Raw genomic sequence first — 57,671 nt, forward strand, 5'->3', positions numbered from 1 at the left:
CAGCGATCTAAGCATCATGCTCGGACGCTCCATGCGCCATATTACGCGCAGTTTGGACACCATCATTTCCGTTACCATTACACCTATTGCACTCATGCTGCTCTTCGTCTATGTATTCGGCGGCGCGATTCAATCCGGCGCAGATAACTATGTGAATTATTTGTTGCCCGGAATACTGCTCATCGCGATTGCCAGCGGAATAGCCTACACGTCCTACCGCCTGTTCATTGATGTACAGCGGGGCATATTTGAACGATTTCACTCCATGCCGATTTCACGTTCTACCTTGCTTTGGGGCCATGTGCTAACTTCGCTTGTATCCAACGCCATATCGCTTGTCGTCATCATCATTGTCGCGTTGATTATGGGCTTTCGTTCCTCAGCCGGGTTACTAGACTGGCTTGCCGTAGCAGGCATACTCGCACTATTTACGCTAGCCTTAACCTGGGTCGCGGCCATAGCCGGACTATCCGCTAAATCGGTCGATGGTGCCAGCGCCTTCTCCTACCCGATCATCTTCCTGCCATTCATCAGTTCAGCATTCGTGCCGACAGAAACAATGCCTAAAGTTGTTCGTGCATTCGCCGAGAACCAACCCGTAACTTCAATCGTTGCAGCCATCCGCTCATTGTTGTCAGGCCAGCCGGTGGGAAATGATATTTGGGTCGCGCTAGCATGGTGCCTTGGTATTCTGCTCGTAGCTTATTACTTTGCAATGAAGGTATATAAGAATCGATTCTGATCAGTCGAATACGATCATAGGTCGAAATCAAGCTGCCGGCGCAATGACCGGCAGCTTATTCTGTTATTGGGAAGTGGACCGGTTCAGGGGGACGGGTGCTTTTCGAGCGCCATTTTGGTAAAATGGTTTAGATTGCGCTTGAGCCAGGATATGGCACATGAAACTGCGGCAGAAAGATGGAGGCTACACAATGAGAATAGATGGACGTCAGGCAAACGAGCTGCGGCGGGTTACGATTACAATGAATCCCAATAAATATGCGGAAGGTTCGGTGCTGATTGAGTTCGGCGATACGAAGGTGCTCTGTACCGCTTCGACCGAGGAACGCGTTCCGCCTTTCATGAAAGGGCAAGGCAAAGGCTGGATCAACGCGGAATATTCTATGCTGCCACGCGCCACGCAAGTCCGGAATCAACGGGAATCGGCCAGAGGGAAGCTGACGGGCCGCACGATGGAAATCCAGCGTTTGATCGGCCGCGCGCTGCGTTCGGTTGTGGATTTACATGCGCTGGGTGAGCGTACGATTACGCTGGATTGCGATGTTCTTCAAGCAGACGGTGGAACGCGTACAACGTCGATTACAGGAGCGTTCGTGGCTCTAGCCCTGGCTGTACATAAGATAAACAGCAATAATGAGTTTGCCAAATACCCGCTCACGGATTTCCTCGCGTCGGTTAGCGTGGGCGTGATCGGCGAGCGCACGCTGCTTGACCTCAACTATGAAGAGGACTCCAAAGCGAAGGTCGATATGAATGTTGTCATGACCGGGGCAGGGAAATTCGTTGAGGTGCAGGGAACCGGCGAGGAGTCGCCGTTCTCGCGTGAAGAGTTTAACGAGCTACTGGCCAGCGCCGAAGAAGGAATCGCCAGCTTGATTGCGAAACAGCGGGACGCGCTTGGCTTAATGGGCAGCCGCATTGGGAATCCGAAAGCATGAAGCAGGGCGATACGGTAGTTGTGGCGACCAAAAATGCCGGCAAGGTACGTGAGTTCTCGCATGCGTTCGGCCAGCTTGGCATGCAGGTCGTCAGCATGTTCGATTACCCGAATCTGCCGGATGTGGAGGAGGATGGAGTAACCTTCGCGGAGAATGCCCGCAAGAAAGCGAAGACAGTTGCCGAAGCGCTCGGACTGCCTGTGCTTGCGGATGATTCCGGTCTTCAAGTTTCCCGGCTCGGCGGTGAGCCCGGCGTGTACTCTGCGCGTTATTCAGGCGAAGATGCGACTGATGCTCGCAATAACGAGAAACTGCTGCAGGAGCTGGCTCGTCTTACAGAGGGCGATGCGGAGCTGGAGCAGCTCGCGGATGGAACGAAGCTGCTAAGCGAAGCGAATTTTATATGCACGTTGGCGTTATATGATCCGGCTACAGGAGCCTTTATTGAAAGTGAAGGCCTGATAGACGGTTATATTATGGATCAGCCAAGAGGGAACGGCGGCTTCGGCTATGATCCGTTGTTTTATTTGAAATCGCAAAACAAAGGAATGGCAGAGCTGACGACAGAAGAGAAGCAGGCGATCAGCCACCGAGGTAAAGCGCTCGCGGAACTGTTGAATAAGCTGGCATCGAACGACTAGCAGCTGCGTTCCGATATATCCGCTCAATATAGAGTCCGCAAATTAGCAATTAGCGGGCTCTTTTTCTTGTGCTTTTATCCAACGAAAAGGCCGTCTCGTAAGCGTGCGGTCGCACGCTTACGAGACAGCCTTTTATTTTAGAACATTAGCGGATCACTACCTTGTATTCCCTCAGCCACATATCTACCTGCAGCAGGTAAGCGAATAGCTGTGGTCCGGACATTAATTGACCAAACCATGGCAGATTACTGCTGGCGGCTTCGGATTCCGCAAGCTCCCGAATCTTCTTCACATTGATGAGCTGCAGCAGTGGGGACGTGCCTTCATGGATGATCTCCAGCACTTGCTTGCGAACCGCATTGAGGTAGTTCGGGTTATGCGTTTTCGGATAAGGGCTTTTCTTCCGATAGAGCACATCGTGAGGCAATACGCCTTCAAGCGCCATACGGAGAATCCCTTTCTCCCGGTCCCCGGCTGTTTTGATCGCCCACGGAATGTTGTAAACATACTCCACGAGCCTGTGATCGCAATAGGGAACGCGTACTTCAAGGCCAACCGCCATACTCATCCGGTCTTTGCGGTCAAGCAGCGTCGGCATGAATCGAGTAATGTTCAGATAAGACATTTGACGCATTTTGCGAGCTGCGGCATCTTCGCCGGCCAGGTGCGGTACTTCGGCTATGGCATCCGAATAACGATCCCCTAGGTAGTCTAACGGTCGAATCCATGCAGCCACGTCCTGCGAGAGCAAGTCGGCTCTCATGCCTGCCGCAAGTGACCAAGGGAACGTACCTGCGTTCAGCGCTTCCTCGCGGTGGAACCATGGATAGCCGCCGAAGATTTCATCCGCCGCTTCGCCGGAAATCGCTACGGTTGCTTCCTTCTTGATTTCGCGGCAGAAGAGCAGCAGGGAAGAGTCCACATCCGCCATCCCCGGCATATCGCGCGCATGCATCGCTTCACGCAGTGACGCAACCAGCTCAGGCGTATCAAAGACCATGGAATGATGAATCGTGCCCAGATGAGTAGTCATCCGTTCGATCCATGGCGCATCGGCGTTCGGCTGGAACGCATGGGCTTTAAAGTGTTTATCGTTATCTACATAATCGACGGAGAACGTATGGACGACGCCTTGCCCCGTTTCATTGTAGTAATTGACCGCGAGTGAAGTGAGCGCGCTGGAGTCTAATCCACCTGAGAGCAGCGTACATAGCGGCACATCGGATACGAGCTGACGCTCTACCGTATCTTTCAACAGATCACCGACTGTTTTGGCCGTCTCCTGCACGGTTTCGGTATGAGGCTTGCTTTCCAATTTCCAATAGGTGCGGACGCTTAAGCCTGCACGGCTATAGATTGCACAGTGTCCCGGCAGCAGCTCACCGATATCGCGGTAGACACCGACCCCCGGCGTACGCGCAGGTCCGACGATAAAGATCTCGGCCAAACCTTCCGGTCCAACCTCCGGTTTGACGGCAGGATGTTGGAGGAGTGCTTTCGGCTCGGAGCCGAATATGAACCGTCCCAGCTGTTTCGCATAGAAGAACGGTTTTACGCCGAGTCTGTCTCTGGCGATGAACAAATGCTGCTCCTTGGAATCCCATAAGGCAAAAGCAAAGATACCATTAAATTTCTCCACGCAAGAAGGGCCCCATTCCATGTAGGCAACGAGCAATACCTCCGTGTCGCAGGTAGTTGTAAAACGTCTGCCCCTGCTTTCAAGCTCACGCTTCAGTTCCGGTGCGTTATACAGCTCCCCGTTATAAACTAGGACATACGAATCGTCATCAGACGTACGAACCATCGGTTGTGCACCGTTCGCAGGATCGATAACGGAGAGTCTCCGGTGGCCTAGCGCACAATGCGGCGAGATCCAGGTTCCCGATGCATCCGGGCCGCGGTTTGCCAGCGTTCCGGTCATTTTCTCGAGAGTGATGGATTGTTTTGTCAGGTCATCGGTCCAGTCGATCCAGCCCGTGAATCCACACATGGTGCTCATTCCTTTCTCTTAGAGCTTCAAACAGCGATACTATGATGGTTATGCGAAAAATATGGATAAAATGTCTGTCCGTGGGGGGATGCTAGAGCAATGAAGGAGGGTGCTTTCGATATGGTCAATGATCACGATGAGTCATTTTACGCACGCAAACCCTATTATGTGTCCGTACAGGCAGGCTCAATATTAGAGGATCCAGAAGCGACTGCATTTGAGTTTGCCGTGACTGCAAATGAAGAAGAATTAAAACGTTTGCAAGAGCTGTTCGAGGAATATGCTTCGATGGATGAAGCGCAAGCGGGACAGTATGCTACAACGCTGTTCAGTTCGGCAAGTGATAAGCAAATGAACGCAGGCGTGGACGGGATTCTTCTCGATGTCTATCGGCTATTGTACGAGCTGGGTACGGACGAGACTAAGCATCATATAGCAACGATGGGATTATTTCCAGAGGGGAGTTTGAAATGATCGTGACGGATGCACGCGTTAGACGCGCGGTGAAACGCGAGGGGATGCCCAGCTGTGAAATCGAAGTTCATACCAATGACGCGGGCACGCCTGAATTACTCGCTTATTTTGGCGCTTCACGGGATAACGATTACGATATGATCGCGGTCGTGAAGAACGATGCGAGGACGGAAATCGACTGGTACGACAACAATATGCATAACGCCTTTACCAATGTTACCGATGACTTGTTCGATACGCCGACGATGAAGACGGATTGGGGGGAGCGGGAGTCATTCAAGGAGCAGGTGCTGTCGTTCCCGGGGATCCGAGCGGAGATCGGCCGATTGATGGATTGGTCCTAATGCTGTAAAATGCTGCCTCTTTCCTGTGCAACCCATGGTACAATGTAAGCATAACTGACAAACCATACCACGTAGTCCAAGTGAGGGAGGCGAGGCAGCCTTATGGGAACAACCTTGGTACGAAATGCAACCATTGTCACCATGAATAAACAGGACGAAATTGTAGTAGGCGATGTATTGTTCAAGGATGATGTCATTGTCTCTGTTGGCGGCCAAATTACGAGCGGCTACGATGTCGCTTCGACGACGGTCGTAGAAGCCAAAGGAAGGCTGCTGCTGCCAGGTTTCGTGCAAACGCATATCCATTTGTGTCAGACGTTATTCCGTGGCCGTGCAGACGATATGGCGCTCATGGATTGGCTGCGCACTCGGGTTTGGCCGCTTGAGGCGGCGCATGATGAGGAATCGGTTTATTACTCCGCAATGCTTGGCATCGGAGAATTATTGCGCAGCGGGACAACGACGATTCTGGATATGGAGACGGTGAGCCATACCGACTTTGCCTTTCAGGCCATTGCGAGCAGCGGAATTCGAGCGATCTCGGGCAAAGTGATGATGGATGCCGGCGGTGATGTGCCGGTTGGTTTACAGGAAGATACGAAACGTTCGGTCGAGGAAAGCACGGCGCTGCTGGAGAAGTGGCATGGCTATGACAATGGCCGGATCGGTTACGCCTATTGCCCTCGTTTCGTCGTTTCCTGTTCGGAGGAACTGTTGAAAGAGGTGCGGGATTTATCGTTCCACTATCAGGTGCTCGTCCACACCCATGCAGCAGAGAATCGCGAGGAAATCGAGCTGGTTATGCGCCAGCGCGGGATGCGCAACATCGTGTATTTGGATCATATCGGGCTAACCTCGCCGCGACTTGTCCTTGCGCATTGCATCTGGCTCGATGATGAGGAGAAGGATATTCTCAAACGTAGGGGAACCAAAATGACCCATTGTCCGGGATCCAATCTGAAGCTGTCATCCGGAATTGCTTTAGTTCCCGAGCTACTGGAGCAGGGCATCGGTATGGGCATTGGTGCGGACGGCGCGCCTTGTAACAATACGCTGGATATGTTTCAGGAGATGCGTTTAACAGCGCTGCTGCATAAGGTGCGATGCGGTCCGGAGTCTATGAATGCGCGAACGGTGCTGCGTATGGCAACGATGGGCGGAGCTGAGGCGCTTGGGCTGGATCATCTGATCGGCAGTATTGAACCAGGTAAGAAAGCCGATCTTGTTCTGCTGGATTTGAATGATTTTCATACGTTCCCATCCTATGATGCGGATCCGTACTCACGGGTCGTCTATGCGGCTTCAAGAGGAAATGTATCCGATGTGTGGGTTGACGGCAAGATGGTTGTGGAACGAGGAAAAGTAAGAACGATCGATAAACGAACGGTGCTGCGTGAGGCGGACCGATCCATAGCGCGTCTGTTAAAACGAATCTAGATAAAAGCCGACCGCCGCGTGAACTCGATTTTGAGAACACGCGGCGGTCGGCTTTTGTTTGAATGGGCTGACGATTAGCCGTTCACGATCTCCCCGCCATTCACATGAAGGACCTGGCCGCTCATGTAAGAGGAATCTTCGCAAGCGAGATAAACATATGCAGGTGCAAGCTCTTCGGGTTGTCCTGCTCGTTTCATTGGCGTATCGGAGCCGAATTTAGCGACTGTCTTCTCATCGAACGTCGATGGAATGAGCGGCGTCCATATTGGCCCCGGTGCTACGGCGTTAACGCGAATACCTTGGGCTGCAAGATTCATCGCGAGGGAGCGGGTGAAAGCAACCTGAGCTCCTTTGGTCGAGGAGTAGTCGAGCAAATTAGCACTGCCATGATATGCGGTTATTGAAGTCGTATTAATGATGGTCGCGCCTTTAGTTAAATGTGGCAAAGCTGCTTGAGTCAGGTAGAACATGCCGAATACATTGGTTTTGAACGTTCGCTCAAGCTGCTGTGGAGTAATAAGCGCAAGCGATTCCTTCGGATGCTGCTCTGCGGCATTGTTCACGACAATATCGAGGCCTCCCAATTGCGAGGTCGTATCATAAATGACCTTCTTGCAAAACTCGGGGTCCCCGATATCGCCGGCGATCGTCAAGCATTTCCGGCCTAACCCCTCAATTAAACCTCGTATCTCACTCGCATCGCCATCTTCGTCTAAATAGACGATCGCGACATCCGCGCCTTCCTTGGCATACATAAGTGCGACCGCTCGGCCGATCCCGCTGTCTCCTCCGGTAATAACGGCAACCTTGCCCGAGAGCTTGCCTGCTGCTTTATAAGCCGGTGATTCAAACTGCGGGCGAGGGGTCATCTCGCTTTCAAGCCCGGGCTGGCGATTCTGATGCTGCGGTGGGAACGACGCCGGTCTTTGTGGTGCTTGTTGATTGGATGACATCTTGTTGACCACTCCTTTCCAAGGAGTAGTTTGTGTCATTACAACAATGTTGATTCGGCTTTCTGTTTACCTGCTGAGACATGGAGCAAGTAGTCGGTGAATTGATGCAGCTGATGCAATAGAACACCGTTCTGCTGATCCAGCAGTTTAACGGCGTTTCCGCTGACAAGACCTTCACGGGATAACATCGCCGTTTGCTTCAAGTACAGCGCGCCGCCTTCAGGGAAGACGCCGAATGTGCCGAGCGGGAGCTGGATATTGAGGATGCTGATCGCCTTTAGCAGCTCGGCTTCATGTTCTATCGAAGTTTGATGAGCCAGCACAGCGAAGGATTGGAAGAGATACACACCTTCCTGATTCAGCTCCTGCAGACCTGGCAGGAAGCTCATCTCCAGGTCGATGTTCGCTTCGTGCTCTCCGATTTCCGCGAAACGGATAATGAGGGATGTGTAAGGCGCTTCTTCTGTCGGCCCCATCAGTTTGCTGGTGATGCCAATATTCTCATAGAAACGAAGCGTCCGCTTCAAGTAATCGATACTGATCACGTCTTCTTGCAAGGACATGCGGGTCTCTCCTTTGTTAGTTGTGCAGTTTCTTCGCAATCATTTCTTTCGTTGGTTTCTGCTTGGCGCTGTCAACGCGAAGCCCGATGCTCTCGATAATCGACTTGCTGTCCGCATCGTCGCCGCGCACGCCGCTTTCAAACAGCATACCCGCCAGATCCGTCACGATTTGGGCATAGCACTGGTCTACGCTGTTAAAGCCTTTCTCTTCGATAAGCTGCTGCCTAACCTTATCTTTGCCCGCTTTCTCGTTCTCAGGCTTCTTCATCGCGTCATCGACCTTAAGAACGCGATCGACGAACGATTCTTTCCGTTTATATTTCTTGTAAAATTTCACGATCGCCGCAACGCCGCCGAGAATCGCAGCGAGTGCGATCAGGATCGGGCCGGCAGGCGAAGCGGCTGCAATTAAGAGTGCAGCGCCGCCTGCGACCATTAGCGCGCCTTTGACGGCTGTCGCTTTGTTCTTTTCTTTGTTCATTTCCTGCGTTGAACCGCCAAGGCTGGCAGCATGGCCGAGATCAGTGGCACGCGTATCGCTGGCCTGTTTCATTTTGTCTTCCATCTCATGCAGGTTCTTGGCGTTCTTCTTGTTCTCGCGGTAACCAGCAACGCCGCTGACCATATAGGCCGCGCCGCCAACGATGCCAGCCGCGCCGGCAGCAACGGTTGCTCCGGCGTTAAGCCCCATGTCCGCAACCGTACGGACACTGTTTACGGTACCGGCGCTGAAACGCGCCAGATCGGCGGCGCCTGCGCCGCCTTCTCCTATGACTTGCTGTGCTTTGCCGGTATTGCTTAACGATTCATCATAGTTGTCGGTGGCATTGTAGATCTGGGAGATCGAGGCTAGGCCGCTTAGTGCACCTGCCGCGGGTCCGATTCCTTCCGCTACAGGCAAGGCGTCCTTCGCCCCTAATCCGGCGCTAATGGTAGCCGAACCGCCGGCACCCCCTGTAGAAGCCGAAGTGCCAATTGCCGCGTAGCCGAGATAGTCCTTGTCCGTGTCGGCATTGTAGTTCTTCGTATCGGTCTTGCTGGCATCGCGAGAGAAAACCGAAAACTTATCCCAATCAACGGATTTACTGATAATACCTTTGACCATCGTTTTCTTGACTGTATCCAGGTCTACGAATCGTTTGCTGGCTCCGTTCATCGCACGGATCGCAGACATTTTCTGTTCCGGCGTCAAGGCGTCGAAGTAGGCGAAGAGAGCGGATTTCTTTTCTTTCGTGGACTGCTCTTTCAGCCAGTTATAGACCTCGCTGTACCCTGCCTTGCCCCTCAAATTGGCGGGGATCGGCGGTGGAGTGAAGGCTGCTGGAGCGGCCGCCGCAGCAGGAGCTGATGGTGCGGCAGGGGCTGCAGGACTGGCCGGCGCGCTTGCGGTAATGTTTGGAGCTGTTACCGGCGCAGCGGCCGCTTCTTGCGCTTGTTGTTCCGGCGCTGCCGGGGCAGGTGCTTGAGTAGGCGCCTGTGTCGCGGGCATTGTGGAAGAAGCCGGACTATTGACTCGGTCTGGTCTGCCCATCCGAGCTGCGCCGGTTAGACGCATAATCGGTCCTTTGCCTGATTGCATCATCTGCAGCACCGCTTGATTGCCGGATGCACGCTGCATTTGTAGAAGCTTTCCGGGCTCCGATTCGCTTTCTCGACTGTTAGCTGGCGAGGCTGCTGTTCGGCTGCTCTGCTCGGCGCTTTCACGCTGGATGGGTGAAGCGGTTTTACGCGTATGGCGATTTGAATCGGCAAATGAGCTCATTTCGACAGCCTCCGACATTGAAAGTCATTATTCGCTAGAATGATAGACTAATAGTACCACATTTTGAGAGAAATCACGGGAATAATTGAAGGCGCTAATTAAGCATTTAATGAGGGGATACGGCTTTCTAACGAACTGGTGAGGGGATAGAGGGGTGTGCGGTTGGATTCCATAATTCCAAAGCATTGTTGCTCGACGGACGCCAAAGCGTTTTTTCTACAAAAGCCGAAATAACAAAAAAGCCTCCCGGAATTGTGCTAAAGCACAATTCAACAGGAGGCTGTTATTAATGAAGCAGTGTCTGAAACGCTTGGTATAAATGGCGTCCCAGGAGGGATTCGAACCCCCGACAACACGCTTAGAAGGCGTGTGCTCTATCCAACTGAGCTACTGGGACACGTAAGAAGTAGTATATCACGGAGTGTTCCGGTAGTGCAACTACTTTTTTTGAAAGGAATAAATCAAAAGCGGGAGAAGGGAATACTCGGAATCTTATTATCGTGATGACTACGAATCGCAAGGAGAATTCCGACGCTCGTCCTGATGAGCCTTTAGTCAAGGCTCTAGGGGACGGTCGAACCCGAGAGGGTTCTCTTCCTGTAACTTTAATAATGATGTACTCCATTATAAGCGGGTGAAGGGAATCGAACCCTCGCCTCAAGCTTGGGAAGCTGGCGTTCTGCCATTGAACTACACCCGCACAGAAAAAACAAAGTAGACAAATAATAGCACAGGCTAAAATGGAAATCAACAGCAGAGAGTGATATAATCGAAATCTAACTGTACATAATACGCATTTCTGCAGGCAGTTTGACTGATAAGGCGGTGATTCTATTACAACCTCGGGCCCCTCGCAGGGTGATAACAGAGAGAATGTATATTTGTTTCCGAATATGCTGGATCAATATCAGAACCAACTGACGCGCATGCTCGAATCCGAACAATATGGAGAAGCTAAGGGACTGCTGCGTTTCTTGCTGAATTGCCAGGGCGAAGAGAAGCGTCACTACGAAGAATGGACCAATTTATTATCATGGCTTGATGTTGCTTTTCCGGGCTATGGGGACTCGAACGACAGCATACATACGGATTCAACTGAACCAGAAAGTGATGAGGAGACACTTCGCCGGGAGGCTTTGACTGCCGGTGAGCACGATGAAGCTTACGTGCAGCAGGTTCTTTATATCATGCAGCATCATCCCGTTGCCGATCAGCAAATTTTGGCTTTGGAGCGGGCTGCTTATCTCAAGCATCCCAGTGTGGATGAGGCAATCATTACGTGGCTGACGAGAACGGATTTGCATCCTGCCCTTCAATTCAAGGCGCTGCAATCCTTGAAGAAGCGCGGTGTAACCGGAGCCATTAGGCTGGATCGACTTGGGGAGCAGGTGGATCTCGAGATCGAAGCGACTCCGCTTTCGATGGATGATTTTCCGCCGGTGGTTACAAGGGTCGTAGAACGGGTAGAATCGGTAACAGAGGTACAGGAAGCATCGATGCCCCATTTTGCAAGAGAGCTGTGGAAAGAGTGCTTGCAATGTTTGTACGGCACGACGGCATACAGCAGGCTGCTATCCGACGACGATGAGACTGTGGATTGCTACTCGGCTGCACTCCATCAAGTGCTTGAACTGTCACTTTATGGCAGAGTAGATGACGACGATGTGCGGGAAACTTACGGGATTACCGATGCTCTTCGGTTCCGTTATGAGCAGGCTTGCAGGTCGTTACGGCAAATCGCGCAATTAAAATTGGACGGTGATGGTGGCTAGTCTTGAAATTAATGAAAATGTTGATTATAATAGAATGGTTTATTACGGGTAAGATCTGACGCAGAAGCGTTATTTAATTTGGAGGGGAAAGCATAACATGACAGCAACTTGGGAAAAAATAGACAAGAATCTTGTCTCCATCAACGTAGAGGTTGAGGCAGGACAAGTTAATGAAGCGATTGACAAGGCATTTAAGAAGGTCGTTCAGAAAGTAAACGTACCTGGTTTCCGTAAAGGTAAAGTACCGCGGGGTATCTTCGAGAAGCGTTTCGGAATCGAAAGCTTGTACCAAGATGCAATCGACATTTTGCTTCCTGACACGTATGCAGCGGCACTGAAAGAAACTGGTGTTATTCCCGTGGATCGTCCTGACATCGATGTCGAGCAATTCGCGAAAGACCAATCGTTCAAGTATGTTGCAAAAGTAACCGTTAAGCCGGAAGTTGAGCTTGGCGAGTACAAAGGCATCGAAATTCCTTCTGCTGAAGCCGTAGTGACAGAAGAAGAAATTACAGCTGAACTTACTCGTCTGCAACAACGCCACGCTGAGTTGAACGTGATCGAAGAAGGCGCAGCTGAGAACGGCGACACTGCAGTAATCGACTTTGACGGTTATGTTGACGGTGTAGCATTCGATGGCGGCAAGAGCGAGCGTCATTCCCTTGAGCTTGGTTCCGGCGCGTTCATCCCAGGTTTCGAAGATCAAGTTATCGGTATGGCTACTGGCGACTTCAAGGACATCGAAATTACGTTCCCTGAGGAGTACCATGCGGCACACCTTGCAGGCAAACCTGCAGTATTCAAAGTGAAACTTCACGAAATCAAACGTAAGAGCCTGCCAGCACTTGACGATGAGTTCGCGAAAGACGTAAGCGAGTTCGATACTCTTGAAGAGTACAAGCAAGATCTGGCAACAAAGCTTGCTGACAGAAAAGCAAAAGAAAACGAAGCAGCTCGTGAAACAGCAGTCGTTGAGAAAGCAGCTGAAGCGGCAGTCGTTGAAATTCCAGACGCAATGGTTGATTCCGAAACTTCGTTCATGCTTCGCGATTTCGAGAATCGTCTTCGTCAACAAGGCATGAACTTGGATCTGTACTACCAGTTCTCCGGTCAAGACGAAGCAGCTCTTCGCACTCAAATGCACGCTGACGCAATCAAACGCGTTCGCAACAACCTTGTTCTCGAGCAAATCGCGAAGAACGAAGGCATCACTGCCGGTGAAGAAGATCTGAACGAAGAGCTTGAGAAACTTGCGAAACAATACAGCCGTACGGCTGAAGAGCTTCGTTCGATTTTCACAGCTAACGGCAACTTGGAAAACATCCAAGAAGATCTTGTACTACGCAAAACAATCAAGTTCTTGCTTGACAACAGCAAAACAGCTCCAGTAGTTGCATAAGAAATGAAACGATAAGGCACGTATTTACGTGCCTTATTTTATCCTCACCGCGGCTTCGCGGCATGCGGCAGGAACCGAAACATACATATGTATTTACCCGTATCGTATAATGTAATAGTCAGAAAAATGACATTACAACTGGAACATGTTAAAATAAGAACGATTAGAAGAAAAAGCTTTCGGCGCTAGAGGTTGCCGCGGTGAATATCTTCAAAAAGTCGATTACGAAAGAAGGTTGATCGCATGAATCTGGTGCCTATGGTCGTTGAGCAAACGAATCGGGGAGAACGTTCTTACGACATCTACTCCCGCTTATTGAAGGATCGGATTATTTTTCTAGGAAGTGCGATCGACGACGATGTTGCCAACGCCGTCATCGCGCAATTGCTGTTCCTTGCAGCCGATGACCCGGAGAAGGACATTCATCTGTACATTAACTCGCCCGGCGGTTCGGTTACCGCAGGAATGGGTATTTATGATACGATGCAGTTTATCAAGCCGGACGTTTCTACGATCTGCGTAGGCTTGGCTGCCAGCATGGGTTCACTTCTGCTTACGGCAGGAGCCAAAGGCAAGCGTTTCGCGCTGCCAAACGCCGAAGTAATGATCCATCAGCCTCTTGGCGGAGTTCGTGGTCAAGCTTCGGATATTAAGATTCACGCGGATTGGATTCTGAAGACCAAACAGAAGCTCAACCAAATTTTAGTGGATCGTACAGGTCAGCCTTATGAAAGAATCGATCGCGATACGGATCGTGACTATTTCATGAGTGCTGAAGAGGCGTTGAATTACGGTCTGATCGATAAGGTCGTAACATCTCTGTAATTCGCGCGAATCAACAAGAAGGGGTGAAAACTCATGTTCAAATTTAACGACGAGAAGGGCCAGTTGAAATGTTCGTTCTGCGGCAAATCGCAAGATCAAGTTCGCAAGCTCGTAGCCGGACCTGGCGTCTATATATGTGATGAATGTATCGAACTGTGTACGGAGATCGTTGAAGAAGAGCTCGGTCATGAAGAAGAGCTGGATCTGAAAGATATTCCGAAACCGCGCGATATTCGCAACATCTTAGACCAATACGTTATTGGTCAAGAACAAGCGAAGAAGTCGCTTTCTGTAGCGGTTTACAACCACTACAAACGCGTCAACTCGCAGAATAAGCTTGAAGATGTAGAACTCCAGAAGAGTAATATCCTGCTTGTAGGTCCTACAGGCTCAGGTAAAACACTTCTTGCTCAAACCATGGCCAAAATTTTGAACGTTCCGTTTGCTATCGCGGATGCGACTTCCCTAACGGAAGCCGGTTATGTCGGTGAAGACGTTGAGAATATTTTGCTCAAATTGATTCAAGCTGCGGATTACGATGTAGAGAAAGCTGAACGCGGCATCATCTACATCGATGAGATTGATAAAGTAGCGCGCAAATCCGAGAACCCGTCGATTACACGTGACGTTTCCGGTGAAGGCGTACAGCAAGCGCTCCTCAAAATTCTTGAAGGCACTGTTGCTTCCGTTCCACCGCAAGGCGGCCGTAAGCACCCGCACCAAGAATTTATTCAAATCGATACAACAAACATCTTGTTTATTTGCGGCGGTGCATTTGATGGTCTTGAGCAGTTGATCAAACGCCGGATTGGCAAGAAGGTTATCGGATTTAACGCTGCCGGAGACGGTCAGAAGGATCTGAAACCGGGTGAATATTTGTCGATGGTACTTCCGGAAGACTTGCTCAAATTCGGACTTATTCCGGAGTTTGTCGGCCGTTTGCCAGTCATCTCGACACTAGAGCCGCTTGATGAGAGCGCGCTTGTCCGTATCCTCTCCGAGCCGAAGAACGCGCTCGTGAAGCAGTATCAGAAACTGCTTGAGATGGACAATGTGAAGCTCGAATTCGAAGCTGCAGCACTTGATGCAATCGCGAAAGAAGCGATTAAGCGTAATACAGGTGCTCGTGGTTTAAGAGCGATCATTGAAGGGCTGATGCTCGACGTGATGTACGAAGTACCTTCACGTGACGATGTAAGCAGCTGCCTGATTACAGAGAAGGTCGTTCAAGACCGGATCATGCCTGAGCTTGTTTCCAAGAAGGGCAAGAAGAAGGAAGAAAGCGCCTGATCCAATAAATAACACCTCAAATGCTTCCACCCTTGCGGCGCGGCAACGCTAATCGCAAGGGTGGACTTTGACGTTCATGGGAGAGGTTACCTGATGTATTTGCGTAAAGATACGGTACCGGTCAAAGTCGGCCCGCTGACGATTGGCGGTAGTGATGAAGTTATTATTCAAAGTATGTGTACGACCAAAACAGCAGATGTTGAGGCAACCGTTGCCGAAATCCTGCGTCTGGAAGAAGCAGGCTGCCAAGTTGTCCGGGTTACGGTCAACAACAAGGAAGCTGCCGAGGCCATTAAAGAGATCAAGAAACGCATTCATATTCCGCTTGTTGCGGATATTCATTTCGATTACCGCCTTGCGCTTGCTGCAATTGAGAACGGCGTAGATAAAGTTCGGATCAACCCGGGCAATATCGGACGCCGCGAGAAAGTCGAAGCCGTCGTGAAGGCTTGTAAAGAGAAGAACATTCCGATTCGAATCGGAGTTAACGCCGGCTCGCTTGAGAACCATTTGCTTGAGAAGTATGGTTACCCGACTCCCGAAGCTATGGTAGAGAGTGCACTTTTCCATATCGGTATTCTTGAAGAGCTGGATTTCCATGATATTATCGTTTCGCTTAAAGCTTCCGACGTGCCGATGGCAATCGAAGCCTATCGCATGGCAGCGGAAGTGATTCGTTATCCGCTTCACCTTGGGATCACGGAAGCCGGAACGCTTCACACCGGTACGATTAAGAGCTCGGCAGGTATTGGCGCATTGCTTGCAATGGGCATTGGTAACACGGTTCGAATCAGCCTTAGCGCAGACCCGGTAGAAGAAGTGAAAGTAGCGCGTGAATTGCTGAAGACCTTCGGTCTGATTACGAACGCGGCAACACTGGTTTCTTGCCCGACGTGCGGACGGCTGGATATCGACTTGTTCTCTATCGCCAATGAGGTTGAAGAATACATCAGCAAAATCAAGGTGCCGATCAAGGTTTCCGTTCTTGGCTGTGCAGTTAACGGCCCGGGAGAAGCGCGTGAAGCGGACATCGGGATTGCAGGAGCTAGAGGCGAAGGCATGCTCTTCCGTTACGGAGAGATGATTCGCAAAGTGCCTGAAGCCGAGCTGCTCTCGGAGCTGAAGAAGGAAATTGACGAGATTGTACGCGTCTTTGAAGAGACCGGCGAAATTCCGGGACGCAAGCATCAGCCCGGACCTCATGTAACCACATAGGAAAACCGTTCAAACTTTACGTATTCATAGCGATTATTCCATCCGGCCGGGGGCAATACTGAACAGTATGAGCCCCGTAAAGCCGGATTTTTTGTATGAAGAAAAACGGCGTAAGCCGTTTCTTTTCTTTTCAGCCAGAGAAGGAACGAAACTGCCCGCGCCGCTAGTCTTCTTAAGAGAGGAGTAATTGCTATGAGTTTAAGTTTGATTTTGATGTTGATCCAGGTGTTTTTCGCAATTGTGATTGGTTTGTACTTCTGGAATTTGCTGCGCAATCAGAAAACAAATCGAACGGCTGTCGACCGAGAGTCACGGAAAGAAATGGATAAATTGCGCAAGCTGCGCTCCGTTTCGCTGACGAAGCCGCTGTCTGAGAAAACGAGGCCGCAAACGATTAATGATATTGTGGGACAACGGGACGGTCTGCGCGCGCTCAAAGCGGCGATGTGCAGCGCGAATCCGCAGCATGTCATTATTTACGGCCCTCCGGGCGTCGGGAAAACGGCTGCCGCGCGGGTTGTACTGGAGGAAGCGAAGAAAAATCCGACTTCACCGTTCTTGCCGGATGCGAAATTTACGGAGATTGATGCCACTACGGCTCGCTTTGATGAACGCGGGATCGCGGATCCGCTTATTGGATCGGTACATGATCCGATTTATCAAGGTGCCGGCGCCATGGGAGTAGCCGGTATCCCGCAGCCGAAGCCCGGCGCTGTAACGAAAGCGCATGGCGGGATGCTGTTTATTGATGAAATAGGTGAATTGCATCCGATTCAGATGAATAAGTTGTTAAAAGTACTGGAAGATCGCAAGGTGTATCTGGAAAGCGCGTATTACAATTCCGAGGATAACAATATCCCGATGTATATCCATGATATTTTCCAAAATGGCTTGCCTGCTGATTTCCGTCTTGTGGGTGCTACGACGCGTTCACCGCAGGAGCTCCCGCCGGCGCTGCGCTCGCGCTGTATGGAAATCTATTTCCGTCCGCTGCTGCCGGATGAGATCTCGCAAATTGCCGTGAATGCGCTGAAGAAGATAGGCTTGCCGCCTTCTCAAGAGGCCATTGATGTCGTAACGCGTTATGCAACCAATGGCCGCGAAGCCGTAAACGTCATTCAATTGGCCGCAGGACTTGCGCTATCGGAGAAACGAGACACCATATCGGCCGCGGATATTGAATGGGTCGTCAACAGCAGTCAAATCCCTCCGCGTCCTGACCGTAAAGTGCCGTCTGCACCGCAGGTTGGTTTTGTGAACGGACTGGCCGTCTACGGACCGAATATGGGGACGCTGCTGGAAATCGAAGTAAGCGCAATTGGTGCAAGAGCCGGAAAAGGCGTGTACACGATCACAGGCGTTGTAGATGAGGAAGAGCTGGGCGGCGGAAGCAGCCGTACGCTCAGACGCAAAAGCATGGCTAAAGGCTCGATCGAGAATGTCCTTACTGTACTTAGAAGAATGGGCATGAAACCGGAAAACTACGATTTGCACATTAACTTCCCCGGCGGAACACCCATTGACGGACCGTCTGCCGGTATCGCGATGGCTACGGCAATCGCTTCTGCCATTAAAGGAGAGCCAATCAGCAATAAGCTTGCCATGACCGGTGAAGTAGGGATCCATGGTAACGTGAAGCCCGTCGGCGGTGTGCTTGCCAAAGTAGAGGCGGCTTTCCAAGCCGGAGCAGATACCGTATTGATTCCAAGGGAGAATTGGCAAGCTATCTTTGCTGATTTACAAGGTGTGCAAGTTATTCCTGTCGAGCATGTGGATGAGGTATTCCGCCATGTGTTTGGTGCTGAAGATACGCAAATGCAGTCTGCTTCGCAGGCGCCTGCAGCCGACGTATTTATCGCAACAGGACTGCCCTATTTGCAGGCGGATTCCGTTGAGTGATAAAATGGATGAAAGCCCTAAGACTTAAGGCCGAGGGAATCGGTTACGAAAGATCTGTGAGGAAGCTTCAAAGACGGAGGTGCTGGAATGGGACCTGCTAAATGGAAAGGTCGTCGTATGCCCCTGCTGCCGCTTCGGGGGCTGCTTGTATACCCCAGCATGGTGCTGCATCTGGACGTAGGCAGGGAGAAATCTGTGCGAGCGCTGGATCGCGCCATGCTGGACGATCATATGATTTTGCTATGTTCGCAATCGGAAGTGAATATTGAAGAGCCGTCACAGGAAGATATCTACCGCGTCGGCACGGCTGCAAGAGTGAGACAAATGCTCAAGCTGCCAAACGGTACAATCCGCGTACTGGTGGAAGGCGTTGTCCGTGCCGAAATCGTAGATTATTTGCCGAATGATGACTACTACGAGGTCACGATTAAAGAACTGCCGGAGGCGGAATCGACAGATCCGGAAATTGATGCACTCATGCGGACGGTGCTTAACCAGTTCGAGCATTACATCAATTTGTCGAAGAAAGTAACGCCGGAGACACTGGCGGCCGTCTCGGATATTGATGAGCCGGGCAGGCTTGCCGATGTGATCTCGAGCCATCTGTCGCTCAAGATCAAGGATAAGCAGGATATTCTTGAAACGATTGATGTACGTGAACGGCTCGAGCGCCTGCTCGATATCTTAAACAACGAGCGCGAAGTGCTGGAGCTGGAACGCAAGATCAGTCAGCGTGTGAAGAAGCAGATGGAGAAAACGCAGAAGGAATACTATTTGCGTGAGCAAATGAAAGCCATCCAGAAGGAGCTCGGCGAGAAAGAAGGCCGTGCCGGCGAAGTTGAAGAGCTTCGCGCACAGATGGCGGACTCCGGTATTCCGGATAAAGTGAAAGAGAAGGTCGAGAAGGAAATCGACCGTCTGGAGAAGATGCCATCGACTTCGGCCGAGGGCGGTGTCATCCGCAATTATATTGATTGGCTTCTTTCCTTACCTTGGAACAAGCTGACGGAAGATGATCTGAATGTCGCGAAAGCGGAGGCTATCCTTAACGAGGATCATTACGGACTCGAGAAGCCGAAGGAACGCGTGCTGGAATACTTAGCGGTACAGCAGCTCGTGAAGAAGCTGAAAGGCCCGATTCTCTGCTTGGTTGGCCCTCCGGGGGTTGGTAAAACCTCTATGGCGCGTTCGATTGCAAAGTCGCTTGGCAGACAGTTTGTCCGTATCTCGCTTGGCGGCGTACGCGACGAAGCTGAAATTCGCGGACATCGCCGTACATACGTCGGCGCGATGCCGGGCCGTATCATTCAAGGCATGAAGACGGCAGGATCGCTCAACCCGGTGTTCTTGCTTGATGAAATCGATAAGATGGCCATGGATTTCCGAGGAGATCCGGCTTCGGCACTGCTTGAAGTGCTTGATCCGGAGCAGAACAATACGTTCAGCGATCATTTCATCGAAGTGCCGTTCGATCTCTCGAATGTCATGTTCGTGACGACGGCGAATGCTATTCACAACATTCCAAGGCCGCTGCTAGATCGGATGGAAGTGCTGTACATTCCCGGCTATACGGAGCTTGAAAAGCTGCAAATCGCCAATCGCTATTTGCTTCCCAAGCAGAAACGTGAGCATGGCTTACTTGAAGAGCAAGTAGATCTCGGAGAAGATGGCCTACTTCAAATCATTCGCGAGTATACAAGAGAATCCGGTGTGCGTAACCTTGAGCAGCAAATTGCGGCGATGTGCCGGAAAGCTGCGAAAGCTATCGTGACGGATGAGAATGTTACTCCGATTAAGGTCGACTCTGCGAAAATCAAGGAATGGCTCGGACCGTCCAAATTCCGGTACGGCATGGCGGAGGTCGAGGACCAGATCGGCGCCGTTACCGGCCTTGCTTGGACCGAGGTTGGCGGCGATACGCTCGTTATTGAGGTAACGGTGCTGCCGGGCAGCGGAAAGCTTACGTTGACAGGTAAGCTCGGCGATGTGATGAAGGAATCTGCGCAAGCGGCATTCAGCTATACACGCTCCCGCGCCAATGAGCTTGGTATTGACCCGCTATTCCATGAGAAGAATGATATTCATATCCATATTCCTGAGGGTGCAATTCCGAAGGACGGACCGTCTGCAGGCATTACGATGGCGACGGCACTTATTTCTGCTTTAACGAATCGTCTGGTGGATAAAGAAGTGGCGATGACCGGAGAGATTACGCTTCGCGGCCGTGTGCTGCCGATCGGCGGTCTCAAAGAGAAATCACTCGCAGCACACCGGGCGGGCATCAAGAAGGTGCTGATTCCTAAGGACAACGAGCGTGACTTGCGCGATATACCGGATAGCGTCAGAGCCGATTTGGAATTCGTTCCGGTCAGCTCGATGGATGAGGTTATCAAGCACGCGCTTGTGAAGGTGGAGGCAGCAGCACCGGTACAGACGCATTAAGAAAGCAGGTTGCTCAAACGTGAAGATTAAGAATGTTGAATTTGTTATATCCGCAGTAAGGCCGGATCAATATCCGGTCGATGCCTTGCCAGAGTTCGCTCTGGCAGGGCGTTCTAATGTCGGCAAATCATCACTCATCAATAAGATGATTATGCGCAAAGGCTTAGCCAGAACAAGCTCGCAGCCGGGCAAGACGCAGCAGCTCAATTATTACCGTGTGAACGACGAAGTTTACTTGGTCGATTTCCCAGGTTACGGCTATGCCAAAGTATCGAAAGTACAGCGTGCGCAGTTCGGCGCGATGATCGAGACCTTTCTTAGCGTCCGTGAGCCGCTGAAGATGGTATTCCTTATTGTCGACATCCGTCATGAGCCATCCGTGGATGACTGTCTCATGTACGACTGGTTGAAGCATTATGAAATTCCAGTTTGTGTCGTGACAACAAAGGCTGACAAAATCCCGAAGAGTAAATGGGATAAGCATGTGAAGATCGTGAAGAAGAAGCTGGGCTTCCAAACAGGAGATTATCATGTTCTCTTCTCTTCTGAGACAGGCCTCGGCCGCGATGAGCTTTGGGCAATCATAAATCAAACGATAGCGGAAACAAGCGAAGAAGCGGAAGAAACCGAAGAAGTTTCAATCGAAAAGTGAGGATAACGCATAAAAGCAACGACTCTTCGTAAAATCTCCTTGATTATTCAGAAATATGCGTGAATATCGCGAATGGGCGGCAGGAATAAACCGCTACGATCGGGTATAATATAGGTAAGCAACTGATTTACAAACGCGTTACTTTATAGAATTGAGGAGATTTTTATGGCTCAGCGGATAGCCACGGAGTATGTCAATGCTTCTCTGCAATTAACGGCTGAAGAGATGGCGGGATTTGTCCAGTTTTTTGAAGACCAGCATATTAAGCAGCAGGTGCGGGTACTAGAGAATGGCAATCACGAGATGGTTCTCGAGGACGACGCAGGACGAGAAGAAGTCCGCCTTACTTTCGAACGTAAGCAAGATTTGTACGTATGCGCACTTTCATGCCGTATCGTACATCCAAGACTTACGAACGCAATGCGCAAAGCGGTATCGCTGTTCCGCGGAGATGCAGTCGTCAATCGCATTTATCCACATTATACGATGATCTATCATTATGCTGAAGGAACTGTTCGCAAAATTGTCGAAATCAAGAACAATGAGTCGAGAGTCATCTTTGAATTCAAAGATACCGTCGGTCAGCTTGAAGCGACATTCCGCGTGAACGACATCGAGAAGGAAATTGAAATCGTGCAAGGCGCGATTAATCAATTGCTCGATTTGCGCAATCAATGCAGTGATCGCGGGCAAATTTCGCTTATCGACCAACGTCTGGCACAGCATGCAAGAGCGCTGTTCTTGATGGAGGCATAAGTAAAACCGTAGAGAATCATTCTTCCAAAGCCGCTCATATGCGGCTTTTTTATTTGTGATAAATTTTGCCGAGGACCATCACCAGCTCAACAATTCGTACATACGTTGTTTACTGGAGTTTACTGCATGTTGTCAACTTAATTCTGCCCAAAAAAAACTGTTGCATTTCTGAGCGATAGATGTTATTTTTATTTTCGTTGCAATGAATAGGAACCAGGATTCACTCAGGACATGGTAATGTTGCGAGAGGAAAGTCCCTCGGGCAGTGAATGACGTAGGTCCTAGCGGATGAAATTACAAAACATTTTATTCCTAGGAAGGGGGAACCGAGAGATGGAATATTCAACTTTCGGAAGACACGTTGCTGTTGACACTTGGGGTGTAGATTTTGACCTGCTCAACAACGCGGAATTTTTACAAGCCCAAATGGTAGAGGCTGCAGAAGCATGCGGCGCTACAGTACTCTCAGTTCAAGCAAAACAATTTGAGCCACAAGGCGCAACAGTGCTCGTACTGCTGTCAGAAAGTCATCTTTCCATTCACACGTATCCTGAGAGAGGCTTTGCGGCTCTTGATTGCTATACATGTGGAGAAACAGTCGATCCACAATTGGCGATTGACTACATGATGTCTGTTTTGAAACCAAAAGTAACACATGCTAAGAAACTAGTTCGCGGTATGGGTGAATTGCAAGTCGTGGAAGCGGATATGAAGCAAGTTGAACTTGTGTAGCATTTTCATATGACTAAAGAGGGGCCATGGAGAAATCCGTGGCCTTTTTTGATGCCATAAACCAGGTTGCGCGTTTTCAAACAATTTTCATATTTGCAGGGGTACATCCTGTCTAACTGTGCTATACTAAATGATGAAAAAATGATTAGTGAAGGGCAGGTGAACGCGCATGCACATTATAGTCGTCGGTCTTAATTATCGCACAGCACCGGTTGAAGTGAGGGAAGGATTTACATTCTCCGAACGAGATCTGCCTGAGGCACTTGAGCAGTTGAAGCAAACGAAGAGCATTATGGAAGGTGTCATTGTTGCGACCTGTAACCGCACTGAATTGTATGCTGTTGTTGACCGTCCGACGTTGTGCGGACATTATATACGCAGTTTCATGGAGAAATGGTTTAATACGCCGAGACAGAAATTTACCTCGGATCTATATATGTATGAGGATGAGAAGGCGATCGACCATCTGTTCCGTGTTACTTGCGGACTTGATTCCATGGTCATTGGCGAGACTCAGATTCTGGGTCAAGTAAAGAATGCGTTCCTTCTTGCACAGCAGCAGAAGACTACAGGCACATTGTTTAATACGATCTTTAAACAAGCTGTTACTTTAGCGAAGAAGGCACATTCCGATACAGCTATCGGTGAAGCCGCGGTTTCGGTCAGCTACGCAGCAGTTGAGCTGGGTAAACGGATCTTCGGACAATTTAACGGCAAGACGGTTATGATCGTCGGCGCCGGCAAGATGAGTGAATTAACAGCTAAGCATCTGTATGCGAACGGTGTGGAACGAGTATTCGTCGTCAACCGTACCTATGACCGTGCCGTGCAGCTGGCAGATAAGTTTAACGGAACTCCGCTGTCGATGGCAGATGCGGTTTCGCGATTGCATGAAGCGGATATTGTCATCAGCTCCACAGGTTCAGATGGATATGTACTGGGCCGTGAGCAGGTTGCCGCAGCTATGCAGAAACGTAAATCCCGTCCGCTCTTCATGATTGATATTGCGGTACCGCGTGACCTTGACCCTGCGATTGCATCGGTGAAGAACGTGTTCCTATACGATATCGACGATCTGGAAGGCATCGTGGAGAGCAACATGGAGCAGCGTCGTACGGAAGCTGCGAAGATTGAAACGATGATTGCAGCTGAACTGGATGTGTACCGCGGATGGTACAAAACATTAGGCGTTGCACCGCTGATTCGCGCGCTGCAGGATAAGGCGACGGACATTCATGCGGAAACAATGGACAGTTTGGCGAACAAGCTTCCTAATCTAAGCGATCGTGAGCTTAAAGTCATCCACAAGCTGACGAAGAGCATCGTCAACCAAATGATGCATGATCCGATTCTGCGCATTAAGGAAATGGCAGGAGAGAAGCATGCAGACGAGGCTATGGATATGTTTGTGAAATTATTCGCCTTGGAAGAGACGCTTGAACAAACGAAGAACAACGCAGAGCAACGTAATCCGGCCGGGGCGAAAGAAGCCGCATCCAATGGAGATACAATGCCGGTACTTAAAGGTACAATTGCGGCAATTACAACCTAAAGTCACGGTCATTATAACGGGACTTTAGGTTACCAGATAACTTGTTCAAAGTTTGCGGAGGCCATCTATGGTTACACAAAATTGGTTTTATGATGGAATGCTGTATATCTATGCCCTGAGCCTTCTGTTTTACTTCTCCGATTTCGTTGATCGAAATCGGCAAGCGAAACAAGTGGGAACAGGGCTGCTTATTTTCGTCTGGGTGCTGCAAACAGGCTTTATTGTGAATCGCATTATTTCGCATCTGGACATGACCAACATCTCATTGTTCGAATATTTGCTCGTTTTCTCTTGGCTGCTTATCACGGTTTCACTGGTGATGAGCCGTTTTTTTAGGATGGAGTTTATCGTCTTCTTCGTAAATGTTATCGGTTTCGCAGTATTGACCGTCAATTTGTTCGGCGTCGGCTCAGGCGCATCTCTAGCGAGATGGGAATTGGCGCAGAACATGCTGGTCGTTCATATCATTCTCATGATCTTGGCGTATGCCGCGCTGACGATCAGCGGGATTTTCTCAGGTATGTATATGTTCCTGTTCGCGCGCCTCAAAGGCAAGCAATGGACCAAGAGTATGCAGAGAATGCCTAGCTTGGACGTAGCGGATCGCTTCATGTTCAGAGCAGCGCTGATCGGCACGCCGCTGCTTACATTATCGCTAGCAATGGCTGTTACTTCGATTCTCATAGAAGGCCGCTATGGACTTCTGCTTGATTTGAAGGTGATTTCATCTTTTATAGCGCTGGCGATATATATCTGGAATTTGCTGGGGCACAAATGGTTTGACGGTTCAGGCTGGAAGTTCGCGCGGCTGAATTTGATCAGCTATGGCGTCATGCTGCTTAATGTGTTGATGAATCAAGCCTCGAATTTTCACGGCTGGTCTTAAGGGGAGCCAAGGAGTTGGTTGCATTCGTGAAGACCTATTATCCAATGATGGTGAAGCTTCAAGGAAAGCGCTGCGTTGTAGTCGGAGGCGGCTCTGTTGCAGAGCGTAAAGTGCAAGGACTGCTGGATGGGGGAGCGGATCAGGTAGAGGTGATTGCCCCTGCTGCCTCATCTGTGCTTCATGAGCTTGCTAAGGCAGAGTCTATACGGCTTGTGCAAAGGGAATACAGGGAAGGGGATCTCCACGGCGCGATGCTTGTTTTTGCTGCGACGAACAATCGTCTAGTCAATGAAGAGATTACAGCTTTGGGGGACCGGCTCGGTATACTCGTAAATGTTGCTGATCTTGGCGAAGAAGGCAGCTTCGTGACTCCTTCCACGGTAAGACGCGGCGAGCTGCTGCTAGCTGTCACGACTGGCGGAGCAAGCCCGGCTTTGGCTGCGATTGTGAAGCGGCGGTTAGCTAAGCAATTTGGCGAAAGCTTCGGAGATAACGTCGAAGGACTTCGATTGCTGCGGACACGCGTGTTGTCGAGCGGCTTCAATCCGGAGCTGAGAGGCGCTATATTACGAATGGCTGCAGAAGAGGTTGCAGAGCAAGCAGGGCAAAACGTTGGACGAGGTACCTATACAGAGAATCAGATCGAAGAATGGATGAGCAGGCTGCTGCAAGCGGCTGAGAGGAGCAACTAATATGTCCCACAGAAATGAAGAACCCCGCGTTATTGTGGTCGGAACACGCCAGAGCGCACTCGCTTTGACGCAAACCGGTCAAGTTATAGATCAGCTTAAAGCGCTAAGCGAGGAGCATGGATTGCCGTATACGTTCGAGATTCGCAAAATCGTGACAAAAGGCGACCGCATTCTGGATGTCACCTTATCCAAGGTCGGAGGTAAAGGTCTGTTCGTGAAAGAGATCGAGCAGGCATTGTTCGATAAAGAGATTGATTTAGCTGTACATAGTATGAAGGATATGCCATATGAGCTTCCTGAAGGATTGATGAATGGTGCGGTGCCTAAGCGGGTTGACCCGAGAGACTGTATCATTACATCAAACGGTTTTACGTTCTCTGACTTGCCTAAAGGGGCAAAGGTTGGGACAAGCAGTCTTCGTCGTTCGAGTCAGCTCAAGAACGCTCGCCCGGATTTGCAGATCGAGTCCATTCGGGGCAATATCGATTCCCGAATCAAGAAACTGGAGAGTGAAGGCTTCGACGCAATTGTGCTGGCAGCAGCCGGACTTCACCGCATGAGCTGGGAATCGAAAATTTCTTCCTATTTGCCGGAAGATCTATGCGTGCCTGCGGTTGGCCAAGGTGCACTTGGCATCGAATGCAGAACAGAGGACGCGGAAGTACGTCACTTGCTGTCCCTTCTCAATGATCCGCTCACAGCGCTCGCCGTATCCGCTGAACGTAGTTTCCTTGGAGCGCTTAACGGGGGCTGTCAAATTCCGATTGGGGCACATGCTACGATCATCGAGACCGATGGGAACGGAGAATCGTGTCTGCTTGAATTGACGGGAATTGTCGGTTCGCCGGATGGCGGTATTTTGCTTAAAGAAACGTTGCGCGGACAAGACCCGGTAGCATTAGGATTACAAACAGCAGAAGCATTGAAAGCTAGGGGAGCAGATCGTATTTTAGCAGAAGTAAGGGGATGAACGTTTTGCTGAAGGGGAAGAGCAAAGGGAAAGTCTACTTGGTTGGAGCCGGACCCGGCGATCCAAAGCTGATTACGCTGCGCGGAAAAGAATGCATCAGTAAATGTGATGTCGTTGTCTATGATCGACTTGCCAGTCCCAGACTGCTTCGGTATTTAAAGCCGGGTGCTGAGAAGGTTTACGTGGGCAAGCTTCCGGATCGGCACACCATGAAACAAGAAGATATTAATCAGCTGCTTGTGGATCTGGCCATGGAGGGCAAGATCGTGACCCGTCTGAAAGGCGGCGACCCAACCATCTTCGGACGTGTCGGTGAAGAGGCTGAATTGCTGTATCACAATGACATCGAGTTCGAAATCGTCCCAGGCATCACCTCGGCTATTGCTGTTCCGGCATATGCGGGTATTCCTGTGACACATCGCGATTTGGCTTCTTCCTTATCGATTATTACCGGACATGAAAGTCCGGACAAGCTTGATCAATCCATCCACTGGGATAAAGTAACCCATGCTACAGGGACGCTTGTTTTCTTAATGGGTGTTGCTAAGATCGGCTATATAGCAGAACAGCTTATTAAGCATGGTAAGCCTGCACAGACGCCTGTTGCTCTGATCCGCTGGGGGACAAGAGTGGAACAAAGAACGGTTACGGGTACGCTTGAAACCATTGAGGAGATTGTCAAAGCAGCCAACTTCCAGCCGCCGGCAGTCATTGTTGTCGGTGATGTAGTCAAGCAGCGCGAGAAGCTGAAGTGGTATGAGCTTAAGCCGCTGTTCGGTACTCGCGTGCTGATTACGCGAGCCAGAGCACAAAGCAGCGACTTGGCGGAGCGGATTGAGGAGCTAGGCGGTGAGCCATGCGAGTTCCCGGTCATTGAGACTCGTGAGCCTAAGGAAGCTGCGATTGTGGACTCGGTTAACAATGCGCTGAATGAAGCCGAGCAATACGACTGGATTATGTTTACGAGCGTAAATGGTGTAGACTATTTCTTCAACTGGTTGAACAAGCTGCGTATCGATATCAGACGGTTCCACAAGGCACGTATTGCCGCTGTTGGGCCCAAAACGGCAGAAGCGCTGGAGAAACGCGGATTGTTCGTCGATGTACTGCCAGTAAAGTTCCAAGCAGATGATCTGCTTGACAGCTTGTCGGATCACTTAATCGCCGGCCAACGTGTCTTGCTGCCTAGAGGTGACCTCGCTCGTGAAGTTCTGCCGAGAGACCTAAAGGCGAAGGGGCTGATCCCTGTAGAAATCGACGTGTATGAAACGGTTCTTGCGGATAATCAAGATGAGGAGACGCTTGAGCTGCTTCAGAAACGAAGCATTCATGTTATTACGTTCGCCAGCTCCTCCACCGTTACCAATTTATTCGAAGTACTGCGTCGCATGGGGGTGCAAGATCCCCTTGGGCTGCTTCAAGGTATAGACATCGCCTGTATCGGCCCGGTAACGGCGAAGACGGCCGAAGAAGCCGGTCTGAAGGTGACGATACAGCCGGAGGATGCGACGATTGATGGACTTATTGATGCTATAGCCGAGTCACGGCTCGTGCATCGCAATTAAGAAGGAGGCTTTCTAATTATGGCATTTCCAATTACGAGAAACCGCAGACTTCGCTCATCAGGCGCGCTGCGTTCGCTGGTGCGCGAAACACATTTATCTGTAGACGACTTTATATATCCGTTATTTGTTACCCATGGTACAGGCGTGAAGGAAGAGATCTCTTCGATGCCTGGCGTTTATCATCTTTCCCTCGATCTGCTAAAGCAGGAAGTGGCTACGGTAGTGGAATCAGGCGTGAAAGCCGTGCTGCTCTTCGGCGTTCCGGATTCGAAGGATGCGGTTGGTTCCTCCGCATACGATCCGAACGGAATCGTTCAACAGGCAACAAGAGCAATCAAAGAATGGGCGCCTCAGCTTCTGGTCGTTGCAGATACGTGCTTGTGCCAATTCACGGACCATGGCCACTGTGGCATGATCCATCATGACGCCCGCACCGGCAATGCCGAGATTGACAATGACTCTTCGCTGGAGTTGTTGGTCAAAACAGCAGTGTCGCAAGCAGAAGCGGGCGCAGATATTATCGCGCCTTCGAATATGATGGATGGGTTCGTGGGAGCGATTCGCGAAGGACTGGATGCGGCAGGCTTTGAAATGGTGCCGATCATGTCCTACTCGGTTAAATATGCTTCGGCTTTCTACGGGCCGTTCCGCGAAGCCGCACATTCCACGCCGCAATTCGGCGACCGTAAGACGTATCAAATGGATCCCGCAAATGCGCGCGAGGCGCTTCGTGAGGCTGAAGCGGATATTATCGAAGGGGCAGACTTCCTTATGGTGAAGCCTGCGCTTGCTTACATGGATGTCATACGGATGCTGAAAGAGCACTTTGACCTGCCGGTTGCAGCGTACAACGTGAGCGCTGAATATTCCATGGTTAAAGCGGCTGCGGCGAACGGTTGGATTGATGAGCGCGCAGTCGTTCTGGAGACTTTGACGGGGATGAAGCGTGCAGGTGCAGACTTGATAATTACGTATCATGCATTGGATGCAGCACGCTGGCTGAGAGGCGAAGCGTAAGAAATGGCCATAAAAAAGCCTGGACGGCGTTAACCGTTCAGGCGGGCCAAGTCGAGCTTGTATTCGTTAAAGCCAAACGTTAATATATTGCGATCCTCTAGGTCTCTAAGCACTTGGGAAAGTGCCAGCTTGGCTACACCGGCCATTTGAGCGAGTTCATCGTAGTTGAGCGGCATCTTGATCGTAATAATGTTTCCGGCCCGTGTGCCATGTCGGTTCGCCATCAGAATGACATTCTTCAGCACCCGAGTACGCGAATCAACAAAGGTAAGATCGTAGACATGTTGATTGGTATCACGCAGTCTGCGGCAAAGCTCGGTCATAATATGGCGCGTTATTTCGAATTGCTCGCGAAGCAGGGCATGAAAGTCATTGGCGGAGATAACCAGCAGTGTCGAGTCTTCCAGCGTTTGAGCAGATGCCGAGCGTGGACGACCGTCGAGCAGCGACAGCTCGCCGAAGCTTTGACCGGACTGAATCAGCGATAACACTTTCTCGTCACCGGAAGTACTGCGGGTATAAATCTTAATGGAGCCTTTAAGCAAAATATAAAAGGCTGCCCCAGGGTCCTTCTCTTGAAAGAGCACTGTCCCGGGCGTGAATGTTTGTTTTCGAGCAATCGACAGTATACGCTGCAGCTGATCTTCGTTTAAATTTTCAAATAGCTGTACTTGCTTAAGCAATTCAATCACGTATGACCAGCCTCTCCCTATGAACTGCACAACAGTTATAACCTGATAATCTCTTAGCAGTTTACCATACGAAAGTCACAATTTAACAGGCAGGTGCGAGAAATGAGCGAAAAGAATCATAAAAGAGCGGATGAACGTTCCAAAGAAGCTTTTGCACGCGCGAAAAAAGTCATTCCGGGCGGCGTAAACTCCCCGGTTCGCGCATTCAAATCCGTTGGCTTAAATCCCGTCTATATGGACCGTGGCGAAGGCTACAAAGTCTATGATATCGACGGCAACAGCTACATCGATTATGTAGCATCCTGGGGACCGCTAATTATGGGCCATGCTCATCCGGAAGTTATTGAAGCGATCAAGAAAACGGCAGAGAAAGGCACCAGCTTTGGCGCCCCTACTGAAATCGAGACGTTAATGGCGGAGCTCGTCTGCGAGCGCGTGCCATCCGTAGAGATCGTGCGCATGGTCAATTCCGGAACGGAAGCGACGATGAGCGCGCTTCGCTTGGCTCGCGGTTATACGAAACGCAGCAAAATTCTGAAATTCGAAGGCTCCTATCACGGTCATGCCGACAGCTTGCTAATTAAAGCAGGTTCAGGCGTAGCCACTTTAGGCTTGCCTGACAGCCCCGGCGTACCGGAAAGTGTAGCTTCGCATACGATAACGGTGCCATACAACGACCTTGCTTCCGTGAAGCTTGCTTTCGAAAGCTTCGGCGAAGAGATCGCCTGTATCATCGTTGAGCCGGTTGCCGGCAATATGGGCGTTGTACCTCCGCTTCCCGGCTTCCTGCAGGGGCTGCGGGAGGTTACGGAACAGTACGGCAGCTTGCTCATCTTTGACGAGGTTATGACCGGCTTCCGCGTGCACATGAACTGTGCGCAAGGTCTGTATGGCATAACACCGGATCTCACTTGCCTTGGCAAAGTAATCGGCGGCGGTTTGCCTGTAGGCGCGTACGGCGGTAAACGCGAGATTATGGAAATGATGGCGCCTAGCGGCCCGATCTACCAGGCTGGTACGCTCTCAGGCAATCCGCTTGCCATGGCGGCCGGCTTCACTACGCTTAGCCTGCTCACTCCGCAAACCTATGAGCACATGGAGCGGATGGCGGTTCGTTTGCAGCGCGGGTTCGAAGCAAATGCAGCGAAGCATGGTATTCCAAACACGATTAACCGCGTTGGATCGATGGTGTGTCCGTTCTTTACCGAGCAGCATGTCATCAACTACGATACGGCGAAAACATCGGATCTGGAGCGTTTCAAAGTTTATTTTGCGGCAATGCTCGATCTCGGTATTAGTATTGCGCCTTCCCAGTTCGAAGGGATGTTTGTCTCCGGCATTCACGATGAAGCAGCCATTGACGCGACCATTGCGGCGCATGATGAGGCGTTTCGTCGCTTGTAAGTAAGCGTATTGTAGGAGCTGAGCAATAATGAGAAATACGATGAGCTACGAACGCAGTGGGGAATGGCTGAAGCTGCCTTCGGCAACGCTGGCCAGCTTCGCTGGTTCCGCCGCTGTTCCAGTACTAGAGGCCGGGAGTCATCCGCATCATGTGCGGCAATGGCTGCTGGCCCTTGGTTTATTTCCGGAGAAATGGCTGAACCGGCTGTTCTCTGTCGGTGGTATTCAGATGGAGGGAAGCAGTATTCTGCTGCGCACCTTTATCTCGGCGGATGCAGGGAGCGATGCCATCTTCCGTATGATCTCGCAAGGAGATGCAGCTCCAGCTTCGTCGCTAGAAGCTGGCCTTCTCTACTACGATGATTGGTGCCTGGTGATGGATAAGCCTGCAGGCATGCCGGTACATCCTTCTGCACCTGGTCAGCGCGGAACGCTGGACGAGGAGGCGGCCCGTGCAGGGCTTCTACGCGGGGATGGGCTGCCTGCCAAGCATATTCATCGGTTAGATGATGACACGGCCGGCCCGGTACTCTATGCGAGGAATGAACTCGCACAGCTGCGGCTCGACGAAGCGATGCGAGAGAAATCAATCGGCAGGCAATATGTCGCCCTGGTGCAAGGTGTATTGAAACGGAGCCGCGGCACAATCGATAAACCAATCGGCAAAGACCGTCATCATAGCGGCCGTCGACGCGTTTCACCGAATGGTGAGCATGCGATTACCCATTACGAAACGATTGCGGTTTATAAGCGCGCTTCGCTGGTCCGGGTATGGCTCGAAACCGGGCGGACGCATCAAATTCGGGTACATATGAGCGATCTGGGACATCCGTTAGTCGGCGATACGCTTTATGGCGGCTCAGACAGCAAACTTCGTCATCAAGCCCTCCGCGGCGAGCAACTGACATTTCGACACCCTTGGACGAAGGAGGAGACGGTTTTGTCCGCCTCCGAGCCGGATTGGTTTACTGAGGTCCGAGAGCGGTACGCGTCTCTGTGAAAATCGTAGTCATGCCTACCCACCCCTTGCCATATAGATAAATAGGGAAGAAAGCTGTAACCAAGCTTCTTGACAAGGGGAAAGGAGGACGACAAGCGTGCCCAGTCCGTCTAGTGGTTTGCGTTTTGACATTTATGAACGTGTACATTTACCCGAAGATGTAGCAGCGATCGATGAGCTTGATGAGATCGAGCTTGTGCCGCGAATCGGGATTGTTCAGCAAGACGAGCAGGTTTTATTAAAAGGCCATTTGCTCCTTACAGGAGTTTATCGAGCACAAGATGAGCCTTTAGCCGAACAATCTCTGGAGCATTGGATTCCTGTCGAAATTACGCTGCCTTTGAATCGTGTTCATCGATTGGATGACATTTCCGTTGAGATTGATAACTTCGACGTGGATCTGCTCTCCACTCGAACACTCAATATTACGGGGGTTCTATCCTTATTAGGTATCGAGATCGAGCAATTCGAGCCTGAACAATCCTGGCAGCGCGAGGAACCGATTACGGTCGTTCATTCTAGGGAATCCGAGGAAGCGCCGCAATTCACCCAATATGATTACGAGCAGCAGCGATTAGCGGCGGAATATGAACGGCAAGCAGTAGAAGAAGCAGCTCTGCGTGAGGCTGCTGAGAACGAGGCGATCGCGGCAAGAGCGTCGGCTTGGGCAAGGGAGCAGGAGAGACAGGAAGCGCTGAATCGTGAAGCTCAGGCTGCCTTATTTCAAGTGCCGATTGCAGAGCCTACCGTATATGAACCGAGCCCGTTTTCGGTGAATGCCAGCGCCTCTGAGCAGGAGGCCGCCATACCGGCTGCTGCTGAGCGGGAACCACAGGTTCGCCCGCAAGTTCAGGCTGCGACGGTTCCCGTAGAAGCCCAGCAATACGGCGACGTCTCCGCATCGGAGTCAGAAGCCGCCCGCAAGCAGATGCGCGTCGCACTCGCAAGCAAGCAAGCCGAGGAGGAGGCCGAGCCGCAGTCTGCCGGCGGAGTCGGGTTCAGAGCGCTGCTGCAATCGAGCCGCAGGGAGCAGGAAGCCAGAGCCGCTGCGGAGCAAGTTGCAGAAGCGAAGGCTGCAGAGGCTCGCAAATCGAGCGGTGACGAGATCGAATGGAAGAACTTGTTTTATGGCAGAGCAGGCGATGAGCAATCGTTCCGGAAGCTGCGTATCTGCATTGTGCAGCGTGAAGAGACGCTTGACGTTATTGCCGGGCGCTACCAGCTGCAAGCCCGCGAGATCGCACTTTACAACCGACTCTCCGACTCAAGCGTCAGTGAGGGCCAGGTGCTCTATATTCCGTAGTCCGGCATGGTGATGGCAGGACTCGCGATACTTAAGTGAACAACAGCGAACAGCCCCTTTAGGAGTGACCTTAACCGGTCCCCGGAGGGGCTTTTTGCCAGTTGTGGAAAGCTTGAATTAGGCCGCTATCCTGCTGGGATTGACGTGAACAAATAATAACGTGTATGATAGAAAAAATAGGGTAATACTTTTATTATAATGAACGTTGATGGGGAATATTGGCAGGAATGCCTTCAGAGAGCAGAACCGCTGCGCTGAGAGGTTCTGTAGGATATGAACTGCGATTTGTCGCCCCGGAGTTGCTGGATGAACGAAGCGTATTTTCTTCGTAAGTACCGGCCGGCTGCAGCCGTTATCTGTTTAAAGTTGTCGAGCCGATTGAGTCATGCAGGGCTCGGAACAAAGGTGGTACCGCGGAAGCTAAACCTTTCGTCCTTTGAATTAAGGGCGAGAGGTTTATTTTTTTTCGTTAATTATGCGTATTGGAATCCTTGAATGGATTAGAAATACAGTGGAGGTAGGATAAGCTGATGACACAAAAACAAGCAACGACTGAAATGCCGACAACGTACGATCCGAAGACGGCAGAGGCGAAATGGTATCCGTATTGGATGGAAGGCAAGTTTTTTGAAGCGGGCAAGCGCCCTTCGGCAGAGCCCTATACAATCGTGATTCCGCCGCCAAACGTAACGGGCATGCTGCATATCGGTCATGCGCTCGATTTTACGCTGCAGGATATTCTGATTCGTACGAAGCGGATGCAGGGCTATGATGCCCTATGGCTGCCGGGCAGTGACCATGCAGGTATCGCTACGCAAACAAAGGTAGAGCAGAAGCTTCGCGAAGAAGGTCAGTCTCGTTATGACCTGGGCCGTGAGAAGTTTTTGGAGAAGGTATGGGATTGGAAAGCGCTGTACAATGAGACCATTCGTGAGCAATGGGCCAAAATGGGCTTCTCTCTCGACTATTCGCGCGAGCGTTTCACGCTCGACGAAGGTTTGTCGCAGGCGGTACGCGAAGTGTTCGTTCGTCTCTACGAGAAGGGACTTATTTACCGCGGTAAAAAAATCATTAACTGGGATCCGGCTGCCCGCACGGCGCTATCGGATATCGAGGTTGAGCATAAAGAAGTAAACGGTCACCTGTACCACCTGCAATACCCGCTGAAGAACGGTTCCGGCTTCATTACGGTTGCTACGACGCGTCCGGAGACGATGCTTGGCGACACTGCGGTTGCGGTACATCCGGAGGATGAGCGCTATAAGCACCTGATCGGCGAAATGATTGTACTGCCGATTATCGGCAGAGAAATTCCGATCATTGCGGATGAGTATGTAGAGAAAGAATTCGGTTCCGGCGCGGTTAAGATTACACCGGCTCACGACCCGAACGACTTTGAAGTAGGTCTTCGTCACGACTTGCCGCAAATCGTTGTGATGGATGAGAGCGGTACGATGAATGCCGAAGCGGGTCCTTACAATGGCATGGATCGCGCAGATTGCCGCAAGAAGATCGTCGCTGATATGCAGGAGAGCGGCGTTTGCATCAAAATCGAAGATCACGTTCATCAAGTTGGCCACAGCGAGCGCAGCGGCGCCGTAGTTGAGCCGTACTTGTCGACGCAATGGTTCGTTGATATGAAGCCGCTCGCGGAAGCTGCAATTAACGCGCAGCAGTCCGGTAAAGGCGTAAACTTCGTTCCGGATCGCTTCGAGAAAATTTACCTGCAATGGATCGAGAACGTACGCGACTGGTGTATTTCCCGCCAGCTCTGGTGGGGTCACCGCATCCCGGCTTGGTACTGCGACTCTTGCGGCGCTATGCATGTTGCCCGTGAAGATCAAAGCGCGTGCTCCGCTTGCGGAAACGAATCGCTTCGTCAAGATGAAGATGTACTCGACACTTGGTTCAGCTCAGCGCTATGGCCTTTCTCGACTCTGGGCTGGCCGGAGCAAACGAATGATCTGAAACGGTTCTACCCGACCGACGTACTTGTAACCGGCTATGACATTATCTATTTCTGGGTTGCTCGCATGATCTTCACCGCGCTTGAATTTACGGACGAAATTCCGTTCAAAGACGTATTGATGCACGGTCTCGTTCGCGATGAGAACGGCAAGAAGATGTCGAAGTCGCTCGGCAATGGCGTTGATCCGCTTGATGTGATTGAGAAATACGGCGCGGATGCGATGCGTTATATGATTTCGACCAGCAGCACGCCTGGGCAGGATCTGCGTTTCCGCTGGGAACGTGTAGAGCAAGCGCGTAACTTCGCGAACAAGATCTGGAACGCATCCCGCTTTGCGCTGATGAACCTAGAAGGCGTAACCGCTGCGGATATCGATATTAACGTGAAGCTTGGCACGGCTGACCGCTGGATTCTGCACCGTTTGAATGCTGCAGTTGCCGATGTTACACGTCTGATCGACAGCTACGATTTCGGCGAAACCGGCCGTGTATTGTATAACTTCATTTGGGATGATCTTTGCGACTGGTATATCGAGTTCGCGAAGCTGAACCTGAATGGTCAAGATGCGCATGCCAAACGCGCTACACAATCGGTGCTTGCCTACGTGCTTGATCGCACACAGCGCCTGATTCATCCGTTCATGCCGTTTATCAGCGAGGAAATATGGCAACACTTGCCGCATGAAGGCGAGACCATTACACTTGCGGAGTGGCCGGTCTATGATAAAGCCCTTGAAGCACCTGATGCAGTAGCCGAGATGGAACTGCTAATGGATATGATTCGCGCGGTTCGGAATATTCGTGCCGAGGTTAATGTCCCTATGAGCAAGAAGGTCGAGCTGCAAATTAAGCCGTCCAGCGAGAGCGAAGCTGCTATTCTGGCACGCAACGAAGAGTTCATTATCCGCTTCTGCGGTACGTCGAAGCTTACCATGAGTCTGGATCTGGCCGCGCCGGATAAAGCCATGACGGCGATCGTGACGGGCGCTCAAATGTATCTGCCGCTGGCAGGCTTAATTGATATCGAACAAGAGATTGCTCGTCTTGAGAAAGAAATTGCCCACCTGACGAACGAGGTAGAGCGGGTAGAGAAGAAGCTTGGCAATGAAGGCTTCGTTGCGAAAGCGCCTGCTAAGGTAATCGAAGAAGAGCGTGCCAAGATGGCTGATTACGCCGAAAAACGGGATATGGTGAAAGCGCGGATTGCCGAGCTAAGAGGCTAATCCGGACCGCCAGGAAGAAGGAAGAGAATCATGACAGAACAACAGATGACTACGGAGTCGGATACGGCGGCATCGCTCACCAGTTATGAAGAAGCACGAGATTGGATCGAGGGACTCGTTGCTTTCGGCATCCGTCCGGGCATGGAACGAATCGAGAAGCTGATGGAGCTTACGGGTCATCCGGAGCGCCGGCTCAAATTTATTCATGTCGCCGGGACGAACGGCAAAGGCTCGGTCTGCGCTTATTTAACAAGCGTCCTGCTTCGCTGCGGGTATGATGTGGGGACGTTCACATCCCCTTATATCACGAAATTCACGAACCGATTCCAATACAATGGAGCGGATATTCCGGAAGAAACGCTGCTGAAGCTCGCCAACCGGCTGAAGCCTTTGGTTGAAGAAATCGCAGCCACGGAGCTTGGCTCCCCATCGATGTTCGAGGTATCGACGGCGCTTGCCATTCTCTATTATGGCACCGTAGCTTACCCGGATTTTGTTGTATGGGAGACCGGACTTGGCGGCCGTTTGGACGTGACGAACATCGTCACTCCGATTGTTTCGGTCATTACGAATGTCGGGCATGACCATATGGACATTCTCGGGGATACGATTGAGGCTGTGACAAGAGAGAAGGCCGGGATTATTAAAGCCGGTGTTCCGGTCATCAGTGCAGTCAGCCAACCGGAAGCAGCCGCGATCATTAAGGAAACAGCTAAAGCGAAGAATAGCTCGCTCTATATGCTCGGAGATAAGTTCACGATCCAACCGCTGCATGTGGAGGAGAATGAACAAACCTTCCGTTTTGAAGGCATGTTCCGTTCGATTGAGCCGCTCACCATCACGCTTAACGGTGTACATCAGCAGTCGAATGCCGCTGTTGCGGTGATGACGCTTGAAATTATGCGACAATACTATGCGCTTATTCTCGAAGATGAGGATTTAAGAGAAGGGCTTCGCTCGGCCGCTTGGCCGGGAAGGCTTGAAATGATCGGTACATCGCCGCGGCTTCTGATCGACGGCGCACATAATCCGGAAGGCGCGCAAATGCTGGCGGAGTCGCTGCGAAGCACGTACCGGTACGACAAACTTCATCTCATGATGGGTATGCTCGCGAACAAGAATCATCGTGACACATTGCGGCATATACTACCTCTAGTGGATACGCTTGTCGTGACCGAGCCGGATTTTCGCAAAGCTTTGCCGGCGCAAGAGCTGGCAGCGCTTGTTCAGGAAATTCGGGAGACAATCGGCCGTTCCTTCGAGCTCATCATCGAACCGAATTGGAAGCTTGCACTTGAGCGGCTGCAGTCGCTCACGAATGCGGATGATTTGGCAGTCGTAACCGGAACACTCTATCTGATTGCCGACGTCCGCTCCCAATTGCTCTATAATAAGGATTCTGAAAAAGGTTGGTGAACCGTCTTTGAATACGGCAGAACACGTACATTTCATCGGAATTGGCGGTTACGGCATGAGCGCAATCGCGCGCGTTATGCTGGAGATGGGCTATAAAGTGACCGGCTCTGATGTTGCTCGGCAAGAACTTACAGAGAAGCTTGCTGCCAATGGAGCCCGCATTTACATCGGCCATGAGCCGGAGCATGTCAAAGGGGCGGATCTGGTCGTTTATTCGACTGCGCTGTCTCGAGACAATGTGGAACGCAAAGCGGCAGAAGAGCTGAACATTCCGATTTTGCACCGCGCTCAGATGCTTGCAAGATTGATGAATAACGGCAAAGGCGTCGCAGTAGCTGGAGCACATGGTAAAACGACGACATCCTCAATGATCGCGCTGGTCATGGAAAACTGCAAACTCGATCCCACGTATATTATCGGGGGCGAAATCGTCAATGTCGGCACAAATGCCAAAGCGGGCAAAGGCGAGTATGTCGTTGCGGAAGCAGATGAGAGCGACGGATCTTTCTTGCAGTACCATCCCACAATCGCAATTGTAACGAACATTGAACCGGATCATCTCGAAAACTATGACGGTGATTTCAATAAATTGAAAGCGGCTTACGTGCAGTTTCTAAGCCAAGTGAAAGATGGCGGCAGCGCGATTGTGTGCGCGGACGACACGAATATGCAGGTGATGCTGCCAGAGCTGATCGCAGGTCCGCTAGGCAGTGAAGGCGTGCTGACGTACGGTATCGACCAAGAGGCGACCTACCGTGCTCAGAATATCTCGCTTGGCGATCGCAAAGCCTCCTTCGATATGACACGCGAAGGTCAGCTGCTCGGTCGAATCGAGCTGTCCGTTCCTGGGCGCCATAACGTATACAATGCGATGGCGACCGTTATTACTTGTCTGGAAGCAGGTGTTTCATTCGAGGCAATCGCGGCAGCTATCGTTGATTTCCGCGGGGCGAAACGCAGATTCCAGGTGCTCGGCGAAGTCAATGACATTCTGGTTATTGACGACTACGCGCATCATCCGACGGAGATTGAAGCTACAATCAGTGCAGCCAAGTCGACCGGTAAACGGATCATTGCGGTATTTCAGCCGCAGCGTTACACCAGAACCTTCTTCTTGCTTGATCAGTTCAGCCGCGCTTTCACAGAGGCGGATGAGGTGCTGATCACGGATATTTATTCTCCGGCCGGCGAGCAGCAAATCGAAGGCGTGAACTCGAAGAAACTCGTAGAGCTTATCATAAAGAACAGCAATGCGAATACATCCTACTATCCTACGAAGGATGAGGTGCTAGCCGTCCTGACCGATCAAGTGCAGCCGGGTGATCTCGTGATTACGATGGGTGCGGGCGATATTTGGAAGGTAGCGGATTCGCTTGCGAAGACGCTGCGCGCTAGAGCGTAATAGCATGCAGTACTACCGGCGTGAATGCCGATAGTAGAGAACCCCCACTCTTTAGAGTGGGGGTTCGTTTGTAATGGGATGCTTACCTATACCTATCTATCTAAACGACGACCGCCCCTCCTACTCTCCGGCATTCTCATCTTTCCCTTGCAGCTTCTTTAAATATTCATCTAATTGATCGAATCTCTCTTCCCATGTACGGCGGAAGGAACTTAACCAATCGTCGAGTTCTTGGAGCGGTTTCGTCCCGAGTTTATAGATTCGCTTGTTGGCGACGGGATGGACCTCGACGAGACCGGCTTCCAGCAGAACGCGCAAATGTTTGGACACTTGCGGCTGATGAAGGCCAAGCCGTTCGGCGATTTCACCAACAGTCAGCGGGCCGTCCCGCAAGAGCTCGACAATTCGTAACCGATTAGGCTCGGCAAGAGCGCTCATTGTGGCATTCATAAACTGAATATACCTTAGAAGGAATATACCGGTCAAGGAATGCAAAACGTCCAATCTTGCAGCTTCGAGCGGCGGGTCATATTCCTCTTAACTTTTTCATAGACTCTTACTAGAGTATGTGGACAAGGAGAGAATGCGATGAGTGCTAAAGGACGCATTACGTACCGTTTCGATCGGCAGAGCGGAGCACGAGTAGAGCAGAAACCGGAACAGAAGCAGGAACAGAAGCAGGAACAGAGGAATTCCTCGAATGTCGTGCCGTTCTTTCAAGAGGAAATGAAATTCACGTCTGAAATAGGTTCATGGAACAGCCCCTTCCAAAATGATGCCCATGCCCTGGAGCAGCTCATTCGTGAAGCAGACGGCCAGAAAACAAGGAAGCCGAGCCCGAACGAGCCGGCGCGGACGATAAAGCATGACAATCAATTATACGATGCTCCGCAGGAGCAGCTGCCACCGCATATCGAACAGACAGATCCGATCCTGCTGGGAGACGAGTATGAGGAGCCGCGCAAACGGATCCAAGCGGATAGAAACGTGATCGATATGTATCCGATTCTCGATGAGGAAATGGAAGAGCGCGAGAGACGGCGTAACGAGATGCAAATGAATGCCCGCACATCGTTCGGTTCGTTTATGAACGGAACAAATCAACGGCCGTCCAAAGGACCGTCATGGTTTAAGGTGTTTGCTTCTGTAACCGGGGCTATCGCGACAGGCGCGTTATTCGGGTACTTTGTGTTGGCGCTGTTCACGGGGAACGGATCGTTTGGAACGGATAGTTCCACCGATCAGCCGGGGGCCTCCGTAAGCGGTTCGATTGCTGACGGGGCAGGAACGGCTGGCCAAAACGCGAGCACATCCGCTAATGGCAAGGTCAATACACCATCATCCAATGGTGCCACGAACAGCAGCGGCGCAGTCGATAACGGCGGAAATGGCTCAACAGCAGCCCAACCGATGATCAAAGTTCATATACCGGAGAGTTCCTATTACATGCTTCAATATGGCGTATTCAGCAACGAGGAAGGTCTGAATGCAGCGGTTGATGAGCTTGCGGCTAAAGGGCTGGCAGCTGCCCCGCTTACAACGCAAGAGGACTACCGGGTCTATGTAGGGATGTCGCCGGATCGTGATGAGGCGCAGATGCTTGGCCATTTACTGACGAATATGGACGTATACGTCAAGCAAATCGATCTTCCTGCAGTGACCAGCATCGCCTTCAAAGGCGACGCATCTGCGGTGGAAGCCTTCTTCGAGCAAACGAGCGGACTGATCGCCAGCTTGGATCGCCTTACGGTAGAGCGGTTGAGCGGCACTACAGATGATGCGGGGGACTGGAAAGAGCTGCACCAGCAGTGGATCGCTTCGGCTAATGCGCTTGCCGGTGGTTTAACCGATAAAGTGAACAGGTCATCGCTTCAGAAATTGACGCAATTGATTAACACAGCAGCTGTGGCCGCTGATGAGTATACGAAGAAACCATCCGATGCTTATTTATGGTCGATGCAGGCTTCCCTCATGAAAGCCGTGTTCGCAGAGAAAGCCTGGTTTGAATCGATGGATGCATTGTAAAGCGTTCCTGTGGCGCGTATAATAAAGTATACGTGTCAAAATATGGCGAGGGACGTTGGAAGATGAAGAAAAACATCTGGGTTTTGCTGCTTTTCATTCTGATCGGGCTGCTTACGGGGGCATTGGTGTCCCGCTGGTTGTCTCAGGTGCCGGGGCTTGCTTTCCTAACCAAAACGTCACCTGTCGTATGGTCACCGGCTGCGGATTTACTCGTTCTGAGCTACTCGTTTACGCTGCGGATCGAGATTAGTCTCCTAAGCATCATCGGACTGATCGTCGCAATATGGGTCTACCGCAAGCTTTAGGGAACCGACACAACGCGTTAAGGAGCGCTGCATCCATGAAAGTATCCCTTCCTACAAGTTCATCGAACGTTCGCCGGCTCGTGCTGGCTTCATCATCTCCTCGCCGGCGGGAATTGGTCGCAGCTCTTGACCTTTCCTTGCCGGTTCTCATTTTGTCAAGCGATACCGATGAAAGTACCCCAACAGATTGGCTGCCGGCTCAAATTGTCGAGCAGCTTGGCTTGCGTAAAGCACGAGCATCCGCGGAGATGCTGCATGATGACGATGCATCCCATTCGCTCGTAATTGGGGCGGATACCATCGTCGTACTGAATGGACAAGTGCTGGGCAAGCCAGTCGACGAGCAGGATGCGGTCCGTATGCTGACCGAGCTGCAAGGCCGAGAGCATGAAGTTTATACGGGAATTGCCCTTGTCGATACGTCTTCAGGACGAGAGCTGGTTCATCATCGCATGACGCGGGTAATGATGAAATCTATGAATAATGATCAAATCAGACGTTATGTCGCATCCGGCGAGCCTATGGACAAAGCAGGCAGCTATGGCATACAGGGACTTGGCGCAACACTTGTTGACCGCATCGACGGCTGCTATTTTAACGTGGTAGGACTTTCTCTATCCCTGTTGTCGGACATGCTGGCTGAATTTCATATCGATGTCATTTGACCGATCAGTTCGCGGGAAGGCAGGGAACAGAGATGGAATCGCAACGAGAATCCTATGCACTCAAGGATATTCCAACCACCGAGAGGCCCAGAGAGCGGATGCTGGCCGTTGGCGCTGAAGCATTAAGCCATGCGGAGCTGCTGGCCATCTTAATTCGTACCGGCACGAAGCGGGAGTCTGCTGTGCTGCTAGCATCCCGGATTCTCGGCCAATGCGGCAATTTGCGCGGACTTGTGGATATGAGCGTTGCCGAGATGACCAAGATTCGCGGAATCGGCCCGGCTAAGGCGGTTCAGCTGCGTGCAGGGATCGAGCTTGGCCGCCGAATTGCAAGGAGCGAGCAGGGTGAACTGCCGACCATTCGGAAGCCTGCAGATGCGGCGAACCTCTTGATGGAGGAGCTTCGTTATCTGAAACAGGAACATTTCATCTGTTTGTTTTTAAATACGAAGAATCAGGTTATTTTAAAAGAAACGTTGTCGATCGGAACACTGAATGCGACACTGGTGCATCCGCGGGAAGTATTTCGGGCCGCGATCAAATGCAGCAGTGCCTCTCTCATTTGCGTTCATAATCACCCAAGCGGTGACCCCACGCCAAGTTCAGAAGACATTGCGCTGACTCAGCGTCTCATAGAAGCCGGAGAGCTCGTCGGGATTGACGTATTAGATCATTTGGTAATAGGTGACAATCGCTTTATAAGTTTGAAGGAGCAAGGTCACATGTAATATAATAAGAAGTATTGTCTTAAGAAAGAAAGGAAGATTAAACATGTTTGGTGGATTCACAAAAGATTTAGGTATTGACCTTGGTACAGCGAATACGCTGGTATATGTGAAAGGCAAAGGCATCGTAGTAAGAGAGCCTTCCGTAGTTGCTATACGTACAGATACGAAAACAATTGAAGCCGTAGGTGAGCATGCCAAGAAGATGATTGGCCGTACACCCGGCAACATCCGCGCGATTCGTCCGATGAAGGACGGCGTTATTGCGGACTTTGAAACAACTTCAACGATGATTAAATATTTTATCCGCCAAGCCCAGAAGCAGCGTTCTCTATTCCCTCGTCATCCGAACGTTATGGTATGCGTGCCATCCGGGATTACAGCGGTTGAACAACGTGCGGTTAAAGATGCTACGGTTCAAGCGGGCGCGCGCGAAGCGTTCACAATTGAAGAGCCGTTCGCGGCAGCAATCGGCGCGGATCTTCCGGTATGGGAGCCGACAGGCAGTATGGTCGTCGATATCGGCGGCGGTACGACAGAAGTTGCCGTTATTTCGCTGGGCGGTATCGTAACCAGCCGTTCGATCCGTATCGCAGGTGACGAGATGGACGAAGCGATTATGCAGTACATCAAACGGATGTACAACCTGATGATCGGTGAGCGTACAGCAGAGCAGCTGAAGATGGAGATCGGCTCTGCACTCTCCTTGGACCGTCAGGAAACGATTGAGATTCGCGGACGTGACCTCGTGTCCGGACTGCCTAAGACATTGCCAATCTCGTCGGAGGAAATTTGCGAAGCGCTGTCCGATACGGTTAATGCGATTGTAGATGCGGTCAAAATCACGCTGGAGAAATGTCCGCCGGAATTGTCTGCGGATATTATGGACCGCGGTATTGTACTGACAGGCGGCGGCGCGCTGCTGAAGAATTTGGACAAGCTGCTTTCCCGCGAAACGGGCATGCCTGTTATTGTGGCCGAGAATCCGCTGGATTGCGTGGCAATCGGTACTGGCCGCGCGCTGGACAATATTGAGCTGTTCAAAACACGTGGAGGCCCGGTTTCTCGTTCCAAGCGATAATATCCGGATAGCTGTCTAGGGGAAAACGGATGAGCGACGCTGATTGGTTTGTACGAGCCTTCTGGTCGTTCAGCATTGAGCGTGGAATGGGCGGGTGAAGAGAAGTTGTTTAATTGGATGCGTAATAAGCGGATGTTTGTATTAATGATCGTGTTTATCCTATTCGTTGCTGTCATGGGCTTCTCAATCGGTGACCGGAAGAAGCTGACATGGCCGGAAAACTTCTCGCTCGATTCCACGGCATTCGTGCAGGAATGGCTATATCGTCCAGCCGGATATGTGTCCGGGCTGTTCAAGGATTTATCCAACCTGCACGCCATTTACAAGGAGAACGAGGAGCTGCGCATTGCGGCCGCTGCCTATGCAAGAGACAGCATTAAGTATAATTTTGTGGAAGCCAAGAACAAAGAGCTGCAGGAAATGCTGAACTTTACGGAACGGCAGAAGCAGCTGTACAACTATAAGTACTTGATCGCGCAAGTCGTTGCCGTAGGCAACGACCCTTATTCGGAAACGATCCGCATTAATTTGGGCTCCAAAGACGGCATCAAGATAAACATGGTTGTCGTTACAGACAAGGGGCTTGTCGGCCTCGTGAACCGTGTGGATCCGTTCTTCTCATCGGTTATGCCGATTACGAAGTTAAGCGATACTTCACCGGATACGAAGGCGATCGCCGCTACGGTGCTTGGCAAAGAGAAAGATTCCTTCGGGATTGTTGATAACTATCATTCGGACACAGGCAAGCTGTCGATGTCCAAAATTTCCGAGCATGATCCGCTTACCAAAGGCGATACCATCATTACATCAGGACAAGGCAATGTATTTCCACGAGGGATGGTTATCGGCACAGTCGATTCCAGCCAAGTCGGAGATTTTGGTTTGACGTATACGGCAACCATTACGCCGGCTGCGGATTTTGACCATCTGACGGAAGTATTTGTCGTACAATTACCAGAGACTGGAGAGAACGCAGAATGAGTATGCAGCGTATCGTTGCCGTCATTCTGCTGTTCTTCCTTGTCGAAGGTACGTGGTTCTACTGGCTGCTGCCTGATAGCATGGTAGGACGGATTATTCCTCATTTCACACTAGCGTTCGTACTCTTTGCCGGATTATATCGAGGCAGACATACAGCGCTTATCCTTGGATTGGCGTTTGGACTCCTGCAGGATTTGGCTTTCTATGGCCGGATTCTCGGGGTTCACTCATTCTCTATGGGACTGGTTGGCTATATGACCGGTTTTCTTCTGGAGCGCAAAAGAAGCACCTTGCTGATGGCGCTGCTCATGATCTGCATGTCCACACTTGCCTATGATACCATCGTATATTTCATCTATCGGGTGTTCCGACTGACGGATCAGACGTTTGAATGGGCAGTATCCCATCACATCATTCCGAGCGTTTTTCTTCAAATTCTATTTGCATTAGCGATTTACGTGCCTGCAAGGCGATGGTTTGAACGAACTGGCAGCAATGCTAAGTCGGAAGAGGAAGAAGAATAGCGAATGCCAGGCAGGAAAATACGCATCCGTGAAAGAATCGTATAGAGAAGGGGTGAAGACGAGCGTGGCCGAGAAGCAGCATATTACGATCAAAGGCGTCAAAGATGGTCTGATTTTCCTTCTTGACGACACATGTGATTTTTCCGCGTTGCTGGATGAGCTGCAATTCAAATTGGAAAAGTCGCATCAACAGCTGCTGACAGGTCCCATTGTTCACGTTCAAGTGAAGCTCGGCACCCGGCAAGTGAATGAGGAAGACAAGGAACGAATTAGAACCGCTATTCGGAACCAGGGCAATTTGCTCGTGCAGTCGATTGAAAGCGAAGCGCGCCCGGAGCCGAAGGTGGAAGACGGAAACAATTTAAAGGTGCTGACCGGTATTATCCGTTCAGGCCAGACACTTGAGCATGACGGAAACCTGCTGCTAATGGGGGATTTAAACCCAGGCGGCTCGCTGCTCTGTACAGGTGATATTTATGTGCTCGGCGCTCTTCGAGGCTTGGCGCATGCAGGCTACAAAGGGAAAGAAGATTCCATTATCGCGGCATCGCTACTAAGGCCGACACAGCTTCGGATTAGCGAAGTAATCAGCCGGCCGCCGGATGAGTGGATGACCGGTGATGCCACGATGGAATTTGCGTATTTAAGCGAAGGCGTCATGAAAATCGACAAAATGACACAGCTGCAGCGGCTGCGAAAGCTGCCGGTCGTGTTTCGAGCCTAGCTGGCGCAGCAATAACGGGAAACAATTTTGCAGCAGGTCTGTATAGCAGCAGTACCAATGGCTGGAGCGGGGAGAGTTGAGTCATGGGAGAAGCGATCGTAATCACATCGGGTAAAGGCGGCGTTGGCAAGACGACGACCTCAGCGAATATTGGAACGGCGCTTGCGTTATTGGGGAAAAAAGTTTGCATGGTCGACACCGACATCGGCCTGCGCAATTTGGATGTCGTCATGGGGCTGGAGAATCGGATTATTTATGACTTGATCGATGTAGCGGAAGGACGCTGCCGCCTGAATCAAGCGCTTGTCAAAGATAAACGGTTCGAGGAGCTTTATATGCTTCCGGCTGCCCAGACGAAAGATAAATCAGATGTGACACCGGAACAAGTTCGCGATATGATCCTTGAACTGAAGAAAGACTTCGATTATGTCATCATCGATTGTCCTGCGGGCATCGAGCAAGGCTTCCGCAACGCAGTAGCAGGCGCGGACCGTGCCATCGTTGTCACTACGCCGGAGAATGCGGCTGTCCGTGATGCGGACCGTGTCATCGGTTTGCTGGAGCAGATTCATGTGCCGGCAAGACTGGTCATTAACCGTATTCGCGCCAACATGGTGCGCAGCGGAGAGATGCTAGACATCGATGAAATCTGCCAAGTGTTAGCCATTGATTTGCTGGGTATCGTTCCCGATGACGAGAAGGTCATCCGCTCGGCGAATGCAGGCGAACCCACCGTGATGGACCCTTCCTCACGTGCCGCTATTGCTTACCGGAATATCTCGCGCCGTATGCTCGGCGATATGGTGCCGTTGATGCCGCTTGAGGAGAAATCAGGCGTCATTAAACGGTTCCGCAAGTTTCTTGGAATAGGATGATTGCTAGGTGCTAAACAAACTGAAAAAGGTAGACCTTGGCATGATAATCATTCTGCTGGCATTTATGGTAGTCAGTACGATGCTGGTACATAGCGCGACTTACGGGAATCCCGATTACGCCAATTACGACGTGAAGACGGTCATCTTTTACGGCTTGGGATTTTTCGTAGCGTTAGTAGCCACTTTGTTCGATTACCGGGTGTTTCTCAAAGCATGGATGTTTCTTTACGGCCTGGGGATTGTATTGCTCGTAGTCGTTTTCTTCACGGCCGTTGAAATTAACGGTGCGAAAAGCTGGTTCGAGCTGCCCGGCGGACTTCAGTTCCAGCCCGCGGAGATGGTGAAGATTATTCTGATCATTACCGTGGCCTACCTGATGGGCAGAAGGAATGGAGATGCGCTGCGGGTCCGGCAGGATTTGCTCGTTATTGCCTTCTTCTCTTTTATCCCGTTTGCTCTGGTTATGATTCAGCCGGATCTGGGGAATGCCATTATTTATCTGGTTATCGTCCTTGGCATGCTATGGATTGGGAATGTCAAATATACGCATGTCCTGCTAGGTCTCGGCATCACAGTCGGCTCGCTTGTCCTGTTCATGTTTCTGTTCAACACGTACAACAAGCAAATCCACGATTATTTGCAAGAGCACCAGAAGACTCACTGGTATGAGCGAATTAACGGATTCATTAATCCCGAGACGGCCTCCGAGAAAGAAGTCTATCAAGCCCAGAAGGCGAAGATTGCGATTGGTTCCGGGGGATTAACGGGCGATGGTTATATGAAAGGCGAGTCGAAGAACCGGAAGTTTATTCCTTATCCGTATTCGGATGCGATCTTTGTCGTCATCGGCGAGGAATTCGGATTTCAAGGAGCCGCCGTCGTGCTCATGCTCTACTTCTTATTGATCTACCGCATGATTATCATTGCATTCCAGTGTTATGACTTGAAGGGCTCGTTTATTATAATCGGGATTGTCTCGATGTACGTCTTTCAAGTCTTCCAGAACATTGGCATGATGATCGGGCTTATGCCGATTACAGGTATCACGCTGCCATTCATCAGCTATGGCGGTACTTCCTTACTGCTCAATATGCTATGCATCGGTCTTGTTTTCAGCGTCAAGGCGCATCAAGAGAAATATGAAATGGCCACTTAGCCGCTCAAGCAATCAGCTTGGCGGCTTTTTGCTGTTTACAGAGGTGTCACAACATAACTAGTCCAACATGCTCATATATATTAGCGATTAGAGATGGAGGGATTAGTATGGATACAAAAAGCAGTATCCGCGAGCGCAGACAAGAGCGTATCCGCCGGATCATGGAGCATAACACCAACACACTTCCGCTAAAGCAGGCGATGCAGCAGCCCCAGGCCCGCATTCAACCTTTGCCATTGCCAAGCCCTGCCGATCATCAGCCGAATCCCGACAAGAAGACGGCATCATTGTCTGTGCCTGCGCAGCTCCCTGATATAGAAGATGACCCCGAGCGATTGTGGAAAGCGAATCCGAATCCGTGGGAAAGCGCCGGCTGGCGGATTGCGCCATTACCGAGCAAAGATGTGAAGGCCAGCAAGCAAGGGGGTCCTCCGAAAACACCGGCTCCGCGAGATTTTCGTTTCATCGCCAGAGGGCTGTTCATTCAAACGGCGATTGCAGGGGCGCTATTCATCATTGTGTTTGCGCTCTTTAAGCTGGATATACCTATCGCGAAGCAAGGTCGGCAGGTGGTGACGTCTGCGCTGACGGAGGAAATGAACTTCGATGCTGCTGCGGCATTATACAAGGATTGGTTTGCAGGTACACCATCATTCATTCCGTTGTTTGGCGACCACAGTGGCGAGGAGTCCAAACTGGCCGAAGGCGCAGTCGACCTCCCGATTGTGTCTCCGCTCTCTTCCAGTACCGTTGTCAGAACGTTCGCGGAAACACTTAGTGGAGTCGAACTGGCAGGGGAGCCCGGTCAAGCTGTAGTTGCTGTTGAGACAGGCCGGGTGCTGGTCGTATCCAAGGATGATGACTTGGGCGAAACCGTTGTGGTGCAGCATGCCAATGATCGCGTATCCGTCTACGGTCATCTGGGTTTAGTTCGTGTAGCCGTGAACGATTGGATCGAAGCGGGGAAAACGATAGGGAAGCTGCCGGTAGCGGAGGAAGGCCAGCAAAGCCTGTTGTATTTCGCTGTGAAGGAGAAAGGCCAGTACGTCGATCCGGCGGACGTCGTTCCGATTGATTAAACTTGGCGGCATCCGCTGGTCTGTTCACCCGCTCTTCGTGCTGGTCATGCTCGCCTCCGTTGTGACCGGGTATTTTGTTGAGCTGCTGACCTTATTTGCGATCGTTCTAGTGCACGAGCTCGGCCACATTATGATGGCAAAAGGGTTCGGTTGGCGTATACGAGAAGTGAAGCTGCTGCCGTTTGGCGGCGTGGCTGAGGTCGAAGAGGGCAGCGGCGTCCCTGTTAAAGAAGAAGCGATTGTCGCAATTGCCGGACCGCTTCAGAATGTGTGGATGGCGGCCGTCGCTTGGCTCTTCGGCCAGCTTGGGATTTGGAGTCATGAATGGGCGGAGTATGTGTGGCAAGCTAACGTCATGATCGGTCTGTTTAATTTGCTGCCGATTCTGCCGCTCGATGGCGGGAAGTTAATGCAAGCTGCACTCAGCCGTTCGCTCACATTCTATGGAACGCTTGTCTGGGGCGGGCGGGTCAGCCTGCTCTTCAGCTTTATGATGCTGCTCTATGCTTTTGTGCCAGCGCTGGTGGAGAGAAATGCCGTCCATATTCACATGAATTTGATCGCCGTCGGGTTGTTTTTACTGCTCACGAATTGGACAGCCTATCGGAATATCCCCTATTTGTTTCTGCGGTTCTTAACGACAAGAGCCGTAGCATCGTCAAGAATTGTTGCAAGAGGGGTATGGGCAATGCCCATCATCATTCCGAAAGGATATACGGTTCAAAACACCTTGCAGTTGTTTAAACGGGACAGCTATCATCTAATTGTCATTATGGAAGAAAAAGGTGACATCCTCGGTGTAGTCCCGGAGCAGCGGATCGTGAACGGATTTCTTGCCGATGGGAAGGCTGACCGTGCAGTCTTGGAGCTTTTCATGTAATATAAGTATCAGTAAAGACCGACTGGACAGGAGGTCGAAAGATGAGAAGAATGCTGGTACACAAGCAGAAGGATTGGCTGCAAATTGCCGTAGTGGACAACAACCGTCTATACGAATTTTATAGCGAAAAAACCGAAGATGCCGGGCAATTAGTGGGCAGTGTGTACAAAGGCAAGGTCATTAATGTGCTTCCCGGCATGCAGGCGGCATTCGTTGATATTGGCCTGACGAAGAATGCATTTCTGTATATTGACGATGTGCTGCATCCGCATCTGGAACGACAGAGTAAGGAAAAACCGCAAATCAATCAATTGCTCTCCGCCGGACAAGAGCTGATTGTACAAGTGATGAAGGAGCCGCTCGGCGGCAAAGGAGCGCGTGTCACGACGCATTATTCACTGCCTGGCCGATTTCTGGTTTATATGCCTGCTGCCGATTACATAGGCGTCTCCAAGAAGGTCATCGGAGAAGCGGAGCGCGTCAGAATGCGCGGCATCGGCGAGCAGATTCGATTGCCAGGCGAAGGCGTCATTATGCGTACCGCAGCGATCGGTGAGAGCAGTGAATCGCTTCAGCATGACGTGCAATTCTTGCGTGAGCTGTGGCAAGGGATTGAAGCACGAAGTGGAACATCTACTGCGCCGGCATTGCTTCACCGCGAAGCGGATCTTGTCCATCGACTGGTGCGGGATTTGCTGACTGCGGAGATGGACGAGCTGTGGATCGATGATCGAACAGCCTTTCTCCAAACGGAGGCGCTTATGAAGCAAATGGCACCAGCGATGCTGCCAAGGCTTAGGTTGTTTGAGAAGCAGGGGCAAGCGCTGTTTCAACATTACCGCATTAATGAACAGTTGCATGAAGCCTTCGAGCGGCGTGTTCGTTTAGGCTGTGGCGGAGACTTGGTTTGGGATCAAACAGAGGCGCTGACAGTAATTGACGTCAATACCGGCAAATTCGTCGGAACAAGCAATTTGGAAGATACCGTATTCCGTACGAATTTGGAAGCAGCGGAGCAGATCGCAAGATTGCTGCGGATTCGCGACGTCGGCGGCATTATCATTGTGGATTTTATCGACATGGAGAAAGAAGAGCATCGGGACGAAGTGATGCAGCTGCTTGAGCGGCTCGTTCGCGCGGATCGAACCAAATGCCAGGTTGTCGGCTGGACAAGGCTAGGTTTGCTCGAAATTACCCGCAAGAAGGTCCGGGAGCAAACAACGTCTCCGGTCTTGCAGACGAATGAGTCTACCTCTTCACGGCAGTCCTAACTCGTACATGCGAATGAGTTTATAAAAAGTAATTGCCATTGGGTGTTTGGATGTGCTATTATGTTATGGTGTCTGCAGAGGATATCTGGGCTGCAGTCAAATACCGCGCAGAACAGGTTTCTAAGTTCGGCCTTCTAAGGTCGGCACCTGCATCAGGCGAGTCTTCGATATAAGGAGGTGCAACATATGTTTGCGATTATTGAAACTGGTGGAAAACAGTACAAAGTTCAAGAGGGCGACGTTCTATTTCTTGAGAAGCTGAATGCTTTTGAAGGTGAAGAGGTAACGTTTGACCGCGTCTTGGCTGTTTCTAAAGGCGACGAGCTAGTAACTGGCGCTCCGGTTGTTTCCGGCGCTACTGTAACAGCTAAAGTCGAAAAACACGGCAGAGGTCAAAAAATCATCGTTTATAAATACAAAGCGAAGAAAAACTACCGCCGTAAGCAAGGTCACCGTCAGCCGTACTCCAAAGTAACGATTGGCAAAATCCAAGCTTAAGAGGTTAAATTATGATTACGGTCACCATTGAACGGCAATCCGCCGTTGATACACGGATCGTATCGTTTGCAATAGAAGGACATGCCAAGTTTGCAAAGGCAGGCAAAGATATTGTCTGTGCTGGTGTATCAGCCATTTCGGTTGGTACGGTAAACGCGATTGAGGAGTTGGCGGGACTAGCTCTCCCTGCTTCCATGAAGAGCGGCTGGCTCCGATCAGATATACCGGTAACGAGTGATGCGAGCTCTAACGAGAAGACGCAGCTGCTGCTGGAAGGTATGATCGTGATGCTGAATTCCATTGCAGCCTCATACGGGAAGTATGTTGATATTCGTCATCAATTTCGGGAATAAAGGAGGGAACATCCATGTTGAAACTGAATCTTCAGCTTTTCGCTTCGAAGAAAGGTGTAGGTTCCACGAAGAACGGACGTGACAGCCAATCCAAACGTCTTGGCGCTAAACGCGCTGACGGTCAAACGGTAACTGCTGGCAGCATCCTGGTTCGTCAACGCGGAACGAAAGTTCACCCGGGCAACAATGTTGGCATCGGTAAAGACGACACTCTTTTCGCGAAAGTGGAAGGCGTTGTGAAATATGAGCGTTGGGGACGCGATCGTAAGAAAGTCAGCGTTTACCCGATTGCACTTGCTCCGGTAGCGGCGGCAGAATAGTGAAAAATCCCCGGTCTGCATGCAGACCGGGGTTTTCTTTTTTTTATGAACAAAGCCATATGCAAAGATGATCTTTCTACTTTCTCGTGATATACTGTTTAAGGCTAGGAAAGAACAGGAAAGTAGGCTCGGCTCATGAATCGCTTCGGAATGACCAAACAATTTGCGGCTGCATCCCTTTTGGTTCCTGCTGCTGCTGTTTTCATTTGGCCGGCGGAACTCTGGCTGCTGGCTGTGTTTATAGTCTGGGTGTTCCTTGTTGCTGTGTTCTGGATTCATACGGAACGAAGGGAACAAGAATCGCGGATGGCTAGGGCTGCTTCTGCGATGCAGCAGGCATCCATTCGAACGCTTAATCATCATCGCCATGATTGGATGAATGATCTGCAGGTCATATACGGATATATTCGAATGGGTAAAGCGGATAAGACCGTTCAGTACGTGGAACAGATAAGAGAACGGATGTTAACGGAGAGCAAGATCGCTAAGCTTGGCATTCCGTCGCTTGTTCTGTTTATACAGTCGTTTCGCACGATATCGCACTCATTGGTAATTGATGTGGAGATTGACGGTGATGTGAATTTAGCGGAGCTGCCGCTAGACGGTGAGCTTGCTGCGGAATCGATCGTAGGTATTATTAATGCTTATCGGTTTGCCATCAGACCAAGCACAGGGGATGCTGAGCGGCTCGTTGTACGGATTTCGCAGGACGAGCAGCAGTTAAGCGTATCTTTCCACTGTGAAGGTATCATTAAAGAGATGGATGATTGGAAGATGAAATGCAAGCGGGCGCTTGATAATTCACCGCTTAAGCTGGCGGAGAACGGCCTGCAATCAGCAAGTGTCATGCTGCAGGCGCAGCTTGGGAAATAAACGGAGGCTAGGACATGTTTGTCGACAAAGCAAAGATATTCGTAAAAGGCGGCGACGGAGGAAACGGAATCGTTTCCTATCGCCGGGAGAAATACGTACCGAACGGCGGACCGGCCGGCGGTGACGGCGGAAGAGGCGGCGACGTTATTTTCCGCGTAGATGAAGGGCTTCGTACCCTGATGGATTTCCGCTACCAGCGGCATTTCAAAGGGGAGCGCGGCGAGCGCGGCAAAGTGAAATCGATGCATGGCGCTAACGCGGAGAATATGATCGTTCGGATTCCGCCGGGAACGGTCATCATCGATGATGAATCCGAAGCAATCATCGCGGATATGACGCAGCACGGCTCGGAGATTGTTGTAGCCAAAGGCGGACGCGGTGGACGCGGCAACTGCCGTTTCGCGACGGCGGCCAATCCGGCTCCGGATTTCTGCGAGAACGGCGAGGAAGGCCAAGAACGTACCATTACGCTTGAGCTCAAAGTTATGGCGGACATTGGCCTTGTCGGCTTTCCGAGCGTTGGGAAATCGACGCTGTTGTCTGTTGTATCGGCTGCAACGCCAAAGATTGGCGCTTATCACTTTACAACGCTGTCGCCTAATCTTGGCGTAGTTGATGTTGGCGATGGACGCAGCTTCGTGATGGCGGATCTTCCGGGTCTTATTGAAGGGGCAAGTGAAGGCGTCGGTCTTGGCCATGATTTTCTGCGGCATGTTGAACGTACAAGAATTATTTTGCACATTCTCGACATGTCGGGTTCGGAGGGGCGCGATCCTTTCGACGATTGGGTGAAAATCAACCAAGAGCTCAAGATGTACAATCCGATTCTGGCAGAACGCCCGCAAATTATTGTGGCGAACAAGATGGATATGCCGGATGCAGAGGAACAGCTTGCCTTGTTCCGCGAACAGCTTGAAGCAAGCGGCGATGCCGAGAAGCATCAGCTGGTTGCGATGTCCTCTCTCACGAAACAAGGGGTTCAAGAGCTGCTGTATAAGGCTGCCGATTTGCTGGCGACCGTTCCGGATACCCGCTTGATCGAGGAAGTTAAGGATGTAGCGGAGCGCAAAGTATACACGCTCGAGCAAGAAGAAGATCGTTCGTTCAAAGTGGGCAAGGAAAACGAAGGCTTCTACGTGGAAAGTGCCACGATCGAGAAGTTCATGAAGCGGGTTAACCTGAACAATTCCTACGATGCGATTATGCGTTTTGCTCGTACGATGCGTAAGATGGGCGTTGACGCGGAGCTTCGTAAGATCGGTGCGAAAGACGGCGATATCGTTCGAATCGGCGACTATACGTTCGAATTCTTCGAGGGCAGCGATTTCTCCTATCACGAATAAGTAAAGCGAAACTGCTGCGGCGGTGTCTGTGCATGAAAGTGCAGACACGCTGCAGCAGTTTTTTGTTCATTCCAAGGATAAAATAGGTATAATGAGAATGTTGTGTTTCTCGATTGCCTATTGCCGCATTCGCCATTATTCGATATAATGTCCTCTATGGAAGAACAAATGTCTCTTGAGGGAGGACGGCAAGTGGAAGAACGATATTTTGTCGTCCGCGAGGACATGTTGCCGGAAGCGATCGTGAAGACGATCCAAGTGAAAGAGATGCTCCGGCGCGGCGAAGCCGCCACCGTTCATGAAGCGACGGAACGGGTAGGCTTAAGTCGAAGCGCCTTCTACAAATATAAAGACGGCGTCTACACACAGAATCAATTGAAACGGGAAGCGATCGTAACCATTTCCATGGATCTCGACCACCGGTCGGGTGTCCTCTCGAAAGTGCTTGGTCTTGTAGCCGGCACGGAAGGAAATGTACTTACGATTCACCAAACCATCCCGCTGCAAGGGCTTGCCAATGTCATTATTTCCGTTGATACCTCGATGATGAACGGCTCGCTGTCTGAGATGATTGACGGCATCCGCAAGCATGACGGTGTACGCAAAGCAACGATCATTGGGCAAGGATAGAGAATTTGAGAGTTGAATTGGAGGATATCAGAATAATGAAGCCGATCAGAGTAGGTTTGCTAGGGCTGGGAACAGTCGGTACAGGTGTGGTACGCATCGTAGAAGGACATCAATCCGATTTGGAAAGCCAAGTGGGTTCCCCGATCGTCATTGAGAAAGTACTCGTGCAAAATAAAAATAAAGTCCGTTCCATCAGCGTTTCTCCAGAGAAGCTGACAGAGGACGTTTGGGAAATTATCTATAATCCGGATATCGACGTCATCGTTGAAGTGATGGGCGGCATTGAATTAACGAAGAACTATATACTTGAAGCATTATCCCGCGGCAAACATATCGTTACAGCGAACAAAGATCTGATGGCACTGCACGGACCGGAGATTCTGGCTAAAGCCCAAGAGAATGGCTGCGACGTGATGTATGAGGCGAGTGTTGCCGGAGGTATCCCCATAATTCGCACACTTGTTGAGGGCTTCTCGTCCGATCGCATTACGAAGATTATGGGTATCGTAAACGGTACTACGAACTATATCCTGACTAAAATGAGCAAAGAAGGCGCAGCTTACGGCGACGTGCTGAAGGAAGCACAGGATCTTGGCTATGCCGAGTCCGATCCGACTTCGGATGTTGAAGGTCTGGATGCTGCTCGCAAAATGACGATTCTCGCGACGCTTGGCTTCCGCGCTAACGTTGCGCTTGAAGATGTGGATGTAAAAGGGATTTCCTCGATCACGAAGGAAGACATCCTCTATGCGAAGCGCCTGGGCTATGAAGTAAAGCTGCTTGGTATCGCGGAGCGACAAGACGACTATATCAGTGTCAGCGTACAACCAACGATGGTCAAGCTTTCTCACCCGATCGCATCCGTTAACGGCGTATTCAATGCTGTTTATGTATATGGCGAAGCAGTAGGCGAAACGATGTTCTACGGAGCAGGCGCAGGCGAACTTCCGACGGCTACTTCCGTAGTCGCGGATCTTGTCGCTGTCGTGAAGAACCTGAAGCTTGGCGTGAACGGCAAACAGGAGAAGCTCGCTTATAAAGAGAAGAAGCTCAAAACCGATGAGCAAATTGCTTCGAAATATTTTATGCTGCTCCATGTGGATGATCGTGCAGGTGTTCTTGCGCGCATCACGCAAGCTTTTGCCGAGTATGAAGTGAGCCTTGAGTCGGTGCTGCAACAGCCAAACCCGAGCATCCCTGAAGCGGAAATCATCATCATTACGCATGATGCCAATAAAGCTGCTGCGAAGAAAGTGCTTAAAGCACTGGAAGGCATGGAAGTCGTAAAAGCGATCAAGAGTGTGTACCGCGTAGAAGGCTAACTATAATTTCACATAAAGGAGTCCTATTTTCCATGAGATATCTAGGCTTGCTCGAAACGTACAAAGAATTTCTGCCTGTCAACGAAAACACGCCGATGCTGACGCTTCAAGAAGGCAATACGCCGC

At 50.9% G+C, this 57,671-nt stretch carries 55 protein-coding genes and 2 tRNA genes (2 of these 57 running past the window's edge); 49 read left to right on the forward strand and 8 right to left on the reverse strand.

Annotation, left to right across the window (positions count from 1 at the left end; translation table 11 throughout):
- The 3 genes from AC6ESO_RS00705 to AC6ESO_RS00715 form a co-directional block, all read left to right on the forward strand.
- Positions 1–742 carry the 3' portion of an ABC transporter permease gene (locus tag AC6ESO_RS00705; RefSeq protein WP_497089751.1) on the forward strand. Its footprint begins 26 nt before the window's first position, so the window shows 742 of its 768 coding nt (coding positions 27–768); its start codon lies beyond the left edge, outside the window; its stop codon occupies positions 740–742.
- Positions 743–932: 190 nt separating this feature from the next.
- Complete coding sequence (gene rph, locus AC6ESO_RS00710; protein WP_497089752.1) at positions 933–1,679, forward strand: ribonuclease PH; 747 nt, start codon at positions 933–935, stop codon at positions 1,677–1,679.
- A complete protein-coding gene (locus tag AC6ESO_RS00715; protein ID WP_497089753.1) occupies positions 1,676–2,320 on the forward strand; it encodes an XTP/dITP diphosphatase in 645 nt (214 codons plus the stop codon). Before rph ends, AC6ESO_RS00715 begins: the two co-directional genes overlap by 4 nt.
- Positions 2,321–2,465: 145 nt before the next feature.
- Here AC6ESO_RS00715 and asnB read toward each other — a convergent pair whose 3' ends face one another.
- Positions 2,466–4,310, reverse strand: coding sequence for an asparagine synthase (glutamine-hydrolyzing) (asnB, locus tag AC6ESO_RS00720; protein WP_494817763.1), 1,845 nt, complete (start codon positions 4,308–4,310; stop codon positions 2,466–2,468).
- Between the two features lie 99 nt (positions 4,311–4,409).
- On the opposite strand from asnB, the gene AC6ESO_RS00725 reads away from it, so the two are divergent.
- The 3 genes from AC6ESO_RS00725 (at position 4,410) to AC6ESO_RS00735 (ending at position 6,565) form a co-directional block, all read left to right on the forward strand.
- A complete protein-coding gene (locus AC6ESO_RS00725) occupies positions 4,410–4,784 on the forward strand; it encodes a hypothetical protein (protein WP_497089754.1) in 375 nt (124 codons plus the stop codon).
- Positions 4,781–5,128, forward strand: a complete 348-nt coding sequence (locus AC6ESO_RS00730) for a hypothetical protein (RefSeq protein WP_497089755.1) — start codon at positions 4,781–4,783, stop codon at positions 5,126–5,128. Before AC6ESO_RS00725 ends, AC6ESO_RS00730 begins: the two co-directional genes overlap by 4 nt.
- A 102-nt stretch (positions 5,129–5,230) precedes the next feature.
- A complete protein-coding gene (locus AC6ESO_RS00735; protein ID WP_497089756.1) occupies positions 5,231–6,565 on the forward strand; it encodes a 5'-deoxyadenosine deaminase in 1,335 nt (444 codons plus the stop codon).
- Between the two features lie 74 nt (positions 6,566–6,639).
- On the opposite strand, the gene AC6ESO_RS00740 is transcribed toward AC6ESO_RS00735, so the two are convergent.
- The 5 genes from AC6ESO_RS00740 to AC6ESO_RS00760 form a co-directional block, all read right to left on the reverse strand.
- Positions 6,640–7,518 (reverse strand): SDR family oxidoreductase, encoded by an 879-nt coding sequence (locus AC6ESO_RS00740; RefSeq protein ID WP_497089757.1) that lies wholly within the window; start codon positions 7,516–7,518, stop codon positions 6,640–6,642.
- A 38-nt stretch (positions 7,519–7,556) separates the two neighbouring features.
- On the reverse strand, positions 7,557–8,081 hold the full coding sequence (locus AC6ESO_RS00745) for a hypothetical protein (protein WP_497089758.1): 525 nt from the start codon (positions 8,079–8,081) through the stop codon (positions 7,557–7,559).
- 16 nt (positions 8,082–8,097) lie between these two features.
- The gene (locus AC6ESO_RS00750; RefSeq protein WP_497089759.1) at positions 8,098–9,843 is read right to left on the reverse strand and encodes a hypothetical protein; all 1,746 of its coding nucleotides are present in this window, start codon (positions 9,841–9,843) and stop codon (positions 8,098–8,100) included.
- A gap of 320 nt (positions 9,844–10,163) precedes the next feature.
- Positions 10,164–10,240: transfer RNA gene (locus tag AC6ESO_RS00755), tRNA-Arg, on the reverse strand.
- A gap of 232 nt (positions 10,241–10,472) precedes the next feature.
- A tRNA-Gly gene (locus tag AC6ESO_RS00760) sits at positions 10,473–10,543 on the reverse strand.
- Positions 10,544–10,724: 181 nt separating this feature from the next.
- On the opposite strand from AC6ESO_RS00760, the gene AC6ESO_RS00765 reads away from it, so the two are divergent.
- From AC6ESO_RS00765 to hemB, 16 genes are all read left to right on the forward strand, one after another.
- The gene (locus tag AC6ESO_RS00765) at positions 10,725–11,615 is read left to right on the forward strand and encodes a hypothetical protein (protein WP_497089760.1); all 891 of its coding nucleotides are present in this window, start codon (positions 10,725–10,727) and stop codon (positions 11,613–11,615) included.
- Positions 11,616–11,712: 97 nt separating this feature from the next.
- Entirely contained in the window at positions 11,713–13,014 is a 1,302-nt protein-coding gene (gene tig, locus AC6ESO_RS00770; RefSeq protein WP_497089761.1) for a trigger factor, read from the forward strand.
- 243 nt (positions 13,015–13,257) lie between these two features.
- Complete coding sequence (gene clpP, locus AC6ESO_RS00775; protein ID WP_497089762.1) at positions 13,258–13,839, forward strand: ATP-dependent Clp endopeptidase proteolytic subunit ClpP; 582 nt, start codon at positions 13,258–13,260, stop codon at positions 13,837–13,839.
- A gap of 33 nt (positions 13,840–13,872) precedes the next feature.
- Positions 13,873–15,129, forward strand: a complete 1,257-nt coding sequence (gene clpX / locus AC6ESO_RS00780; protein ID WP_494816933.1) for an ATP-dependent protease ATP-binding subunit ClpX — start codon at positions 13,873–13,875, stop codon at positions 15,127–15,129.
- A 93-nt stretch (positions 15,130–15,222) separates the two neighbouring features.
- On the forward strand, positions 15,223–16,344 hold the full coding sequence (gene ispG / locus AC6ESO_RS00785) for a flavodoxin-dependent (E)-4-hydroxy-3-methylbut-2-enyl-diphosphate synthase (RefSeq protein ID WP_091214737.1): 1,122 nt from the start codon (positions 15,223–15,225) through the stop codon (positions 16,342–16,344).
- A 192-nt stretch (positions 16,345–16,536) separates the two neighbouring features.
- A complete protein-coding gene (gene lonB, locus AC6ESO_RS00790) occupies positions 16,537–18,243 on the forward strand; it encodes an ATP-dependent protease LonB (RefSeq protein ID WP_494816934.1) in 1,707 nt (568 codons plus the stop codon).
- 87 nt (positions 18,244–18,330) lie between these two features.
- On the forward strand, positions 18,331–20,685 hold the full coding sequence (gene lon / locus AC6ESO_RS00795) for an endopeptidase La (protein WP_494816935.1): 2,355 nt from the start codon (positions 18,331–18,333) through the stop codon (positions 20,683–20,685).
- A gap of 19 nt (positions 20,686–20,704) precedes the next feature.
- Positions 20,705–21,337, forward strand: coding sequence for a ribosome biogenesis GTP-binding protein YihA/YsxC (gene yihA, locus AC6ESO_RS00800; protein WP_497089763.1), 633 nt, complete (start codon positions 20,705–20,707; stop codon positions 21,335–21,337).
- A gap of 165 nt (positions 21,338–21,502) precedes the next feature.
- On the forward strand, positions 21,503–22,093 hold the full coding sequence (locus tag AC6ESO_RS00805) for a non-ribosomal peptide synthetase module (protein WP_494816937.1): 591 nt from the start codon (positions 21,503–21,505) through the stop codon (positions 22,091–22,093).
- Between the two features lie 333 nt (positions 22,094–22,426).
- Positions 22,427–22,825: an adenosylmethionine decarboxylase gene (gene speD, locus AC6ESO_RS00810; RefSeq protein ID WP_090983026.1), complete on the forward strand. Its 399-nt coding sequence runs from the start codon at positions 22,427–22,429 to the stop codon at positions 22,823–22,825.
- A 169-nt stretch (positions 22,826–22,994) separates the two neighbouring features.
- On the forward strand, positions 22,995–24,377 hold the full coding sequence (hemA, locus tag AC6ESO_RS00815) for a glutamyl-tRNA reductase (protein WP_497089764.1): 1,383 nt from the start codon (positions 22,995–22,997) through the stop codon (positions 24,375–24,377).
- A gap of 67 nt (positions 24,378–24,444) precedes the next feature.
- Positions 24,445–25,263 (forward strand): cytochrome C assembly family protein, encoded by an 819-nt coding sequence (locus tag AC6ESO_RS00820; protein ID WP_497089765.1) that lies wholly within the window; start codon positions 24,445–24,447, stop codon positions 25,261–25,263.
- Between the two features lie 26 nt (positions 25,264–25,289).
- Positions 25,290–25,955: a precorrin-2 dehydrogenase/sirohydrochlorin ferrochelatase family protein gene (locus AC6ESO_RS00825; RefSeq protein ID WP_497089766.1), complete on the forward strand. Its 666-nt coding sequence runs from the start codon at positions 25,290–25,292 to the stop codon at positions 25,953–25,955.
- 1 nt (position 25,956) lies between these two features.
- Positions 25,957–26,925: a hydroxymethylbilane synthase gene (hemC, locus tag AC6ESO_RS00830; RefSeq protein WP_497089767.1), complete on the forward strand. Its 969-nt coding sequence runs from the start codon at positions 25,957–25,959 to the stop codon at positions 26,923–26,925.
- Positions 26,922–28,490 carry a uroporphyrinogen-III C-methyltransferase gene (gene cobA / locus AC6ESO_RS00835; RefSeq protein ID WP_497089768.1) on the forward strand — a complete coding sequence of 523 codons (1,569 nt, stop codon included), beginning with the start codon at positions 26,922–26,924 and terminating at the stop codon, positions 28,488–28,490. The genes hemC and cobA overlap by 4 nt, the downstream gene beginning before the upstream one ends.
- 18 nt (positions 28,491–28,508) lie before the next feature.
- Positions 28,509–29,507, forward strand: a complete 999-nt coding sequence (gene hemB, locus AC6ESO_RS00840) for a porphobilinogen synthase (protein WP_497089769.1) — start codon at positions 28,509–28,511, stop codon at positions 29,505–29,507.
- Between the two features lie 29 nt (positions 29,508–29,536).
- Here the strand turns inward: hemB and AC6ESO_RS00845 are convergent, their stop codons facing one another.
- On the reverse strand, positions 29,537–30,199 hold the full coding sequence (locus AC6ESO_RS00845) for a Crp/Fnr family transcriptional regulator (RefSeq protein WP_497089770.1): 663 nt from the start codon (positions 30,197–30,199) through the stop codon (positions 29,537–29,539).
- 102 nt (positions 30,200–30,301) lie between these two features.
- Between AC6ESO_RS00845 and hemL the strand changes: the two genes are divergently transcribed.
- From hemL to murC, 6 genes are all read left to right on the forward strand, one after another.
- Positions 30,302–31,603 (forward strand): glutamate-1-semialdehyde 2,1-aminomutase, encoded by a 1,302-nt coding sequence (gene hemL, locus AC6ESO_RS00850; RefSeq protein WP_497089771.1) that lies wholly within the window; start codon positions 30,302–30,304, stop codon positions 31,601–31,603.
- Between the two features lie 28 nt (positions 31,604–31,631).
- Positions 31,632–32,603, forward strand: coding sequence for an RluA family pseudouridine synthase (locus AC6ESO_RS00855; RefSeq protein ID WP_497089772.1), 972 nt, complete (start codon positions 31,632–31,634; stop codon positions 32,601–32,603).
- A gap of 97 nt (positions 32,604–32,700) precedes the next feature.
- Complete coding sequence (locus AC6ESO_RS00860; RefSeq protein WP_497089773.1) at positions 32,701–33,906, forward strand: LysM peptidoglycan-binding domain-containing protein; 1,206 nt, start codon at positions 32,701–32,703, stop codon at positions 33,904–33,906.
- Between the two features lie 530 nt (positions 33,907–34,436).
- Entirely contained in the window at positions 34,437–37,097 is a 2,661-nt protein-coding gene (locus tag AC6ESO_RS00865) for a valine--tRNA ligase (RefSeq protein ID WP_497089774.1), read from the forward strand.
- Positions 37,098–37,127: 30 nt separating this feature from the next.
- Complete coding sequence (locus tag AC6ESO_RS00870; protein ID WP_497089775.1) at positions 37,128–38,513, forward strand: bifunctional folylpolyglutamate synthase/dihydrofolate synthase; 1,386 nt, start codon at positions 37,128–37,130, stop codon at positions 38,511–38,513.
- 7 nt (positions 38,514–38,520) lie between these two features.
- A complete protein-coding gene (murC, locus tag AC6ESO_RS00875; RefSeq protein ID WP_497089776.1) occupies positions 38,521–39,915 on the forward strand; it encodes a UDP-N-acetylmuramate--L-alanine ligase in 1,395 nt (464 codons plus the stop codon).
- 120 nt (positions 39,916–40,035) lie between these two features.
- On the opposite strand, the gene AC6ESO_RS00880 is transcribed toward murC, so the two are convergent.
- Entirely contained in the window at positions 40,036–40,365 is a 330-nt protein-coding gene (locus AC6ESO_RS00880; RefSeq protein ID WP_497089777.1) for an ArsR/SmtB family transcription factor, read from the reverse strand.
- A gap of 138 nt (positions 40,366–40,503) precedes the next feature.
- On the opposite strand from AC6ESO_RS00880, the gene AC6ESO_RS00885 reads away from it, so the two are divergent.
- From AC6ESO_RS00885 to thrC, 21 genes are all read left to right on the forward strand, one after another.
- Complete coding sequence (locus AC6ESO_RS00885) at positions 40,504–41,940, forward strand: SPOR domain-containing protein (RefSeq protein WP_497089778.1); 1,437 nt, start codon at positions 40,504–40,506, stop codon at positions 41,938–41,940.
- A gap of 62 nt (positions 41,941–42,002) precedes the next feature.
- Positions 42,003–42,245, forward strand: a complete 243-nt coding sequence (locus AC6ESO_RS00890) for a DUF4321 domain-containing protein (protein ID WP_494816953.1) — start codon at positions 42,003–42,005, stop codon at positions 42,243–42,245.
- A 35-nt stretch (positions 42,246–42,280) separates the two neighbouring features.
- Positions 42,281–42,910 carry a Maf family protein gene (locus AC6ESO_RS00895; protein ID WP_497089779.1) on the forward strand — a complete coding sequence of 210 codons (630 nt, stop codon included), beginning with the start codon at positions 42,281–42,283 and terminating at the stop codon, positions 42,908–42,910.
- Between the two features lie 32 nt (positions 42,911–42,942).
- A complete protein-coding gene (radC, locus tag AC6ESO_RS00900; protein WP_494816955.1) occupies positions 42,943–43,638 on the forward strand; it encodes a RadC family protein in 696 nt (231 codons plus the stop codon).
- A 43-nt stretch (positions 43,639–43,681) separates the two neighbouring features.
- Positions 43,682–44,716, forward strand: coding sequence for a rod shape-determining protein MreB (locus tag AC6ESO_RS00905; protein WP_494816956.1), 1,035 nt, complete (start codon positions 43,682–43,684; stop codon positions 44,714–44,716).
- Positions 44,717–44,821: 105 nt separating this feature from the next.
- Positions 44,822–45,697, forward strand: a complete 876-nt coding sequence (mreC, locus tag AC6ESO_RS00910; protein ID WP_497089780.1) for a rod shape-determining protein MreC — start codon at positions 44,822–44,824, stop codon at positions 45,695–45,697.
- Positions 45,694–46,221 carry a rod shape-determining protein MreD gene (gene mreD, locus AC6ESO_RS00915; RefSeq protein WP_494816958.1) on the forward strand — a complete coding sequence of 176 codons (528 nt, stop codon included), beginning with the start codon at positions 45,694–45,696 and terminating at the stop codon, positions 46,219–46,221. Before mreC ends, mreD begins: the two co-directional genes overlap by 4 nt.
- A 64-nt stretch (positions 46,222–46,285) precedes the next feature.
- Positions 46,286–46,945: a septum site-determining protein MinC gene (locus AC6ESO_RS00920; RefSeq protein WP_256256349.1), complete on the forward strand. Its 660-nt coding sequence runs from the start codon at positions 46,286–46,288 to the stop codon at positions 46,943–46,945.
- 83 nt (positions 46,946–47,028) lie between these two features.
- Positions 47,029–47,820: a septum site-determining protein MinD gene (minD, locus tag AC6ESO_RS00925; protein WP_091214800.1), complete on the forward strand. Its 792-nt coding sequence runs from the start codon at positions 47,029–47,031 to the stop codon at positions 47,818–47,820.
- A gap of 7 nt (positions 47,821–47,827) precedes the next feature.
- A complete protein-coding gene (locus AC6ESO_RS00930) occupies positions 47,828–48,976 on the forward strand; it encodes an FtsW/RodA/SpoVE family cell cycle protein (protein WP_494816959.1) in 1,149 nt (382 codons plus the stop codon).
- Between the two features lie 107 nt (positions 48,977–49,083).
- Positions 49,084–50,055, forward strand: coding sequence for a peptidoglycan DD-metalloendopeptidase family protein (locus AC6ESO_RS00935; RefSeq protein ID WP_497089781.1), 972 nt, complete (start codon positions 49,084–49,086; stop codon positions 50,053–50,055).
- Positions 50,048–50,935 (forward strand): M50 family metallopeptidase, encoded by an 888-nt coding sequence (locus AC6ESO_RS00940; protein WP_497089782.1) that lies wholly within the window; start codon positions 50,048–50,050, stop codon positions 50,933–50,935. The genes AC6ESO_RS00935 and AC6ESO_RS00940 overlap by 8 nt, the downstream gene beginning before the upstream one ends.
- A 41-nt stretch (positions 50,936–50,976) precedes the next feature.
- Positions 50,977–52,206 (forward strand): Rne/Rng family ribonuclease, encoded by a 1,230-nt coding sequence (locus tag AC6ESO_RS00945; protein ID WP_497089783.1) that lies wholly within the window; start codon positions 50,977–50,979, stop codon positions 52,204–52,206.
- Between the two features lie 186 nt (positions 52,207–52,392).
- A complete protein-coding gene (rplU, locus tag AC6ESO_RS00950) occupies positions 52,393–52,704 on the forward strand; it encodes a 50S ribosomal protein L21 (RefSeq protein ID WP_091214815.1) in 312 nt (103 codons plus the stop codon).
- Between the two features lie 11 nt (positions 52,705–52,715).
- Positions 52,716–53,057, forward strand: a complete 342-nt coding sequence (locus AC6ESO_RS00955; protein WP_494816963.1) for a ribosomal-processing cysteine protease Prp — start codon at positions 52,716–52,718, stop codon at positions 53,055–53,057.
- Positions 53,058–53,071: 14 nt separating this feature from the next.
- The gene (gene rpmA / locus AC6ESO_RS00960; RefSeq protein WP_494816964.1) at positions 53,072–53,377 is read left to right on the forward strand and encodes a 50S ribosomal protein L27; all 306 of its coding nucleotides are present in this window, start codon (positions 53,072–53,074) and stop codon (positions 53,375–53,377) included.
- Between the two features lie 135 nt (positions 53,378–53,512).
- Entirely contained in the window at positions 53,513–54,250 is a 738-nt protein-coding gene (locus AC6ESO_RS00965; protein WP_497089784.1) for a Spo0B domain-containing protein, read from the forward strand.
- A 14-nt stretch (positions 54,251–54,264) separates the two neighbouring features.
- The gene (gene obgE, locus AC6ESO_RS00970) at positions 54,265–55,593 is read left to right on the forward strand and encodes a GTPase ObgE (RefSeq protein ID WP_494816966.1); all 1,329 of its coding nucleotides are present in this window, start codon (positions 54,265–54,267) and stop codon (positions 55,591–55,593) included.
- Between the two features lie 192 nt (positions 55,594–55,785).
- Positions 55,786–56,223, forward strand: coding sequence for an ACT domain-containing protein (locus AC6ESO_RS00975; RefSeq protein WP_494816967.1), 438 nt, complete (start codon positions 55,786–55,788; stop codon positions 56,221–56,223).
- Between the two features lie 35 nt (positions 56,224–56,258).
- On the forward strand, positions 56,259–57,545 hold the full coding sequence (locus tag AC6ESO_RS00980; RefSeq protein ID WP_497089785.1) for a homoserine dehydrogenase: 1,287 nt from the start codon (positions 56,259–56,261) through the stop codon (positions 57,543–57,545).
- A 32-nt stretch (positions 57,546–57,577) separates the two neighbouring features.
- On the forward strand, positions 57,578–57,671 hold the start of the coding sequence (thrC, locus tag AC6ESO_RS00985; RefSeq protein ID WP_497089786.1) for a threonine synthase. Its footprint extends 980 nt past the window's final position; only the first 94 of its 1,074 coding nucleotides appear in the window; its start codon is at positions 57,578–57,580; its stop codon lies beyond the right edge, outside the window.

It is taken from the genome of Paenibacillus rhizoryzae, assembly GCF_059686995.1.

Coding starts and splice junctions, on each gene's coding strand:
- cobA (WP_497089768.1), top strand. CDS start 26,922: ATGAACGTTTTGCTGAAGGGGAAGAGCAAAGGGAAAGTCTACTTGGTT.
- rplU (WP_091214815.1), top strand. CDS start 52,393: ATGTTTGCGATTATTGAAACTGGTGGAAAACAGTACAAAGTTCAAGAG.
- asnB (WP_494817763.1), bottom strand. CDS start 4,310: ATGTGTGGATTCACGGGCTGGATCGACTGGACCGATGACCTGACAAAA.
- clpX (WP_494816933.1), top strand. CDS start 13,873: ATGTTCAAATTTAACGACGAGAAGGGCCAGTTGAAATGTTCGTTCTGC.
- AC6ESO_RS00895 (WP_497089779.1), top strand. CDS start 42,281: ATGAAAGTATCCCTTCCTACAAGTTCATCGAACGTTCGCCGGCTCGTG.
- speD (WP_090983026.1), top strand. CDS start 22,427: ATGGAATATTCAACTTTCGGAAGACACGTTGCTGTTGACACTTGGGGT.
- AC6ESO_RS00750 (WP_497089759.1), bottom strand. CDS start 9,843: ATGAGCTCATTTGCCGATTCAAATCGCCATACGCGTAAAACCGCTTCA.
- AC6ESO_RS00820 (WP_497089765.1), top strand. CDS start 24,445: ATGGTTACACAAAATTGGTTTTATGATGGAATGCTGTATATCTATGCC.
- tig (WP_497089761.1), top strand. CDS start 11,713: ATGACAGCAACTTGGGAAAAAATAGACAAGAATCTTGTCTCCATCAAC.
- AC6ESO_RS00715 (WP_497089753.1), top strand. CDS start 1,676: ATGAAGCAGGGCGATACGGTAGTTGTGGCGACCAAAAATGCCGGCAAG.
- AC6ESO_RS00740 (WP_497089757.1), bottom strand. CDS start 7,518: ATGTCATCCAATCAACAAGCACCACAAAGACCGGCGTCGTTCCCACCG.
- AC6ESO_RS00805 (WP_494816937.1), top strand. CDS start 21,503: ATGGCTCAGCGGATAGCCACGGAGTATGTCAATGCTTCTCTGCAATTA.
- AC6ESO_RS00865 (WP_497089774.1), top strand. CDS start 34,437: ATGACACAAAAACAAGCAACGACTGAAATGCCGACAACGTACGATCCG.
- hemB (WP_497089769.1), top strand. CDS start 28,509: ATGGCATTTCCAATTACGAGAAACCGCAGACTTCGCTCATCAGGCGCG.
- minD (WP_091214800.1), top strand. CDS start 47,029: ATGGGAGAAGCGATCGTAATCACATCGGGTAAAGGCGGCGTTGGCAAG.
- AC6ESO_RS00890 (WP_494816953.1), top strand. CDS start 42,003: ATGAAGAAAAACATCTGGGTTTTGCTGCTTTTCATTCTGATCGGGCTG.
- AC6ESO_RS00880 (WP_497089777.1), bottom strand. CDS start 40,365: ATGAATGCCACAATGAGCGCTCTTGCCGAGCCTAATCGGTTACGAATT.
- hemA (WP_497089764.1), top strand. CDS start 22,995: ATGCACATTATAGTCGTCGGTCTTAATTATCGCACAGCACCGGTTGAA.
- AC6ESO_RS00725 (WP_497089754.1), top strand. CDS start 4,410: ATGAAGGAGGGTGCTTTCGATATGGTCAATGATCACGATGAGTCATTT.
- AC6ESO_RS00965 (WP_497089784.1), top strand. CDS start 53,513: ATGAATCGCTTCGGAATGACCAAACAATTTGCGGCTGCATCCCTTTTG.
- AC6ESO_RS00855 (WP_497089772.1), top strand. CDS start 31,632: ATGAGAAATACGATGAGCTACGAACGCAGTGGGGAATGGCTGAAGCTG.
- AC6ESO_RS00955 (WP_494816963.1), top strand. CDS start 52,716: ATGATTACGGTCACCATTGAACGGCAATCCGCCGTTGATACACGGATC.
- obgE (WP_494816966.1), top strand. CDS start 54,265: ATGTTTGTCGACAAAGCAAAGATATTCGTAAAAGGCGGCGACGGAGGA.
- rpmA (WP_494816964.1), top strand. CDS start 53,072: ATGTTGAAACTGAATCTTCAGCTTTTCGCTTCGAAGAAAGGTGTAGGT.
- radC (WP_494816955.1), top strand. CDS start 42,943: ATGGAATCGCAACGAGAATCCTATGCACTCAAGGATATTCCAACCACC.
- lonB (WP_494816934.1), top strand. CDS start 16,537: ATGAGTTTAAGTTTGATTTTGATGTTGATCCAGGTGTTTTTCGCAATT.
- AC6ESO_RS00735 (WP_497089756.1), top strand. CDS start 5,231: ATGGGAACAACCTTGGTACGAAATGCAACCATTGTCACCATGAATAAA.
- AC6ESO_RS00980 (WP_497089785.1), top strand. CDS start 56,259: ATGAAGCCGATCAGAGTAGGTTTGCTAGGGCTGGGAACAGTCGGTACA.
- lon (WP_494816935.1), top strand. CDS start 18,331: ATGGGACCTGCTAAATGGAAAGGTCGTCGTATGCCCCTGCTGCCGCTT.
- AC6ESO_RS00885 (WP_497089778.1), top strand. CDS start 40,504: ATGAGTGCTAAAGGACGCATTACGTACCGTTTCGATCGGCAGAGCGGA.
- hemC (WP_497089767.1), top strand. CDS start 25,957: ATGTCCCACAGAAATGAAGAACCCCGCGTTATTGTGGTCGGAACACGC.
- clpP (WP_497089762.1), top strand. CDS start 13,258: ATGAATCTGGTGCCTATGGTCGTTGAGCAAACGAATCGGGGAGAACGT.
- AC6ESO_RS00945 (WP_497089783.1), top strand. CDS start 50,977: ATGAGAAGAATGCTGGTACACAAGCAGAAGGATTGGCTGCAAATTGCC.
- AC6ESO_RS00935 (WP_497089781.1), top strand. CDS start 49,084: ATGGATACAAAAAGCAGTATCCGCGAGCGCAGACAAGAGCGTATCCGC.
- AC6ESO_RS00745 (WP_497089758.1), bottom strand. CDS start 8,081: ATGTCCTTGCAAGAAGACGTGATCAGTATCGATTACTTGAAGCGGACG.
- ispG (WP_091214737.1), top strand. CDS start 15,223: ATGTATTTGCGTAAAGATACGGTACCGGTCAAAGTCGGCCCGCTGACG.
- rph (WP_497089752.1), top strand. CDS start 933: ATGAGAATAGATGGACGTCAGGCAAACGAGCTGCGGCGGGTTACGATT.
- mreD (WP_494816958.1), top strand. CDS start 45,694: ATGAGTATGCAGCGTATCGTTGCCGTCATTCTGCTGTTCTTCCTTGTC.
- hemL (WP_497089771.1), top strand. CDS start 30,302: ATGAGCGAAAAGAATCATAAAAGAGCGGATGAACGTTCCAAAGAAGCT.
- AC6ESO_RS00730 (WP_497089755.1), top strand. CDS start 4,781: ATGATCGTGACGGATGCACGCGTTAGACGCGCGGTGAAACGCGAGGGG.
- AC6ESO_RS00905 (WP_494816956.1), top strand. CDS start 43,682: ATGTTTGGTGGATTCACAAAAGATTTAGGTATTGACCTTGGTACAGCG.
- AC6ESO_RS00870 (WP_497089775.1), top strand. CDS start 37,128: ATGACAGAACAACAGATGACTACGGAGTCGGATACGGCGGCATCGCTC.